This window comes from Nocardia sp. NPDC058666 (genome assembly GCF_042714895.1).
Taxonomy (GTDB): Bacteria; Actinomycetota; Actinomycetes; order Mycobacteriales; family Mycobacteriaceae; genus Nocardia.
Window position 1 is genome coordinate 141031 of record NZ_JBHXRY010000001.1, and the last position, 55945, is coordinate 196975.

The 55945-nt window shown below is 67.6% G+C and carries 55 protein-coding genes; 27 read left to right on the top strand and 28 right to left on the bottom strand.

Going from position 1 to position 55945, the window contains the following annotated elements:
- Window positions 1-144 precede the first annotated feature (144 nt).
- Entirely contained in the window at window positions 145-1692 is a 1548-nt protein-coding gene (locus ACFWVD_RS00435) for an amino acid permease (protein ID WP_379239746.1), read from the bottom strand.
- 218 nt (window positions 1693-1910) lie between these two features.
- Here ACFWVD_RS00435 and ACFWVD_RS00440 point away from each other — a divergent pair, with 218 nt between their 5' ends.
- Window positions 1911-2591, top strand: a complete 681-nt coding sequence (locus ACFWVD_RS00440; protein ID WP_379239747.1) for a TetR/AcrR family transcriptional regulator — start codon at window positions 1911-1913, stop codon at window positions 2589-2591.
- Window positions 2592-2604: 13 nt separating this feature from the next.
- Here ACFWVD_RS00440 and ACFWVD_RS00445 read toward each other — a convergent pair whose 3' ends face one another.
- The 6 genes from ACFWVD_RS00445 to ACFWVD_RS00470 all read right to left on the bottom strand — a co-directional run bounded on the left by ACFWVD_RS00445 (window position 2605) and on the right by ACFWVD_RS00470 (window position 6899).
- Window positions 2605-3132, bottom strand: a complete 528-nt coding sequence (locus tag ACFWVD_RS00445; RefSeq protein ID WP_379239748.1) for a hypothetical protein — start codon at window positions 3130-3132, stop codon at window positions 2605-2607.
- Between the two features lie 47 nt (window positions 3133-3179).
- Window positions 3180-3974, bottom strand: coding sequence for a family 1 encapsulin nanocompartment shell protein (locus ACFWVD_RS00450; protein ID WP_379239749.1), 795 nt, complete (start codon window positions 3972-3974; stop codon window positions 3180-3182).
- Complete coding sequence (locus tag ACFWVD_RS00455; protein ID WP_379239750.1) at window positions 3971-5026, bottom strand: Dyp-type peroxidase; 1056 nt, start codon at window positions 5024-5026, stop codon at window positions 3971-3973. The genes ACFWVD_RS00450 and ACFWVD_RS00455 overlap by 4 nt, the downstream gene beginning before the upstream one ends.
- Before the next feature lie 81 nt (window positions 5027-5107).
- Complete coding sequence (locus tag ACFWVD_RS00460) at window positions 5108-5434, bottom strand: cupin domain-containing protein (protein WP_378901659.1); 327 nt, start codon at window positions 5432-5434, stop codon at window positions 5108-5110.
- 105 nt (window positions 5435-5539) lie between these two features.
- Window positions 5540-6025, bottom strand: a complete 486-nt coding sequence (locus tag ACFWVD_RS00465; RefSeq protein ID WP_379239751.1) for a dihydrofolate reductase — start codon at window positions 6023-6025, stop codon at window positions 5540-5542.
- Between the two features lie 70 nt (window positions 6026-6095).
- Window positions 6096-6899, bottom strand: coding sequence for a thymidylate synthase (locus tag ACFWVD_RS00470; protein WP_379239752.1), 804 nt, complete (start codon window positions 6897-6899; stop codon window positions 6096-6098).
- A gap of 58 nt (window positions 6900-6957) precedes the next feature.
- Here ACFWVD_RS00470 and cobF point away from each other — a divergent pair, with 58 nt between their 5' ends.
- Together cobF and ACFWVD_RS00480 are read left to right on the top strand one after the other, a co-directional pair.
- Window positions 6958-7698 carry a precorrin-6A synthase (deacetylating) gene (cobF, locus tag ACFWVD_RS00475; RefSeq protein ID WP_379239753.1) on the top strand — a complete coding sequence of 247 codons (741 nt, stop codon included), beginning with the start codon at window positions 6958-6960 and terminating at the stop codon, window positions 7696-7698.
- A gap of 42 nt (window positions 7699-7740) precedes the next feature.
- Window positions 7741-8610 (top strand): Fpg/Nei family DNA glycosylase, encoded by an 870-nt coding sequence (locus tag ACFWVD_RS00480; protein WP_379239754.1) that lies wholly within the window; start codon window positions 7741-7743, stop codon window positions 8608-8610.
- Here the strand turns inward: ACFWVD_RS00480 and ACFWVD_RS00485 are convergent.
- From ACFWVD_RS00485 to ACFWVD_RS00495, 3 genes are all read right to left on the bottom strand, one after another.
- Complete coding sequence (locus ACFWVD_RS00485) at window positions 8603-10045, bottom strand: dihydrolipoyl dehydrogenase family protein (RefSeq protein WP_379239755.1); 1443 nt, start codon at window positions 10043-10045, stop codon at window positions 8603-8605. The two genes, ACFWVD_RS00480 and ACFWVD_RS00485, sit on opposite strands and share 8 nt — an antisense overlap.
- The gene (locus ACFWVD_RS00490) at window positions 10042-10290 is read right to left on the bottom strand and encodes a DUF2630 family protein (protein WP_379239756.1); all 249 of its coding nucleotides are present in this window, start codon (window positions 10288-10290) and stop codon (window positions 10042-10044) included. The genes ACFWVD_RS00485 and ACFWVD_RS00490 overlap by 4 nt, the downstream gene beginning before the upstream one ends.
- Window positions 10291-10403: 113 nt before the next feature.
- A complete protein-coding gene (locus ACFWVD_RS00495; protein ID WP_379239758.1) occupies window positions 10404-11789 on the bottom strand; it encodes a PLP-dependent aminotransferase family protein in 1386 nt (461 codons plus the stop codon).
- A 79-nt stretch (window positions 11790-11868) separates the two neighbouring features.
- On the opposite strand from ACFWVD_RS00495, the gene ACFWVD_RS00500 reads away from it, so the two are divergent.
- Window positions 11869-12561 carry a pyridoxamine 5'-phosphate oxidase family protein gene (locus ACFWVD_RS00500; protein WP_379239759.1) on the top strand — a complete coding sequence of 231 codons (693 nt, stop codon included), beginning with the start codon at window positions 11869-11871 and terminating at the stop codon, window positions 12559-12561.
- A 26-nt stretch (window positions 12562-12587) separates the two neighbouring features.
- On the opposite strand, the gene ACFWVD_RS00505 is transcribed toward ACFWVD_RS00500, so the two are convergent.
- Window positions 12588-14690, bottom strand: a complete 2103-nt coding sequence (locus ACFWVD_RS00505) for a bifunctional lysylphosphatidylglycerol flippase/synthetase MprF (protein ID WP_379239760.1) — start codon at window positions 14688-14690, stop codon at window positions 12588-12590.
- 133 nt (window positions 14691-14823) lie between these two features.
- On the opposite strand from ACFWVD_RS00505, the gene ACFWVD_RS00510 reads away from it, so the two are divergent.
- Complete coding sequence (locus tag ACFWVD_RS00510) at window positions 14824-16119, top strand: alpha/beta hydrolase (RefSeq protein WP_379239762.1); 1296 nt, start codon at window positions 14824-14826, stop codon at window positions 16117-16119.
- A gap of 48 nt (window positions 16120-16167) precedes the next feature.
- The gene (locus tag ACFWVD_RS00515) at window positions 16168-16860 is read left to right on the top strand and encodes a TetR/AcrR family transcriptional regulator (protein WP_379239763.1); all 693 of its coding nucleotides are present in this window, start codon (window positions 16168-16170) and stop codon (window positions 16858-16860) included.
- Here the strand turns inward: ACFWVD_RS00515 and ACFWVD_RS00520 are convergent, their stop codons facing one another.
- Together ACFWVD_RS00520 and ACFWVD_RS00525 are read right to left on the bottom strand one after the other, a co-directional pair.
- Window positions 16861-18321, bottom strand: coding sequence for a hypothetical protein (locus ACFWVD_RS00520; RefSeq protein ID WP_379239765.1), 1461 nt, complete (start codon window positions 18319-18321; stop codon window positions 16861-16863). It abuts the gene before it with no gap.
- Complete coding sequence (locus ACFWVD_RS00525; protein WP_379239767.1) at window positions 18321-19109, bottom strand: crotonase/enoyl-CoA hydratase family protein; 789 nt, start codon at window positions 19107-19109, stop codon at window positions 18321-18323. The genes ACFWVD_RS00520 and ACFWVD_RS00525 overlap by 1 nt, the downstream gene beginning before the upstream one ends.
- A 279-nt stretch (window positions 19110-19388) precedes the next feature.
- On the opposite strand from ACFWVD_RS00525, the gene ACFWVD_RS00530 reads away from it, so the two are divergent.
- The 4 genes from ACFWVD_RS00530 to ACFWVD_RS00545 all read left to right on the top strand — a co-directional run bounded on the left by ACFWVD_RS00530 (window position 19389) and on the right by ACFWVD_RS00545 (window position 23083).
- A complete protein-coding gene (locus ACFWVD_RS00530) occupies window positions 19389-19994 on the top strand; it encodes a TetR/AcrR family transcriptional regulator (protein ID WP_379239768.1) in 606 nt (201 codons plus the stop codon).
- Between the two features lie 17 nt (window positions 19995-20011).
- Complete coding sequence (locus ACFWVD_RS00535) at window positions 20012-21631, top strand: acyl-CoA dehydrogenase family protein (protein WP_379239769.1); 1620 nt, start codon at window positions 20012-20014, stop codon at window positions 21629-21631.
- Window positions 21632-21668: 37 nt separating this feature from the next.
- Window positions 21669-22334 carry a nucleoside/nucleotide kinase family protein gene (locus ACFWVD_RS00540; RefSeq protein ID WP_379239770.1) on the top strand — a complete coding sequence of 222 codons (666 nt, stop codon included), beginning with the start codon at window positions 21669-21671 and terminating at the stop codon, window positions 22332-22334.
- A gap of 182 nt (window positions 22335-22516) precedes the next feature.
- On the top strand, window positions 22517-23083 hold the full coding sequence (locus tag ACFWVD_RS00545; protein ID WP_379239771.1) for a potassium channel family protein: 567 nt from the start codon (window positions 22517-22519) through the stop codon (window positions 23081-23083).
- Here the strand turns inward: ACFWVD_RS00545 and pgi are convergent.
- On the bottom strand, window positions 23052-24692 hold the full coding sequence (gene pgi, locus ACFWVD_RS00550; protein ID WP_379239772.1) for a glucose-6-phosphate isomerase: 1641 nt from the start codon (window positions 24690-24692) through the stop codon (window positions 23052-23054). The genes ACFWVD_RS00545 and pgi overlap by 32 nt on opposite strands.
- 78 nt (window positions 24693-24770) lie before the next feature.
- Here pgi and ACFWVD_RS00555 point away from each other — a divergent pair, with 78 nt between their 5' ends.
- Window positions 24771-26228, top strand: coding sequence for an NAD-dependent succinate-semialdehyde dehydrogenase (locus tag ACFWVD_RS00555; protein WP_379239774.1), 1458 nt, complete (start codon window positions 24771-24773; stop codon window positions 26226-26228).
- Between the two features lie 123 nt (window positions 26229-26351).
- Here ACFWVD_RS00555 and ACFWVD_RS00560 read toward each other — a convergent pair whose 3' ends face one another.
- On the bottom strand, window positions 26352-26645 hold the full coding sequence (locus tag ACFWVD_RS00560) for a chorismate mutase (protein ID WP_056816138.1): 294 nt from the start codon (window positions 26643-26645) through the stop codon (window positions 26352-26354).
- A gap of 379 nt (window positions 26646-27024) precedes the next feature.
- Here ACFWVD_RS00560 and pcrA point away from each other — a divergent pair, with 379 nt between their 5' ends.
- On the top strand, window positions 27025-29619 hold the full coding sequence (gene pcrA, locus ACFWVD_RS00565; protein WP_379239775.1) for a DNA helicase PcrA: 2595 nt from the start codon (window positions 27025-27027) through the stop codon (window positions 29617-29619).
- Between the two features lie 39 nt (window positions 29620-29658).
- Here pcrA and ACFWVD_RS00570 read toward each other — a convergent pair whose 3' ends face one another.
- Together ACFWVD_RS00570 and ACFWVD_RS00575 are read right to left on the bottom strand one after the other, a co-directional pair.
- Window positions 29659-31038, bottom strand: a complete 1380-nt coding sequence (locus ACFWVD_RS00570; protein ID WP_379239776.1) for a DUF1731 domain-containing protein — start codon at window positions 31036-31038, stop codon at window positions 29659-29661.
- A 59-nt stretch (window positions 31039-31097) separates the two neighbouring features.
- On the bottom strand, window positions 31098-32192 hold the full coding sequence (locus ACFWVD_RS00575; protein WP_379239778.1) for a M23 family metallopeptidase: 1095 nt from the start codon (window positions 32190-32192) through the stop codon (window positions 31098-31100).
- A 520-nt stretch (window positions 32193-32712) separates the two neighbouring features.
- Between ACFWVD_RS00575 and sucC the strand changes: the two genes are divergently transcribed.
- The 6 genes from sucC (at window position 32713) to purH (ending at window position 40030) form a co-directional block, all read left to right on the top strand.
- On the top strand, window positions 32713-33882 hold the full coding sequence (gene sucC / locus ACFWVD_RS00580; RefSeq protein WP_379239779.1) for an ADP-forming succinate--CoA ligase subunit beta: 1170 nt from the start codon (window positions 32713-32715) through the stop codon (window positions 33880-33882).
- Window positions 33883-33893: 11 nt separating this feature from the next.
- A complete protein-coding gene (gene sucD, locus ACFWVD_RS00585) occupies window positions 33894-34811 on the top strand; it encodes a succinate--CoA ligase subunit alpha (protein WP_379239780.1) in 918 nt (305 codons plus the stop codon).
- Window positions 34812-35014: 203 nt separating this feature from the next.
- A complete protein-coding gene (locus ACFWVD_RS00590; RefSeq protein WP_379239781.1) occupies window positions 35015-36058 on the top strand; it encodes a DUF5336 domain-containing protein in 1044 nt (347 codons plus the stop codon).
- Between the two features lie 191 nt (window positions 36059-36249).
- Window positions 36250-37755: a DUF6350 family protein gene (locus ACFWVD_RS00595; RefSeq protein WP_379239782.1), complete on the top strand. Its 1506-nt coding sequence runs from the start codon at window positions 36250-36252 to the stop codon at window positions 37753-37755.
- 57 nt (window positions 37756-37812) lie between these two features.
- Window positions 37813-38472: a phosphoribosylglycinamide formyltransferase gene (purN, locus tag ACFWVD_RS00600; protein WP_379240923.1), complete on the top strand. Its 660-nt coding sequence runs from the start codon at window positions 37813-37815 to the stop codon at window positions 38470-38472.
- Window positions 38465-40030 carry a bifunctional phosphoribosylaminoimidazolecarboxamide formyltransferase/IMP cyclohydrolase gene (gene purH / locus ACFWVD_RS00605; RefSeq protein WP_379239784.1) on the top strand — a complete coding sequence of 522 codons (1566 nt, stop codon included), beginning with the start codon at window positions 38465-38467 and terminating at the stop codon, window positions 40028-40030. The genes purN and purH overlap by 8 nt, the downstream gene beginning before the upstream one ends.
- 50 nt (window positions 40031-40080) lie before the next feature.
- Here the strand turns inward: purH and ACFWVD_RS00610 are convergent, their stop codons facing one another.
- From ACFWVD_RS00610 to rpmB, 5 genes are all read right to left on the bottom strand, one after another.
- Window positions 40081-40518 carry a hypothetical protein gene (locus tag ACFWVD_RS00610; protein WP_379239785.1) on the bottom strand — a complete coding sequence of 146 codons (438 nt, stop codon included), beginning with the start codon at window positions 40516-40518 and terminating at the stop codon, window positions 40081-40083.
- Between the two features lie 85 nt (window positions 40519-40603).
- Window positions 40604-40861, bottom strand: coding sequence for a 30S ribosomal protein S18 (rpsR, locus tag ACFWVD_RS00615; protein WP_379239787.1), 258 nt, complete (start codon window positions 40859-40861; stop codon window positions 40604-40606).
- 27 nt (window positions 40862-40888) lie between these two features.
- The gene (gene rpsN / locus ACFWVD_RS00620; RefSeq protein WP_379239788.1) at window positions 40889-41194 is read right to left on the bottom strand and encodes a 30S ribosomal protein S14; all 306 of its coding nucleotides are present in this window, start codon (window positions 41192-41194) and stop codon (window positions 40889-40891) included.
- A complete protein-coding gene (gene rpmG, locus ACFWVD_RS00625; RefSeq protein WP_379239789.1) occupies window positions 41194-41364 on the bottom strand; it encodes a 50S ribosomal protein L33 in 171 nt (56 codons plus the stop codon). Before rpmG ends, rpsN begins: the two co-directional genes overlap by 1 nt.
- Before the next feature lie 9 nt (window positions 41365-41373).
- The gene (gene rpmB, locus ACFWVD_RS00630; RefSeq protein WP_364411662.1) at window positions 41374-41610 is read right to left on the bottom strand and encodes a 50S ribosomal protein L28; all 237 of its coding nucleotides are present in this window, start codon (window positions 41608-41610) and stop codon (window positions 41374-41376) included.
- 103 nt (window positions 41611-41713) lie between these two features.
- Between rpmB and mrf the strand changes: the two genes are divergently transcribed.
- Both mrf and rpmF read left to right on the top strand, forming a co-directional pair.
- A complete protein-coding gene (gene mrf / locus ACFWVD_RS00635) occupies window positions 41714-43012 on the top strand; it encodes a ribosome hibernation factor-recruiting GTPase MRF (RefSeq protein ID WP_379239791.1) in 1299 nt (432 codons plus the stop codon).
- Window positions 43013-43015: 3 nt separating this feature from the next.
- On the top strand, window positions 43016-43189 hold the full coding sequence (rpmF, locus tag ACFWVD_RS00640; protein WP_378913390.1) for a 50S ribosomal protein L32: 174 nt from the start codon (window positions 43016-43018) through the stop codon (window positions 43187-43189).
- A gap of 174 nt (window positions 43190-43363) precedes the next feature.
- On the opposite strand, the gene ACFWVD_RS00645 is transcribed toward rpmF, so the two are convergent.
- The 6 genes from ACFWVD_RS00645 to ACFWVD_RS00670 all read right to left on the bottom strand — a co-directional run bounded on the left by ACFWVD_RS00645 (window position 43364) and on the right by ACFWVD_RS00670 (window position 49038).
- Complete coding sequence (locus tag ACFWVD_RS00645; RefSeq protein ID WP_379239793.1) at window positions 43364-43588, bottom strand: hypothetical protein; 225 nt, start codon at window positions 43586-43588, stop codon at window positions 43364-43366.
- A 502-nt stretch (window positions 43589-44090) separates the two neighbouring features.
- The gene (locus ACFWVD_RS00650) at window positions 44091-44867 is read right to left on the bottom strand and encodes a hypothetical protein (protein ID WP_379239795.1); all 777 of its coding nucleotides are present in this window, start codon (window positions 44865-44867) and stop codon (window positions 44091-44093) included.
- Window positions 44860-45474, bottom strand: coding sequence for an ATP/GTP-binding protein (locus ACFWVD_RS00655; RefSeq protein WP_379240924.1), 615 nt, complete (start codon window positions 45472-45474; stop codon window positions 44860-44862). The genes ACFWVD_RS00650 and ACFWVD_RS00655 overlap by 8 nt, the downstream gene beginning before the upstream one ends.
- Window positions 45464-45835 carry a DUF742 domain-containing protein gene (locus ACFWVD_RS00660; RefSeq protein ID WP_379239796.1) on the bottom strand — a complete coding sequence of 124 codons (372 nt, stop codon included), beginning with the start codon at window positions 45833-45835 and terminating at the stop codon, window positions 45464-45466. Before ACFWVD_RS00660 ends, ACFWVD_RS00655 begins: the two co-directional genes overlap by 11 nt.
- Before the next feature lie 6 nt (window positions 45836-45841).
- Window positions 45842-46246 carry a roadblock/LC7 domain-containing protein gene (locus ACFWVD_RS00665; protein ID WP_019049250.1) on the bottom strand — a complete coding sequence of 135 codons (405 nt, stop codon included), beginning with the start codon at window positions 46244-46246 and terminating at the stop codon, window positions 45842-45844.
- Window positions 46243-49038, bottom strand: coding sequence for an ATP-binding protein (locus tag ACFWVD_RS00670; protein ID WP_379239797.1), 2796 nt, complete (start codon window positions 49036-49038; stop codon window positions 46243-46245). Before ACFWVD_RS00670 ends, ACFWVD_RS00665 begins: the two co-directional genes overlap by 4 nt.
- 323 nt (window positions 49039-49361) lie before the next feature.
- Here ACFWVD_RS00670 and ACFWVD_RS00675 point away from each other — a divergent pair, with 323 nt between their 5' ends.
- The 7 genes from ACFWVD_RS00675 (at window position 49362) to ACFWVD_RS00705 (ending at window position 55770) form a co-directional block, all read left to right on the top strand.
- Window positions 49362-50048 carry a response regulator transcription factor gene (locus ACFWVD_RS00675; RefSeq protein WP_379239798.1) on the top strand — a complete coding sequence of 229 codons (687 nt, stop codon included), beginning with the start codon at window positions 49362-49364 and terminating at the stop codon, window positions 50046-50048.
- Between the two features lie 9 nt (window positions 50049-50057).
- Window positions 50058-51509, top strand: coding sequence for an ATP-binding protein (locus ACFWVD_RS00680; protein WP_379239799.1), 1452 nt, complete (start codon window positions 50058-50060; stop codon window positions 51507-51509).
- Between the two features lie 98 nt (window positions 51510-51607).
- Window positions 51608-53077 carry a trypsin-like peptidase domain-containing protein gene (locus tag ACFWVD_RS00685; RefSeq protein ID WP_379239801.1) on the top strand — a complete coding sequence of 490 codons (1470 nt, stop codon included), beginning with the start codon at window positions 51608-51610 and terminating at the stop codon, window positions 53075-53077.
- Complete coding sequence (locus ACFWVD_RS00690; protein ID WP_379239802.1) at window positions 53077-53619, top strand: molybdenum cofactor biosynthesis protein B; 543 nt, start codon at window positions 53077-53079, stop codon at window positions 53617-53619. Before ACFWVD_RS00685 ends, ACFWVD_RS00690 begins: the two co-directional genes overlap by 1 nt.
- Entirely contained in the window at window positions 53616-53837 is a 222-nt protein-coding gene (locus tag ACFWVD_RS00695; RefSeq protein WP_379239803.1) for a hypothetical protein, read from the top strand. Before ACFWVD_RS00690 ends, ACFWVD_RS00695 begins: the two co-directional genes overlap by 4 nt.
- Window positions 53838-54363: 526 nt before the next feature.
- The gene (locus ACFWVD_RS00700) at window positions 54364-55044 is read left to right on the top strand and encodes an MspA family porin (protein ID WP_379239804.1); all 681 of its coding nucleotides are present in this window, start codon (window positions 54364-54366) and stop codon (window positions 55042-55044) included.
- A gap of 66 nt (window positions 55045-55110) precedes the next feature.
- Complete coding sequence (locus ACFWVD_RS00705) at window positions 55111-55770, top strand: MspA family porin (RefSeq protein ID WP_379239806.1); 660 nt, start codon at window positions 55111-55113, stop codon at window positions 55768-55770.
- Window positions 55771-55945 lie beyond the last annotated feature (175 nt).

Here is a 55945-nt window from a genome sequence, read left to right on the forward strand (position 1 = left end):
GTTCGATCTTTTTTTTGGGTGTCTCACCCCCCCCCCCCCCCCCCCCCCCCCCCCCCCCCGGGCCGCTACCGCCGCTTCGCGGCGGACCCTCCCTATGGGTCGGGTGTGCGGGGCTGGGAGGGTGGGCATGGCAGGTTTTGGGGTTTACGGTGTGGTCGGGGTCGGGGTCGGGGTCGGGGTCGGGGTCGGGGTGGGTTGTTGCGTTGTCACCACGGTGCGGTAGACGATTGCGCCGACGGTGAGGATCACGGCTACCGAGAGGGGGCCTGCCCACAGTTGCCACCAGCTGCCGCCTGCGGGGGTGTAGACCTCGGGGCGGGGCCAGGCGAGGTTGATGACCATGGCGATGCCCCAGGCGACGGCTAGGGCGTTGAGGGGGATTCCCCAGCGGCCCAGGTGGAACAGGGTGGGGTCGTCGAGGGTGGGCATTCCTTTGATGCGGCGGATCAGCAGGGGGATGGTGACCAGCAGGTAGGCCAGGTACAGGCTGACGATGCAGACGCTGGCCAGGGTGGCGAAGATGGCGGGGTTGCCGAGGTTCAGGACCAGCAGGCCGATGCCGAGGGCTCCGATGACCACGGCGGGCCAGACGGGGGTGCCGAAGCGGGGGTGCACGGTGGACAGGGCCTTGGCGAAGGGGAGTTTGCCGTCGCGGGCCATCGAGAACATCAGGCGGGAGCCCGCGGTCTGGATGGCGAGGGTGCAGACGATGACCGCGACCGCCACGCAGCCCAGCAGCACCGATCCCGCGGGGCTGTTCAGCTTCGAGGTGATCACGTAAGCCAATCCGCCGGAAGACAATTCGCCGTCGGACAGGCTCGGCGCCGCCATCAGCGCGCCCAACAGCATCAGGCCACCGCCCAGTGCCGACACCGACAGCGCGAGCAGGATGGTGCGGGGTGCGACCCGGCGCGGGTTCTTGGTTTCCTCGGAAAGCTCACCGGCGGAATCGAATCCGACCATCACGTACGCGGCCATCAGGCCCGAGACCAGGAATGCCGCCCAGTACGGGCCGGGGGTGGCCTGGTCGGTCTGGAACACCACGTCGGGGCCGCGTTCGGTGTTGACGAAGAACAGGGCGATGATCGCGAGCACGCCGACGATCTCGACGGTGACACCGATGGAATTGATCTTCGACATCAGGTCGATGCCGATCACATTGATCGCGGTGGTGACCACCAGCAGCACGCTGCCCAGCAGCACGGCGTTCATCGCGCCGTCGCGGGAGGTCAGGGCGGTGTCGGTGCCGATGAACTGGAATCCGCCCCAGATCGAGGGCAGCACCACCTGCAGGGCGATGGCGGCCGCGGCGGCGGTGACGATCTGGGCGATCACCATCATCCAGCCGGCGAACCAGCCGACCAGCGGGCCGGCCAGCCGCCGTGACCACTGATAGATACAGCCCGAGATCGGGTACCGGGCGGCGAGTTCGGCGAAGTTCAGTGCGACCAGGAACTGCCCGGCGAACACCAGCGGCCACGTCCAGAAGAAGGCGGCGCCGCCGAACGAATAGCCGAAGCCGAAGAACTGGAAGATCGTGGTCAGGATCGAGACGAACGAGAAGCCTGCCGCGAACGACGCGTAGCGCCCCAGCTTGCGGTGCAGGACCGGTTCATACCCGAAGGCGGCGAGGTCGGCGCCGTCGCGACCGAGTTCGGGCGGGGCGGCGGGGGATTGCAGCGTTGTGGCCATGTCGGTGTCCTTTAGCGGTTCGGCCAATATCTATCAGTTGATAGTTTTGCGCGCGCGATCGCTGGAACGGTGTCGTGCGTGTATCGACTGCGGGCACCGGCGTAACTTCTGCGTTGCCCGCAGTTTCTATCAAGTGACAGGAATTCGACCGACCGGCATCGTTGCCGGTGAGCGGCCCGCTGCGGCCCAGGTAGGGGCCCGGATGACAGAATCGACCCGTGGCGAATCTTGGTCCCGGGCGTCCCCGGCTGGAACAGCGGCGCAGGCAGGGAACCACGCCGCGGGCGGAGATCCTCGACGCGGCCGCCGAACTGTTCACCACCAAGGGGTACGCCAACACCTCGACCCGGGCGGTAGCCGACGCGGTCGGCATCCGCCAGGCGTCGCTGTACCACCACTTCGCCGCCAAGGACGACATCCTCGACGCGCTGCTGGCCGAAACTGTTGCGGGGCCAGTTGAATTGGCGCAGAGGATGATGTCCGAACCCGACAGTGCTGTGGTTCAGCTGTATGCGCTGGCGCTGTTCGACGTACGCCAATTGCGCACGGCGCGTTGGAATCTCGGCGCGCTGTACTTGCTCCCCGAATTGCGCACCGAACGTTTTGTCGCGTTCCGTCGTCGCCGCGACGAATTACGCGGGCACTACGAACGACTGTCCGTCGAATCAGCCATCGCCGCAGGCGAACCCGACGACGCGCGCATCCTGCCGTTCCGGCTGGTGGAGACGGTGATCGCGATCAGATACGACGACGGCGCCGCGGGAGTCGACACCGAGCGCGAGATCCCGGACGCGATCATGCGAATCGTCGGCCACCGCAGTGACATCGGCACCGTGCGTACAGCGGCCGATGCACTACTGGCCCGCCTCGGAGAAATCGGCGGCACGCCACCACAGTGACGCCCGCGAAAGCTCAGCGCGTGGTGGGCGGGGCTATCTGCCAGTGCTCGTTGAGGGCGCCTGCGATTTCGGGCAGGACCGTGATCGGAATGCGCTTGGCGCGCAACATCTCTCGGATCTCGCTGACCTGTTCGCGTTTGCGCATGTCATAGGCGCCTGCCACGGGGCGGATCACCGGGGGGATCGACAGGAGTACGAGTTCGTCGGCGGATGCGCCGGTCAGGTCCAGGGCCAGGGCCCAGCGGGCGTGTTCGTCGAGGGTGAAGCGGCCTGCTACGACGCTGTCCCAGGCGACGGTGGACGAGCGGAACGGGGTGCGGGCGTAGATCGCGTGCTCGTGTAACTCGATGACGTCGCGCACGAACAGGGCCGCACCCACCGCGATCCCGCCGATCACGCCGACCAGCAACCCGGTGATCACCCGGTTCACCCCGAACATCGCCAGGAACAACCCGACGACGCCCGTGGTGACCAGGACCCCGATAAAGCAGTAGAACAGGCTCCGAACAGCAGGCACCACACCGGCACGCACGACCGACATGCTTACCTCCCTCTCGAACGACTCGTCGCCCACCCTAGCCGCCGGGCTCAGGAGCCCAGCGACACCGCTGCTTCCGACGTCTCGACCAGGAAGGTGAAGCTCTCCTGGAAGTACAGCTGCACGTTCTCGGCGTCGTGGCTGAGGTAGCCGATCGACACGTCCTGACCCAGCGCCAGCGCGAAGTCGCCGCCGCGGGTGGTCACCACGAAACCGCCGGAGATCGCGGGCGCCCACACGACACCGTCGACCAGGCGCTCGATGTGGGTGCGGATCGGGTAACCGTGATCGGAGGTCTCGCTGACCTGGGTGTACAGCTCGGCGCTGAGCACCACCGTGTACGGCCCCTGCACGCCGGCCAGGCGCAGGCCCGACAGTGCGTGCGAGATCGCGTCGGGGATGTCGACGACATTGCTGGGGATGGCGACCGGGGCGTTGGAGGCGGCGGCGCGGATGCCGGTGATGCCGCCCGCGGCGTAGCCCTCGAAGATCGCGCGGTCTTCGGCGAAGGCGATCTTCTGGGCGGCGGCCTTGAGGTTGTCGAAGTCGGCGTCGTTGGCGCCGCGCTCGATATCGTCGAGCTCCTCGCGCTTCAACGTGAACGGCACCCGCAGCTCGACCAGTGGCTGCACGATCCGCTGATGGGCCTGCACACCCTTGTCCGGGGAGTCGATCGCGGTGAGCCGGCCGCGGTTGAGCGCGGAATAGGCGACACCGTGCGGACCCGAGACGTCGACCACGCGGCGGCCAGCGATATTGCGCTTGAACGTGCGGGTGGCCTCCTCCTCGATCTGGGCCCATGCCTCGCCGGTGATCGGCGCGAGTTCGCGGTGCAGGTTGTTCATCGAGTGCTCCTTTTCATCGTGCCGATGGCCAGTGATCCGTCCGAACCCGACGCTGCCGCGTTCGCCTCGATGACCGGTTCGAAATCCGGGACCGGCACGTCCGGGTTCTCGGTGGCCACCACGGCGGGTGCTGCGGGTAGGGCGTCGAAGAAGTCGGCGGAAGGGGTGAAGAACAGGGTGCCGGTCAGGGCGGTGGAGAAGTCGAGAATGCGGTCGTAGGCGGCCTGATCGGTGCCGAGGAACATGCGCTCGAGCATCTTCTCGGTGACCGTGGGGGTGGCCGAGTAGGCGATGTAATAGGTGCCCAGCTGCTGGTCGCCGATGGTGCCGAAGGGCATGTTGGCGCGCACGATGTCGTGCTCGACGCCGTTCTCGTCGGTGATCGTGTTCATCACCACGTGCGAACTGGGCGGCTTCACGTCGTCGGGCAGTTCGTAGTCGCTGAGCTTGGTGCGGCCGATCACGCGTTCCTGCTCTTCGATCGGCAGCGCGTTCCACTTGTCCAGCGGGTGCAGGTACTTCTGCACGATCACGTAGCTACCGAAGGCGAAGTCGGGATCCTTGTCGCCGACGAACACGCTGGCCTCGGCCGCGGCGCCCTCGGGATTGGCGGTGCCGTCGACGAAGCCGAGCAGGTCGCGCTGTTCGAAGTAGCGGAAGCCGTGGGTTTCGTCCACGACGGTGGCGGCTCCGCGCAGCCGGGTGGCGATCGCCATGGCGAGCTCGTAACAGGTGCCCATGTTCTCGGCCCTGATGTGGAACAGCAGATCGCCGGGCGTGGCGGGGGCGGTGTGGACGGGACCGTTGTAGCCCGGAAACTCGTGCAGCTCAGCGGGTTTGGGCCCGGTGAACAGCCGGTCCCAGGCAACGGAACCGATCGAGGTGACGCAGCTCAGGTCTTGGCCCGGCGTGCGGAACCCGACGGACTTCCGTAGATCGTTGACCTCGGTCAACAATGTGCGGACGGCGGCCTCGCCACCCTCGTCGATGGTCGCGACGAGGAACACTGCGGCGGGCGTGAGTGGAACGAGGATCGACTGTGGCTCACCCATGCAGACCACAGTACGGCCCCGCACCGACAGGTTCGATGAGCGGTTTGGCGTGTCAGTGCATTTCGAGCGAACTACCTGCGACTACTTCGCGACGGTGAGCAGGAACGTGACGTCGTCGACGGCTTTGACGCTGTGCCGAGCGCGCGGAACCACGATCAGATCGCCCGCGGAACCCTTCCACTCGTCGGTGCCCGCGATGAGCACCAGCGTGCCCGTCAGCACCTGGATGGTGGCATCGCCCGCATTGTCGTGTTCGGCCAGGCTCTGGCCCTCCGCGAGCGCGACGACCGTCTGACGCAGCACATGCGTGTGGCCGCCGATAAGGGTTTGCGAACTGCGGCCGCTCGTGGAGGTGGCCGCCAGTTTCAACTGTTGGCGGGCCACCGCGGTCAGCGATTTCTTGTCCATGGATCGCGCCTTTCGCGGGCGTTCAGCGGGCAGGTCTTGCGAAGCAGTATGCCCGACTCCGCCCACGCGTTCGGGCGTTTTGCCGTGACCGTTGGCCAGGTGTTGTCAGTGGCGGTCGTAGCGGCGAATGCGGTACCGCAGACCGGTTTTCGAGGTCAGCCACGGTGCGTCGTCCGCATGCCATTCCGGACCGATGGGCGGGGCGAACGCGTCGCCGGTCACGGTCGTATCCACCTCGGTGACCAGCAGGGTCGTGGCAAACGGCAGCGCCGCGCGGTAGATCTCGCCGCCGCCCGCGACCCAGGTGTCGACCTCACCGGTCATGGCCAGCGCGTCGGGCACCGAGCCGGCGCGTTCAGCACCCTCGGCAGCCCAATCGGTCTGGCGGGTGACCACGATATTGCGACGACCGGACAGCGGCCGGAAACTGGCGGGCAGGGAATCCCAGGTGCGTCGGCCCATGATCACCGGATGGCCCATGGTGGTGTCGCGGAAATTGGCCATGTCCTCGGGTACCCGCCACGGAATGGTGTTGTCCACGCCGATCACGCCGTTGCTCGCCTGTGCCCAGATCAGGCCGATCTGTTTCACGCTGTCACCTTCTCGGTGTGCTCGGGGCCCTGCGTGGTTACGCTGCGCTGCCGCCTCCGGGCCTGACCGCTCACACCGCCACCGGCGCCTTGATACCCGGATGATGCTTGTAGTCCGACAGCTCGAGGTCTTCGAAGGCGTAATCGAACAGGCTCGCCGCCGGGCGCAGATGCAGGGTCGGGAACGGGAAAGGTTCGCGGGTGAGCTGTTCGCGGACCTGGTCGACGTGGTTGTCGTAGATGTGCACGTCGCCGCCGGTCCAGATGAACTCGCCGGGCTCGAGCTCGGTCTGCTGCGCGACCATCAACGTGAGCAGGGCGTAGCTGGCGATATTGAACGGCACGCCGAGGAACAGGTCGGCGCTGCGCTGATACAGCTGGCACGACAGTTTGCCGTCGGCGACATAGAACTGGAAGAACGCGTGGCAGGGGGCAAGGGCCATCTTGTCCAGGTCGGCCACGTTCCAGGCCGACACGATCATCCGACGCGAATCCGGGTCGGTGCGCAGGGTGTGCAGGACCTGGGCGATCTGGTCGATGTGGGTGCCGTCGGGGGTGGGCCAGGAACGCCACTGCACGCCGTAGACCGGGCCGAGCTCGCCTTTGGCGTCGGCCCACTCGTCCCAGATGGTCACGCCGTGCTCGCGCAACCAGGAGACGTTGGAGTCGCCGCGCAGGAACCACAGCAGTTCATAGGCGATGGATTTCATGTGGACCCGCTTGGTGGTGATCAGCGGGAAGGATTCGGCCAGGTCGTAGCGCAGCTGATGTCCGAAGATGCTGCGGGTTCCGGTCCCGGTGCGATCGGCTTTGGGCGTGCCATTCTCGAGCACGTCGCGGAGGAGATCCTCGTACTGCGTATCAGGGGTGGCCACGTCTTGCGATTCTACGGGGGTCGGCCCGGCGGATCGGCACCTGGCAAGCTCTTGCGCTATGCGCGAGCTCTACGTGATCGGCATCGGTGCGGGCGACCCCGACCAGGTGACGATGCAGGCAGTCAAGGCCATGCGAAAGGCCGAGGCGTTCTTCGTGATCGGCAAGGGCGCCGAGAAACAGGAACTGGTCGACGTGCGGACCACGATCCTGGCCGAGTACGTGGACACCCCGCATCGGATCATCGAGATCGCCGATCCGCCGCGCGAACGGACCCCCGACGACTACGCGGGGGTGGTCGTGGACTGGCACGAACGCCGTTCCGAACTGCTCGAAGCCGCATTCGACCAGGTGGACGGCGTCGGCGCGATTCTGGTGTGGGGCGATCCGGCGCTCTACGACTCCACCCTGCGGATGGTCGAGCACGTGCTGGCGCGGGGGCGGACGGTGTTCGATTACGCGGTGATTCCGGGCGTTACCAGCATCGCCGCGCTGGCCGCGAGGCACCGGATGGTGTTGCATCGGATCGGGGAACCCGTCCACGTGACCACCGGCCGCAAGCTGCGCGAAGAAGGCCTCGGACCCGGTTCGACGGTGGTGATGCTGGACGGGGAATGCTCGTTCACGGCGGTGCCGGGCGCCGATATCCACATCTGGTGGGGCGCCTACCTGGGCATGCCCGACGAAACGCTGATCGAAGGCAACCTGCGCGAGGTCGAAGGTGACATCGTGGCCCGTCGAGCGGAGTTACGCGCGGCGAAGGGCTGGATCATGGACGTGTATCTGCTGCGCGAAGGCTGAAGGATCGCGCGCCGATCCCCGCGAGGTCGCTAAACTGGCAGCGTGCCCGAGCTGCCGGAAATCGAGGCGTTGGCGCAGTTCCTTCGGGATCATGCGGTCGGCGCTGTGGTCGGTCGTGTGGACGTGGCGGCGTTGAGCGCGGTGAAGACCTTCGATCCGCCGGTGACCGCGCTGTCGGGTCGCGATGTCACCGGGGCGGGGCGGTGGGGGAAGTTTCTCGGAATGGATTGTGGCGGACTGTGGTTGATCACCCATCTGTCTCGTGGCGGGTGGTTGCGGTGGGTCGATGAGCCCAATCCGTTGCCGCCGCGGCCGGGCGGGAAGAGTCCGCTGGCGTTGCGCGTGCACTTCTTCACGCCCGATGGCGCCACGCCCGCGATCGACCTGACCGAGGCCGGAACCAAGAAGCGGCTGGCGGTGTATGTCGTGGAGGATCCGCAGATGGTGCCGGGGATCGCGCGGTTGGGGCCGGATGCGCTGGCGGTGACCGAGGACGAGTTCGCGGCGCTGCTGAAAAGTGTGTCGCAGCGGATCAAGACCGCGATCGTGGATCAGACCCTGCTCGCCGGGATCGGCAACGCCTATTCCGACGAGATCCTGCACACCGCACAGATATCCCCGTTCGCGAACACCAAAACGATGTCGGCGGACAAGGTTTCGCGGTTGTACACCGCGATGCGCACGGTGCTGCTGGACGCGGTGCAGCGTTCGACGGGGCAGGACGCGGCGCGGTTGAAAGGCGAAAAGCGTTCGGGGATGCGGGTTCACGCGCGCACGGGGCAACCGTGCCCGGTGTGTCAGGACACCGTGCGCGAGGTGTCCTACGCGGAGCGGTCGTTCCAGTACTGCGCCACCTGCCAGACCGGCGGCAAGGTGCTCGCCGACCGGCGGATGTCGCGACTGCTCAAATAGACTTGCCGCGCCAGGTTTCCAGCAGGCGCAGCCAGAATTCGCTGACCGTGGGGAAGGCCGGCACGGCGTTCCAGAGGGTGTCGAGGGGGACTCGTCCGACTACCGCGATGGTGGCCGCGTGCAATTGTTCGCCCATGTCGGGGCCGACGAAGGTGGCTCCGAGAATGCGGTCGGCGGCGGTGTCGATGACCAGTTTCGCGTGACCGTGGAAGTCGTTGCGCGACAAGGCGGAACCCGCGACGGCGATATCGAGTTCGACCGTGTCCACGGCATGTCCGGCGGTGCGTGCCTCGTGTTCGGTCAGGCCGACGGACGCGAGTTCCGGTGCGGTGTAGACGACTTGGGGAATTTGTTGATGGTCGGCGCTGGCGGTGAAGCGCATCCCGTCCAGTGGCCTGCCTTCGGCGCGGGCGGCGATGACGTCACCGGCCACCCTGGCCTGGTACTTGCCCATATGTGTCAGTGCCACACGGTGATTCACGTCGCCGACGGCGTAGAGCCAGTGGCCGGGGACGCCGCGTGCGGTGAGTTGATCGTCGACCTCGATGTAGCCCGCGGGCAGGTCGACGGTGTCCAGGCCCAGATCGGCGGTGGCGGGGGTGCGGCCGGTGGCCACGACCAGTTCGTCGACCTCTAGTTCGCCGTCGTCGAGCACCAGGGTCACTGGTCCGCCGTGGATGTTGCCGACGCCGGTGTCGGTGGGGTCGCGGCGCGAAACCAGCTTCGGTTCGGTGTGGAAGCGCACCTTCACCACGCCCGTATCGCGCAAGCCCTGCAAGATCATCTCCGACGCGAAGGCCTCGGCGCGCGGGAGCAGACGGTCGCCGCGCACCAGCAGCGTGACCTCTTCGGCGCCGAGTTCGGCCAGCCAGGTGGCCGTTTCGCAGGCCACCACACCGCCGCCGATGATGCCGACTCGGCGCGGGATCACGGTGAGATTGGTGGCGTCGCGGGAGGTCCAGGGTAGGGCCTCGGCCGCGCCCGGAATGTCGGGAATGGCGGCGGTGGTGCCGGTCGCCAGCACCACCGCGTGCCGGGCGCGTAGAACTTTGGTGCCGTCGTCGGAATCGACCTGGACGAGTTTTTCGCCGATCAGACGGCCCGCCCCGCGAACGGGGACGATGTTCTCCGACTTCGCCCACTCGACCTGGGAACTGTCGTCGTGGTGATGCACGAACGTATCGCGCCGGGCGAACACGTCGGGCACCTGCGGGCCGCTCGCGGTCACCCCCGGCATCGCCCGCGCCAGGTCGAGCACGGCGCCCGGTCGCAGCAGGGCCTTGCTGGGAATGCACGCCCAATAACTGCACTCGCCGCCGAACAGTTCCCGCTCCACCAGGGCGACGGTGCGGTCGCTGCCCGCGATGGCGTACGCGGCGGCGTTCTCACCCGCCGGGCCGCCACCGATGACGATGACGTCGTAGTCGTCGGTCACTGCAGATAGCCCTCGACCTCACGAGGAGAACGCATTTCGGTATCGGCCGGGGACTCACCGGACCCGATGCGAGCGCGCCGCTGCCGCAACAGATCCCACGCCTGATCGAGCATCACTTCCAACTGGGCCAGCTGCTGACGTTCGGCGACCGGGTCGATCTCACCCGCGGTGGCCTTGGCGCGCAGCGCGTGCTCGTCGTCGACCAGCTGATTGATCTGCGCCAGAATGTCCTGATCATCGGTCATGTGCTCACCCGTTCGATAGTCGGAGGGGTAGTGCAGGGTCCGCAGTCCATGCTACGACCGTGGGGTCCGGCGGGGCAGGGTCCGCGAGCGCGCGCCGGGGCGCAACCCGACGACTACCGGCGGTGGTCAGCTACGGCCTGTGCGAGGCATTCGGCGGCGATCGGCATGGCTCGGGCCAGGTCGGCGCTGGTCAAGGCCGTGTAGCCGATGGCGACGCCGAAGTGGTGTGGTTCGGCGAGGTGGTGGCGGGCCAGGCCGTCGAGTAGGACGCCGCGGGTGCGGGCGGTGTCGACGGCGTGGCGTTCGGCTGCCGCGTCGGGGAGTTCGACCACGACGTGGGAGCCCGCGTCGTCGCCGATGACGGGCAGGCCGTGGCGGGCGAGTTCGTCGACGACCAGGGCGCGGCGCGGTGGGACGACTCGGCGCAGGCGACGAAGGTGGCGGGCCAGGTCGCCGTGGCGGGCGAACTCGCTGAGGACGCGCTGTCCGGCGGGGCTGGGGGAGCTGCCGATGTGGGTGCGGTGGGTGAGCACGGCGTCGGTGATGTCGGGGCGGGCGACCAGCCAGCCGACGCCGAGGGTGGTGGCGATGATCTTGCTGGTGGTTCCCAGGTGGACGACGACGTCGGGTGCCATCGATGCCAGCAGGGGTAATGGTGCTGTGTCATAACGTAATTCGCCGTCGTAGTCGTCTTCGATGACGAAAGCGCCGGTTGTTCTGGCGAATTCGATGAGTTCTACTCGCCGGGATGCGGGCATCATCGCGCCGAGCGGAAACTGGTGTGCCGGCGTGCAATACACCGCTCGAACGCTGGCTGGAATCAGGTCGACTCGTAAGCCATCGGCATCGACGGGTATCGGCAGTACCTCTATTCCCGCGGCCCGGAACGCGCCGACGGCACGCAGGTAGCCGGGGTTCTCGATGGCGACCGTATCGCCAGGTCGAAGCAGGGTCGCGGCGAGTTCGGCGACCGCACTGCTGGCGCCCGCGGTGGCCAGGACCACCGAGCCGGGGCCTGCGGCCAGTCCGCGATGGCGCAGCAGGTGATCGGCGACCGCGGCCCGGAAGTCGGGTTCGCCCGCGCGGTTCTTTCGGGTCTCGGGTGCCTGGTCGCCGGCCGCGCGCCAGGCGCGACGCCAGGCGGCGGAGTTGACCGCTTCGGCGCACGGGGCGCCGGGGCTGAGATCGAGCAGGTCCGCGTTCGGGTTCGTGTCGTGGTGGATGGTGGGCGTGGTCGGGGCGGTGGCGGGGGCGGTGCTGAGGTAGGTGCCGGAGCCGTGTTTGCCGGTCAGCCAGCCTTCCGCGTGTAGTTGGTCGTAGGCGGCCGCCACCACGGTTCGGCTGACGCCGAGTCGCTGTGCGAGCGCGCGCGAGGACGGCAGGCGGTCGCCGATGCGCAACACCCGATCGGTCGCTGCCGCGCGTAAGGCATCGGCTACCTGCACCGACAAGGGTTCGGCGGCGGTGCGGTCGAGTGGGATCGGAAGGTCGTCGAGCATCGTCCACCTCGAATTGGCCTGTTGAACTTCGGTCGAATTGGATCTACACGTGGTCCACTTCGTCGACGAAGCTCATCGTATGAGCACGCACGACGTCAACCGCAGCCCCCTGTCGCCCACCCCGCGCACCACGCTGACCCGCGCCAAGGAACGCGGCGCCACCGACCGCGCCGACCTGGACGCGGTGCTCGACGCGGGAATGGTCTGCCACCTCGGCGTGCTGCTGCACGGGTCGCCGGTGGTACTGCCCACCATCTACGGGCGCGTCGGAGACACGCTCTACCTGCACGGATCCACCGGCGCGGGCAATCTGCGCGCCGCGATCGACACCGATATCTCGCTCACGGTCACCCACGTCGACGGGCTGATCTACGCCCGCTCGGCCATGCACTTCTCGATGAACTATCGCTGCGCGGTGGTCCGGGGTCGGGCCGTGCTGGTCACCGACGAAGCCGAGCGGGCGAATGCGCTGCGGGTGATCGTCGAGCACTCCGCGCCCGGTGCGTGGGATCGGGTGCGCCCGCCCAGCCGCAAGGAGATGGCGGCCACGATGGTGCTCGCGCTCGACCTCACCGAAGCGTCGGTGAAGGTGCGTTCGGGCGGCCCGAAGGACGACGAGAGCGACATCGAGGCCGGTGGGGTGTGGGCCGGTGAGCTGCCGCTGCGGCAGGTGTGGGGCGAGCCGATCCCGGCCGACGACCTGGAACCCGGCGTCGACCTGCCCGCCGATGTGGCGGCTCGGGTGACGCCGGTCGATGTGCGCGTGAGCTGAGCCCGGCGGTGGGCCTGACAGCGGAACTAATGCCCGGCTGCGCCGAGTGCGATCAGGTCCTTGGCTGACACTTCGGGCAGGTACGCCTTCGTCAAGGCGATGCCGATGCGGGGCAGGTCCGCCTCGTCGCGGTAGCACAGGTACACCGGCTCGTGGCGGGGCTGGAACTTGGCCTTGAACGAATGCAGTGACCGGAAACCGTAATACGGCTCCATCGCGGCGCCGAGCCCTTCGAGCAGACGGTCGATCGGCTCGGCGTCGTCGGCGTCGGCGCTGCGGGCCAGCGGGGCGCCCGACAGCGAAACGATCTCCGCGCCTTCCTCTTTGAACGCCTGGCACGACGAGGCGATCAGGAATTCCACGACCGGGCGGAAACCGTCGGGGCGCCTGCGCATCACGTCCAGGGTCCAGCCGCGGATCTCGTCGCCGGGGCCGTAGACCGGCAGCCACGAGGTGATGCCGTGCACGCTGCCCTGCGAGTCGATCGCCAACCCGACCCGCACGGCCGGATCGAGTGCTTCCTCCACGCCGCCGAGCGTGAAACCCATTTCGGGCAGCCCCTTCTCGCCCACCCACTCTTCGGAGATGGCACGCACCTGGGCGATCACCGCGAACGGCTCGTCGGCCAGTTCGACCAGCCGGAACTCGATGCCCTCCTTGTTCGCCCGGTTGATCGCGGACCGAATGTCCTGCCACGCTTTGCCTTTGAACTCCAACTGCGGCAGGTCCACGATGGTGTCCTCGGCGATCTGCACACTGCGCCAACCGAGTTCGCCCGCGATGTCGGCCACGGCCTGGGTGGTGGAGAACAGGCAGGGGATCAGGCCGTCGGATTCGCAGCGGTCGGTGAAGGTGGCAATGGTGTCGGGCAGCAGGTCGGCGGGGCCGATCGGGTCGGTCAGCGCGATGACGGTGCCCGCGTGCCGCTGGTAGGCCACGCAGCGTTGCCCGTCGGCGGGGAACCAGTATTTGTTCTCGGGCCAGGTGGTCATCCACGACATGGTGCTGCCGCCGTAGCGGGCGAGCAGCTCGCGTACGGCCTCGCCGGGGTCGGTGCCGGTGAGCGCGCCGTCGGAGATCTTGCGCCGCAACGGAACCCGGAACGCGCCGCGTCCGCCGTACAGCAGCGCCACCTCGCCCGCCCACAGCAGGCCCGTGCCCACGGTCACCGCGCCGGTGGTCTCGTAGTCGGTGCCGATGGCCACGCCCAGCAGTACCAGGGTGAGCACCACGTGCAGCAGGCCGTAGGCCAGCGCCACCCACCAGGCCCAGCGCCTGCCCTTGCGCAGCTGGTCCGCGATCACCGCGATCACCAGCACGGTCAGGATCGTGCTCCACAGCGAACCGCGCTCGCTCTCGGTGGGGCCGAGCAGACTGTTGCCGGGGAAGAAGTACACCGCCACCGATGACGCGGCGATCACCATGAGCCCGGCGAACGCGAGCATGCGCACCTCGCGTCGAGTGCGCGGCCAGAAGCCGTGTTCGGTTCGGCTGAACAGCTTTTCGCCCACCGGCAGCCACGCGGCCAGGGCGATCAGGTGCATGAGATCGGCGAAGGTCGATTCGAACAGGAACGTGATCGCCACATACGCCACCAGCGCGGCGCGCACCCGCAGCCGCCACGGCGAACGCAGGCTCGCCGACACCGCGGCCAGCGCCGAGATCGCCGCGGTGGTGAAGCCGACGTCGCGCACCTCGGAAAGTCGGTCCGCCCAAGCCAAATGGGTGTGCGCCAGCAGGCCGACGGTCACCGACGCGCTGAGAATGCCGATCAGCTGACCGGACACGCAGACCAGCGCGGTGTGCACGGTGCCCAGCCGCCACTCCGCCCAACCGACAGCGCCCGCGAAAAGTATTGCCATCATCAGGTATTGGCCGGGAGTGAGCCCGAATATCCAGCCGGACAACGGAGTCCACCACTTGCCCTCGGTCAGCGCGGGCCAGCCGTAGGCGATATCGGGGAACCAGGAGCGCTGGTCGAGCCTGCTCCACAGACCTCCCGTGGCAAGGCCGCCGATCACGACCACGGCCAGGAACCCGATCGTGAACGGCAACCGGCGGATCATGGTGTGCGCCAAGGTCACGCCGCGCGCGGGGGTCGGTTCGACAGCAGCCGCATTGTCATCCATGAATCCACCCTTTGCTGCGAGTGTGCCGCACCGCCACGGCAACGTCGTCTGTGTACCGTATGTCATCACGGCCGTATCGGGGCCGTGGTGCGGGCGCCGACGGCGGTCGAAGTGGCATCTGTGGAGGTCAGCGATGACGCGAATCACCGATCTGTCGTTGCTCACCGGATGGCTTCCGGTGACGTTGACGGTGCTGGGCGCCGTGGGTGCGCTGTGGTTGCTGTTTCCGCGCGTGCGGCGGTATGTCACCACGATCATGCCGATCGTGGTGTTGTCCGCGGCCGTGATCACTGTGGCGCTGTACCTGTTCGTCGAGGAGGTGTGGCGGCCGTTTCCCGATCCGATCGAGATCTCGGTGTACGCGCTGATCGGGATCGCCGTGGCCGCGTTGCTGCTGGTGGTGCCGCGGATTCTGGTGCGTCGCAGCATCGGGACCGGGGTGCTGACACTGCTGGCGGCGGTGCTCGTGCTGGTCGCGGTGGGCGTGCGAATCAATGACGTGTACGCGTCGTATCCGACGGTGGGTTCGGCGTTCGGGGTGGAAGATGTCGAGCGGGTCGACGCCGGTGAGCTGAAGCCGGGGCAGGTGATCAGCGCGCGGCCGCTCGAGCCGGCGTGGCATCCGACCGGTGCGCTCCCGGAGACCGGGAAGGTGCTGACCGCGTCGATCCCGCCCACGGCGTCCGGGTTCACCGCCCGCGAAGCCCAGATCTATTTGCCGCCAGCGTATTTCGCTGACCCGCGGCCGCTGCTGCCGGTGCTGGTGTTGCTCGCCGGTGAGCCAGGGGCGCCACAGGACTGGTTCGTCGGCGGCGAGTTGGACGAGACCATGGACGCCTTCGCGCGTGAGCACTCCGGGCTCGCGCCGGTGGTCGTGGTCGCCGACGGGACCGGTTCCCAGTTGGCGAATCCGCTGTGCCTGGATTCCAAGCTCGGCAACGTGGCTACTTATCTCGCCGTCGACGTCCCCGCCTGGACCAAGGCGAACCTGCAGGTAGACCCCGATCCGCGCGCGTGGGCCGTGGGCGGGCTGTCGTACGGCGGGACCTGTTCGCTGCAACTGGCCACCAACTATCCCCAGGTCTACCCCACCTTCCTCGACATCTCCGGGCAGGACGAGCCCACGCTGGGCGACCGGCAGCGCACCGTCGACGCCGCGTTCGGTGGGGACACCGCGGCGCTGCTGCGGGTGAACCCGCTGGATCTGCTGCGGTCGCGGACGTATCCGGATTCCGCGGGCGCGTTCGTGGTGGGCGCCGACGACGCGATGTACCGACCGCAGGTGGAACGGATGTATCAGGCGGCCAAGGACGCGGGCATGGATGTGCGGTTACGGATTCTGCCGGGTGGGCACAATTTCGCGCTGTGGTCGGCGGGACTCCGTGATCAGTTGCCGTGGCTGGCCACCCGGTTGGGTCTGGTGCCCTGACCGCGTCGGAACAGGTCGCGCCGAGCCGCCCGGAGTAGAGTTTCAGGCATGTCCGAGGCGAAAACCCCAGGTACGGACGCTGCGGGCGCGCTGACCGAAAAGCAGGTCGTGGCCGCCGCGCTCGCCATCCTCGACGCGGACGGCATGGACGCGCTCACCATCGACGCCGTCGCGAAACACCTGGGCGTCGACGCGGAGGCGGTGCACGCGTGCACCGGCAGCCTGACCGATCTCGAACGCGCGGTGATCGAATACGTGCTGTCGTTCGTGGCGTTGGGGCCGCTCACCGACGACGGCGTGGAATGGACGGCGGCGGTGATCCAGTTCGCGCTCAGCCTGCGCGGGCGGCTGTTCGAACACCCGGCCGTCACGGCGCTGATCATGTCGGGGCCGATGGACAGCCCGTCGGCGGACGGACCGGTGGCACGCGATATCACCGAGTCGCTGTTCGTGTGCCTGGCCCGCGGCGGGCTGCCGACGCCGGTGCGCGCGCACGGGGTCTACGCGGTGTTCGTCTACGTGCTCGGCTCGATCGCGCTCGACATCGCCGAAACCGACGGAAAGCCACCGATGCCCATGGAATCCGATCGGATCGTGGCTCGGCGGAAGGCACTGCAAGACCTTGACCCGACCCGGTGGCCGCGCACTGCGGAGCACTTGGAGGAGATCGCTGCCTGGACTTCTGTCGATCAGTTCGTGTGGGGGTTGCGGGTGTTGCTCATCGGGATGACGGCGGCCTGATCACCAGGGTTCTGGGTGTAAACCCGCTGTTGCGCAGGTCTTTTCGATGGCGGCTTGCAGGGTGTCGTTGTCTGCGGCGAGGCTGACCAGGGCGAGGGTGTAGGTGTCGCCTAGGTGGGAGAGGTAGCCCGAGAGTCTGGTGCGGGGGAAGACGGTCAAGCCGGGGTGGAGCGCGCGGGCGGCTACTCGGGTGCAGTCGTGGGGGCCGATGGTGCTGATCGCGTCGGGGAGCGTGCCGATATTGGAGCACAGGATGTCGCGCTCGCCTGCGCCTTTGCTGAGGGTGTAGGCCAGGCGGTCCGGGATGACCTGGAGGATTTGCTCGGGAAGGCCTGCGGGGCTGGACATTCGGTGTTGGTAGGCGGTGCGGGCCTTGTCGCGGATGGTCGCGGGGGTGTCGGTGGGGGTGATCGTGATTTCGGTCATCGCTAGGTCGTTGTCCACGCGGGGTTCGTCGCGGGTGTCCACGGGGAGGCTGGCGGTGATCGTCGAACTTGGGAAACCGGTGTGCCAGAGGATGTTTGCGGTCAGGTGGATGAACAGGCTGTTCGGGGTTCCGTTGGCTTTGGACGCGGTGGTGTTCCAGTGGTCTGCATCGAAAGTTAGTACGGTCGAATGTAATTGGCGTCTGTCGGAATCTGGATGTACACGCTGCCTGTCGGACGTTCGCTGTGGGCGCCACCGGCGTGCGGCAGCGGCGGTGCCGGTGACGATGGTGGTCCACTGGGTGCGTGCGTCGGCCCAGTCCGAACTCGGGGGATTGTGCGGTTCGTGCCTGGTTTCGAGCGGGGCGGCTCGCGATGTCGTTTCGGCCGATGTGGTGGCATCCGGCGCGAGCGAATCGAGCGCGGCGGTGACGGCGTGAAGTAGGCCTCTGGCATCGGCCAGTGCATGTGAACATGTCAGTGCCACAACAGTTCCGCCGTCATCGAGGCGAGCGGCGGACAGGCGCCAGCCGCGGGAGTACTGCGGGTCGAGATCGGTGCCGAGAGTGTCGGCCCAGGGCAGGATGTCGGACTCGGCCAGTGGACCGGCGTTGCTACCGGGTTGGTCGTCAGCGCGGGGCGGGATGTCGAACTGGGCCAGTGGGCTGGTGTCGCCGCTGGGTAGGCCGTCGGCCCAGGGCGGCATGTCGACCTCGGCAAGTGGGTCGGCATGGCCACCGGGTACGGCCGCGAGTGTGGTTGTGGGCCAACCGAGTTCACCGGATGACGGCCGGTTCGGAAGGAGGTCGACGGGGTGGGCGCCAGTATTGGGCACCCAGGCGCGGCGCGCACCCGGGACTCTCGCGTCGATCACTCGGCGTCCGAGTTCCCCTTGTCGCAAACGGTCGTGAATCGCTTGCAGGAGTGCGGGTTCCATCGCATCGGGCGTTCGCCACAGGCCCTGTAGGGCGATCGGGGTGCCCATGCCGCGGTGCGTGCGGAGGAAGATCTCGTCGACGACGGTGAGGCGGTTCATCAGGTGCTGCCGTGCCTGCCAGCGCCCGCGGCGAAGCGGGCGGCGCCGTCGAGTGCGCCGCCGGTCAGGGCGGTCATGCCGTGGCGGAATTCGATGCGCATGGCCTCGTTTTCGGGGTGGCCGTGCTGGTCGTAGAGGGCGGCGCGGTCGGTGCGCAGGCAGGTTTGTGGGAGCGCGGCGAGTTGGGCGGCCAGTTCCTCGGCGGCGCGGCGGGCGTCGCCGGTGGGGACCACTCGGGTGACCAGGCCCATCTGCAGCGCCTCGGGTGCGCTGACGGGTCGGCCGGTGAGGATCATGTCCATCGCCCGGCCTTCGCCGACGATGCGCGGCAGGCGCACGGTGCCGCCGTCGATCAGCGGGACACCCCAGCGGCGGCAGAAAACGCCGAAAGTGGAGTCCTGCTCGGCAATTCGCAGATCGCACCACAGCGCGAGTTCCAGCCCACCCGCCACCGCGTACCCGGAGACGGCCGCGATCACCGGCTTGGACAGCCGCATCCTGGTCGGCCCCATCGGACCGTCGCCGTCCTCGGTCACCTGATTGCTGTTGTCGGTGCCCAGCGCCTTCAGATCGGCACCGGAACAGAACGTGCCGTGCTCGCCCCACAACACCGCCACCGAGGAGGTGGGGTCGGCATCGAACGCACGAAACGCTTCCGCCAACGCCCGAGCGGTCGGCCCGTCTACGGCATTGCGCGCGTGCGGGCGATTCAGGATCACCGTCGTCACCGGTCCCGCCCGCTCGACCCGCACGGCGGGCTCGCGGCCCTCGCCAGGTTGAACGTTCAACTGACCTGCTGGAGGCTGCTCCGCCGGCGAACTGGGTCGCACGCCCGCTGGCTGTTTTGTTGGTGAAGCGGGTGACACGCCGGGAGCCTGTTCTGGTGGCGAACTGGGTCGCACGCCCGCTGGTCTTTCGCCGTCGTCGGCCGGGGAACCTGGTTGCCCACTGAGTGGTCCTCGCCTGAACGGGACGGATTCATCAGCGGGTGCACCGGGGTCCATTCCTCGACACTACGGCCGTTGGGCCCTTGTGTGAAGAGGTGAATCGGTGGTTCACTTCTTCGTATGGTGTACCGCAGGACCCCGGCCGTGCAGGCTCGGCTCGACGCGCAACGGGCGCTGATCGTGCAGGGTGCCACCGCGGTGCTGTCGCGGGACGGGTTCGCCGGGCTGTCGATGGCCGCCGTCGCCGGCGAGGCGGGGATCGCGACCGGCACCGTGTACAAACAGTTCGCGAACAAGGCCGAGTTGGTCGCGGCGGTGTTCGACACGGTGGTGGCGCGCGAGGTGGACGCCGTGCGGGCCGCGGTGGCCGAGGGTGACGTGGTGCAGCGGGTCAGCGCGGCGGTGGAGACCTTCGCCGGGCGCGCGCTGAAGAATCCGAAGCTGGCGTATGTGCTGTTGGTCGAGCCGGTCGACGCCGCCGTCGACGCGCAACGCCTGCGGTTCCGGCGCGCCTTCGCCGCGTCGTTCGAATCCGCTATCGCGCACGGGGTGGGCGAGGGCACGCTGCCCGCGCAGGACCCGAGCTTCAGCGCCGCCGCCCTCGTCGGCGCGATCGGGGAGGTGCTGGTCGGTCCGCTGGCCGCCGCCCCGCCCGCCGAGCGCGTGATCCCCGAACTGGTCGCTTTCGCCGTGCGTGCACTGGGTGTGCGTCCGGAAACGTTGTAGGAGAAGGAGTTCCGGCCATGCCGACCCACGAAGTGTTCAACCAGGCACCCCCGCTGTTCCCCTTCGACGCCGCGCGCAACCCCGCGCTGTTGGAAGGATTGCACCGCGAAGGCGCGGGCTGGGCCGAGCCCGAAGTGCGCGAACTCGGTTTGCTCGCAGGCGGTGTCGAAGCGCAGGAGTGGGGCAGACTGGCCAACGAGCACCCGCCGGTGCTGCACACCCATGACCGCTGGGGCAACCGCATCGACGAGGTCGAATTCCACCCGCACTGGCACGACCTGATGAATGTCGCTGTGGCACACGGGTTGCACGGTTCGCCGTGGCTGGACGAACGCCCCGGCGCGCACACCGCGCGCGCCGCCAAGTTCTTCACCTGGGGCACTGCCGACGCCGGACACATGTGCCCCATCTCGATGACCTACGCGGTGGTACCCGCGCTGCGCCACAACCCCGAACTCGCCGCCCGCTTCGAACCGCTGTTGGGTTCGCGCACTTACGATTTCGGCCTGCGCGAACCGTCGACGAAGGCCGGTCTCATCGCCGGCATGTCGATGACCGAGAAGCAGGGCGGTTCGGATGTGCGAGCCAACACCACCACCGCCGCCCCGCAACTCGACGGTTCGTACCGCATCGTCGGGCACAAGTGGTTCACCTCGGCGCCCATGTCGGACATGTTCCTCACCCTCGCCCAGGCGCCCGGCGGCCTGTCGTGTTTCCTGCTGCCGCGCGTGCTGCCCGACGGCACCCGCAACCCGATCCGCATCCAGCGACTGAAAGACAAGCTGGGCAACAAGTCCAACGCGTCCTCGGAGATCGAATACGACAACGCCACCGGCTGGCTCGTCGGCGCCGAGGGGGCCGGGGTGAAGACCATCATCGAGATGGTCAATATGACGCGGCTGGACTGCGTGATCGGTTCGGCCACCGGGATGCGGATCGGTGCGGTCACCGCGATTCACCACGCCCGGCATCGAGAAGCGTTCGGCGCCAGGCTGATCGACCAGCCTGCCATGCGCAATGTGCTCGCCGACCTGGTCGTGGAATCGGATGCCGCGACCACCGTGATGATGCGACTGGCCGGTGCCACCGACCGCGCGGGCAGCGACCCGGCCGAGGCGGCGCTGCGTCGGATCGCGCTGGCGATCACCAAGTACTGGGTGTGCAAGCGGGCTCCCGCGCACGCCGCCGAAGCGCTGGAGTGCCTGGGCGGCAACGGATATGCCGAGGAATCGGGGATGCCGCGGCTGTATCGGGAGGCGCCGTTGATGTCGATCTGGGAGGGATCGGGCAATGTCGCGGCGCTGGATGCGTTGCGCGCCATGGGGCGTCAGCCCGAGACGGTCGAGGCCTACTTCGCGGAGGTGTCGCTCGCGCGCGGTGCCGATGCGCGGCTGGATGACGCGATCGACCGTGTCGGCAAGGAACTCACCGATCTGTCCGACATCCAATACCGCGCTCGCAGGGTCGTGGAACTGATGGCGTTGGTGCTGCAGGGCGCGCAGTTGGTGCGGCACGGACACCCCGCCGTCGCGGACGCGTTCTGCGCGACGCGCCTGGGCGGAGACTGGGGCATCGCCTTCGGCACCCTGCCCACCGGCGTGGACACCGGAGCCATCCTCGAACGCGGATTCGCCTGAGAGGTCCGGCCGGGGGCTCCCTCGGTAGGGTGGGACGGTGACGTTGCCGAGTGGGGTGCTGTCGGTGGGCGAGCTGGCTCGGCTGGTGCCGGTGCGCGAGCAGCGGTTTCTGCTCGGGATCGCGGGACCGCCCGGTGCTGGCAAATCAACGCTGGCGCAGCGGCTTTGCGACGAACTCGTCGAGGCGGGGCGGCCCGCGGTCGTCGCGCCGATGGACGGGTATCACTTGCGCAATGAGGTGCTGCGCTCCCGGAATGCGCTGGCGCGGAAGGGCGAACCCGATACCTTCGACGCGGCGGGCTTCGTGGCCGATCTGCGGTTGCTGCGGGAGACTCCCGTCGGATCGCCGGTGCCGTGGCCGCTGTTCGACCGGGCGATCGACGAACCCACCGACGCTGGCGTGGTCGTGTGCGAGGAACGCATCGTCATCATCGAGGGCAACTACCTGCTGCTCACCGATGCGCAAGCCCCCGGCTGGGCAAACGTACGCGGATTGCTCGACCAGTGCTGGTACCTGGACGCGCCGCTCGAGGTGCTCACCCAGCGATTGCTGCACCGGCACACCGTCGGCGGGCGCACGCCGGACGAGGCGAGCGTCAAGGTCAACGACAGCGATCTGCGCAATGCCGACCTCATCGCCGCGAGCAGAAACCGCGCCGACCACGTTCTGACCGCCGAGGGCACAGGCTTCCGGGTGCACTAAATCGCTGGGCGGGTCGCCGGCAACCGGCGTAATCGCCCACTTCGCGCGGTTTCAGTCAGTTTTCTGATTAAAAGTGGCCCGATTGGGCGATTACGCCGGTTCGATCCCCGCCGGTACGTGACCTTCCCGCGCCTCGGCGCGTGTGCCATCGAAATCGGCGAACTCGGGGCAATCATGGACGGATGACGCGAGGTCGGCGGGTGCCCGGGCATGTGATGCGCAACGGTGCGGCGGCGGTGTGCGCGGTGCTGCTGTATTACAGCGTGCCGGTGGGGTGGGTGTTCGAGCTGGACGCGTGGCCGGGGCGGTTGGCGGGGGTGCTGGTGTTCTTCGCCGGGGTGGTCGGGCTCGGGTGGCTGGTGTGGCGGCGGATCGAGCAGTTTCTGCGGGAGCCCGCGACCGCGGGTGGGCGGATCGACGGTGTGCTGCTGATTCTCTGCATCGTGGTCGTGGTGTTCGCGCTGTTCTACTTCCGGTTGCAGCAACTACGCCCGGAGCAGTTCACCGGACTCGAAACCCGCACCGACGCCCTGTATTACACGCTGGTCACGCTCGCGACCATCGGCTACGGCGACGTGCACGCCATCGGTCAGACCGCGCGCATCGCGACCATGGTGCAGATCGTGTTCGACCTGGTGGTGCTCGGCACCTTGCTCACCATCATCACCACCAGCGTGACCGGCCGGATCCAAGCCGTGACCCGGGCCGCGGACCAGCTCAGCGGCGATGGGCCCGATACCACTCGATGAGTTCATCGGTGGATGAATCACCCACCGACACAGGCTTTTCCGGCCCACTCAGCAACGGCATCAAGGCAAGCGCCTGCTGCTTGCCCAACTCCACACCCCACTGGTCGAAACTGTCCACGCCCCAGATGATGCCCTCGACGAACACCTGGTGCTCGTACAGCGCGATCAGCTGACCCACCGTCGACGGCGTCAGCTCGGCCGCCAGGATCGTGGTGCTGGGTCGATTGCCCGGCATCACCTTGTGCGGCACCAGTTCTGGGTCAGTGCCCTCGGCGCGGATCTCTTCGGCGTTCTTGCCGAAGGCGAGCACCTTCGACTGTGCGAACAGGTTGCTCATCAGAATGTCCTGCATGCTGCCGGTGCCGTCGCGGGTCGGCAGGTCGTCGGTGGACCTGGCGAAGCCGAGGAAATCGGCGGGGATCAGGCGGGTGCCCTGGTGCAGCAGCTGGTAGAAGGCGTGCTGGCCGTTGGTGCCCGGCTCGCCCCAGAAGATCTCGCCGGTCGACGAGGTGACCGGGGTGCCGTCCGCGCGCACCGACTTGCCGTTGGACTCCATCGTCAATTGCTGCAGATAGGCCGGGAATCGGGCCATATCGTTCGAATAGGGCAGCACCACACGGGATTCCGCGCCGAAGAAGTTCGAGTACCAGATCCCCAGCATCGCCAGCAGCACCGGCGCGTTCTCTTCCAGCGGCGCGGTCGCGAAATGCTTGTCTATGGCGTGCATTCCGCTCAAGAACTCCGCGAACTGCTCCTTGCCGATAGTGATCATCACCGACAGGCCGATGGCCGAATCCACCGAGTAGCGCCCGCCCACCCAGTCCCAGAAACCGAACATGTTCGCGATATCGATGCCGAACGCTGCCACCCGTTCCGCGTTCGTCGACACCGCCACGAAATGCTTGGCGACCGCGTCCTCACCCAGCGCGGCCACCAACCAGCGGCGCGCGGCGGTGGCGTTGGTCAGGGTTTCCAGCGTGGAGAAAGTCTTGGACGCGACCACGAACAGGGTGGTCGCGGGGTCGAGGCCGGCGAGCTTGGCGACCAGGTCGCAGGGGTCCACGTTCGACACGAACCGAGCCTCGATACCCGCGTCGACATAGTGGCGCAGTGCGCGATACACCATGTCGGGACCCAGATCCGAACCGCCGATCCCGATATTGACCACGGTCTTGATACGTTCGCCGGTCGCGCCGCGCCACGCGCCCGAGCGCACGGAATCGGCGAATTCGCCCATCCGGCGCAGCACGTCGTGGACCTCGGCGTCGGCGTCGGCGCCGTCGATACACAGCTGATCGCCCACCGGCAGACGCAACGCGATATGGCCGACCGCGCGGTCCTCGGAGGTGTTGATGTGCTGGCCCGAATACATCGCGTCGCGCCGCTGCGGCACCCCCGCGGTGCGCGCGAGATCGATGAGCAGGCGCAAGGTTTCGCGGGTTACGCGGTGTTTGCTGTAGTCGATGTGCAAGTCGGCCACCTGCAGCGTCAGCTCGCGACCGCGCTCGGGGTCGTCGGCGAACAACTGCCGTAGATGCAGGGGCGCAACGGCGCGGTGATTGTTGTGCAGTGCCTGCCAGGCCGAAGACTCGGTGATGTCGCTGCTCACGACCCGAAGGGTACAGGCTTGTGGCCAACTCTTTCGTGTTCGGTGCGTTCGTTGGGGTGGCGGTCGTAGGGTGGCGGGATGGTGTCTGAACGTGACGTACTCGAGTCTGTGCCCCAGGGTTTGTGGATCGGTTCCGGGCCGGTTCCCGCCAGTGGGGGTGGGACTTTCGCTGTGCGCAATCCCGCCGATGGTTCGGTGATCGCGCAGGTTGCCGACGCGACTCCTGAAGATGCGATGCGGGCGTTGGACGTGGCCGTTGCCGCGGGGGCGAGTTGGGCGGCAACGCCTTCGCGGGAGCGGGGGGAGATCCTGCGGACGGTGTTCGAGCAGTTGACCGCGCGGGCCGAGGAATTCGCGCTGTTGATGACCCTGGAAATGGGCAAGGCGCTGTCGGAAAGCCGCAACGAAGTGCGCTACGGCGCGGAGTTCTTTCGCTGGAACAGCGAGGAGGCGGTGCGCATTCACGGGCGGTATCTGAACGCGCCGTCGGGAGCCGGGCGGATCATGGTCGCCAAGCAGCCGGTCGGGCCGTGTCTGGCGATCACGCCGTGGAACTTCCCGCTGGCCATGGGCACCCGCAAAATCGGGCCCGCACTGGCGGCGGGGTGCACGATGATCGTCAAGCCCGCCTCGGCGACGCCGCTGACCATGCTGGCGTTGGCGAAACTGTGCAGCGAGGCCGGTCTGCCCGACGGGGTGCTCTCGGTGGTCACCACCCAGCGTTCGGGGGCTGTCACCGGCCCGCTGATCGACGATCCGCGACTGCGCAAACTCACCTTCACCGGGTCCACCGAGGTCGGCAAGAAACTGGTCGCGGCGTCGGCGAATCGGTTGCTGCGCACGTCGATGGAACTGGGCGGCAACGCGCCGTTCGTGGTGTTCGACGACGCCGACATCGACGCCGCGGTGGCCGGGGCGATGCAGGCGAAACTGCGCAACGGTGGGGAGGCGTGCACCGCGGCCAATCGGTTCTATGTGCAGAGCGGGGTGGTCGCGGAGTTCACCGAGAAGTTCGTGGCGGCGATGTCGGACACGGTGGTGATGGGGCCGGGTACCGATCCGGCGACGACGCTGGGTCCGCTGGTCAGCGAGGATCAGCGGGAGATCGTCAGCGAGCTGGTCGACGATGCTGTCGCGGTGGGGGCGCGGGTGTTGATCGGTGGCAAGGTGCCCGGTGGTCCCGGGTGGTTCTATCCGGCGACGATCCTGGCCGACGTGCCGTCGAATGCTCGGATTCTGCACGAGGAGGTTTTCGGGCCGGTCGCGCCGATTGTCGCGTTCGATACCGAGGACGAAGGTGTGGCCGCCGCCAACGACACCGAGTACGGGCTGGTCAGCTACGTGTTCACGCGGGACCTGGATCGCGCGCTGCGGATCTCCGAGGCGATGGAAACCGGGATGGTCGGCGTGAACCGGGGTGTGATTTCTGACCCGGCCGCGCCGTTCGGTGGCGTCAAGGAATCAGGATTCGGTCGCGAGGGCGGTACCGAGGGCATCGAGGAGTACCTGAACACCAAGTACATCGCGCTGACCTGAACCCAGCCGAAAAAATAACCGCCCCGGGGATGATGTCGCACCCGGGGCGGCTTTGTGGAAGCGGCGAACTGGCTGGTCCGCCGCATGGTTCAGTGACGCCGTAGCGTCTGGGTGGGGGCCGGTTCAGCGGCCGAGGCGACCGCGGCCGAGGCGCAGCAGCAGCATCGCGAGCGTGTGGCCCTCCTGGCCCAGCTCGCTGAAGCGCTCGAGCACCTTCATCTCACGGCTGTGGACCAGGCGCGTACCGCCGGAGGCCATCCGGGTGCGGCCGATGATCCGGGAGATCTCGCTGCGGCGTTTGATCGCGGCGAGGATCGTGGCATCGAGTTGGTCGATCTCGAGGCGAAGCTTGTCGATCTCGGCCTCGGATTGCGGCAGAGCCGAATCGGAGCCGGTGGTCGTAGCTGGCGTGCTCATCATTCATCTCCTCGTGTCAGAACGTGGATCGGTCAAACCGAACGGCCTGTTACCCGATCTGTTCCGTCACCCTGAAACTTTCCCGATGGGCGGTACTGGATCCCCCCGGGAGTTCACAATTGGTCGTGCTCGACGCCACGATAACGGATCGGCAGCCGATCCGGGCATGCGGAGAAGCGCTGACCACCTGGCCCAGTCTGCCACGATCGGGTAGGGAGGCAAAACAGTTCTGTTTGTGAATTCGCTGAGAACGTTCACCGAGACCGGGCGGGGTGGTGCTGTGGTGGTTCACCAGTCGTTTGCCGGGGCGTCGCTGCCCGGTCACCGTCGCGGCAGCGGTTCGCAGCTTGTCGGTGCCCGCCGGTAGCGTGGACAGACGATGGATATCACGGTCGCTCCCCACGCCTCAGCCGCCGATCCCAGCGAACCAGCGCACCCGCCGAGCGGCGCCGCGCTACCGCCGAGGGACGGTGGTGGCACCGGCGTGTCCGGGTTAGCTGCCGCGGCCGCGCGCAACAGCGCCGACCAGGCACAGCGCGTCCAGGAACAGGCACAGCGCCGCCAGGAACGCGAGCAACAACGCGACGCGGAGATCGAGAAACTGCTCGACGGGCTCAACCCGCAGCAGCGCGCCGCGGTCGTGCACGCGGGCGGCCCTCTGTTGATCGTGGCGGGCGCGGGCTCGGGCAAGACCGCGGTGCTCACCCGACGCATCGCCTACCTGCTGGCAGCGCGCGGTGTGCGCACCGGTGAGATCTTGGCCATCACCTTCACCAACAAGGCCGCCGCCGAGATGCGCGAACGCGTCGCCGGACTCGTCGGTCCGCGCGCGGCCAGTATGTGGGTGTCGACATTCCATTCCAGCTGTGTGCGCATTCTGCGGATGCAGGCCGCGCTGCTGCCCGGTCTGAATTCGAATTTCTCCATCTACGACGCCGATGATTCGCGCCGATTGCTCACCATGATCAGCCGCGATTTCGAGATCGACACGAAGAAATACACCGCGCGGTTGCTGTCGACGGCCATTTCCAATTTGAAGAACGAACTGATCTCCCCGGAAAAGGCCGCCGCCGACGCCGAAGCCGACGACACCGAACTGCCCGCGCTGGTGGCCAGGGTCTACGCGGAATATCAGCGACGGCTGCGCTCGGCCAATGCGATGGACTTCGACGACCTCATCGGCGAGACGGTCGCGCTGCTGCAGAACCACCCGCAGGTGGCCGAGTACTACCGGCGCCGGTTCCGGCACGTGCTCGTCGACGAGTACCAGGACACCAACCACGCGCAGTACGCGCTGGTCCGCGAGCTGGTCGGGCACCACAGCGAGCCGGCTGAGTCGGCGATCGAGGCGAGCGAGCTGTGTGTGGTCGGTGACGCCGATCAGTCGATCTACGCGTTCCGTGGCGCCACGATTCGCAATATCGAAGAGTTCGAACGGGACTTCCCCGACGCGGAAACGATTCTGCTGGAACAGAACTACCGGTCCACCCAGCACATTCTGTCCGCCGCGAACGCGGTGATCGCGCGCAATGAGGGCAGGCGCGAGAAGAAGCTGTGGACCGATTCCGGTGAAGGCGAACTGATCACCGGGTACGTCGCGGACAACGAACACGACGAGGCCTCGTTCGTCGCCAAGGAAATCGACCGGCTCGTGGATGCGGGCGACGCCAACTACAGCGACGTGGCGGTGTTCTATCGCACCAACAACAATTCGCGTGCGCTGGAAGAGATCTTCATCCGCATGGGCCTGCCGTACAAGATCGTCGGCGGGGTGCGGTTCTACGAGCGCAAAGAAGTGCGTGACGTTGTGGCCTATCTTCGGGTGCTGGAAAATCCCGAGGACGCGGTGAGCGTGCGGCGCATTCTCAACACGCCGCGGCGCGGGATCGGCGATCGGGCCGAGGCCTGTGTGGCGGTGCACGCCGATCAGCGCGGGATCGGATTCGCGGCGGCATTGCGGGATGCGGCCGACGGCAAGGTCGCGTTGCTGAATACCCGTGCGCAGCGCGCGATCGCGGGATTCCTCGACCTGCTCGACGAGATTCGGATCGCCGGTAAGCGGGCCGACAGCGACTACCCCGATGTGGGCAATGTGGTCGACGCGGTGCTCGAGCGCACCGGATATCGGGGCGAACTGGAAGCCTCCGATGACCCGCAGGACGGTGCGCGGCTGGACAACCTCAACGAATTGGTCAGTGTCGCACGTGAATTCAGTTCCGAGGCGTTCAACAATGCCGAGGCTGCGCGGGAGGAAGGGTTCGTGCCCGAGGTCGGCGACGGGGAGCCCGAGCCGGGGTCGCTTGCCGCGTTCCTCGAACGGGTTTCGCTGGTCGCCGATACCGATCAGATCCCGGACGAGGGGTCGGGTGTGGTCACGATGATGACGCTGCACACCGCCAAGGGGTTGGAGTTCCCGGTGGTGTTCGTGACCGGGTGGGAGGACGGGCAGTTCCCGCATATGCGGGCGCTGGGTGATCCGAACGAGCTGGCCGAGGAACGTCGACTGGCCTATGTGGGGATCACGCGGGCGCGTCAGCGGCTGTATCTGTCGCGCGCGGTGGTGCGTTCGGGGTGGGGGCAGCCGGTGTCGAATCCGGAATCGCGGTTCCTGCAGGAGATTCCGCAGCATCTGCTGGACTGGCGCCGGTTGGAGCCGGTGCGGTCGGCGGGACGGCGTCGCGGGGAGGACAGTGGGTTCGATCGGGATTGGACCAGTGGCAGCGGGTGGGATCAGCGGCCCGGTGTGCGTGCCGGGTCCGGCGAACGTCGGCCGGCTCCCGGTGGGGCCGTCAAGCGGAACAACACCGAACTCGTGCTGGCGGTGGGGGATCGGGTCACCGATGACAAGTACGGGCTGGGGCGGGTTGTCGCCGCGGATGGGGCCGGGCCGATGGCTACGGTGACCATCGACTTCGGGTCCGCGGGCAAGATCCGGTTGATTCCGCAGTTCAGCCGGACGATTGTGAAGTTGTGAGGCCGCGCCGCCCATGCGGAGTGGGCGGCGCGATCCCGGTCAGTGGGGGAACAGATCTCGTAGGGCCTCGTCGAGGGTGGGGTACTGGAAGGCGAAGCCTGCTTTGTGGAGGACTTCGGAGGTGGCGTGGCGGCCGGTCAGGCCGAGGGCCGGGTCGGTGCGCAGGGCTACCGCGCCGATGGTGAGCACGGCCTTGGGCGTCGGGGGTGACGGCGGGCGGTGCAGGGTTGTGCGGAGCGTGGACATGAGTTCGGTGTTGCGGACCGGGAATTCGGCGGCGGCTACGAGGACGCCGTTGGGCAGGGTGACGTCGGGGTCCATGCCCAGGGTGGCTCGGACTATGGCCAGCCAGTCTTCGATGTGGATCCAGCTGAACCATTGATTGCCCGGGCCTACTCGGCCGCCCAGGCCTGCCCTGGTGAGTTGGGCCAGGCGTTTGAGGGCGGGGGCATCGGGGTCGAGCACGATGGACGTGCGCAGGATTGTCCAGTGGTCGGCGCGGGCCGGGTCGAAGGCTTCTTCCCAGGGTTGGGCTACGCCGGTCATCTGGGGTAGGCCGACCGGGATGGGAGTTGTTTCGGTGCAACGGGTTTCGCCCGCGTCGGACCAGATGGCGGTGGTGCTGGCCTGGACCCAGTAGTCGACGGGGGTGTCGCGCAGGCTCGCCGCTGCTACCAGGGCGGTGGTGGAATCGACTCGGCTGGAACGTAGTTCGGCTACATTGCGTTCGGTCGGTCGGCAGTCGACCAACTTTCCGGCGAGGTTGATCACGGCCAGACGGCCGGGTTCGCGCAGTTCGGCGGACCAGGCGCCGATCGAGCGGCCGTCCCATTCTGTTTGGCGGAAGGGCAGTTTCGGGTTGCGGCGGCGGGTCAGCAGGGTGACGCGTTGGCCTCGGCAGGTCAGGTCGGCGGCGATCTGCAGGCCGAGTGCGCCGGTGCCGCCCGCGATCACGACGTTGAGGGCGTCGTCGGCGGGAGCGAGGCCTGCCAGGCGGGCCAGGCGCGAAAAGTTCACGCGCGCATCGGTTTCGATGAACGGGCGAACGACGGTGCGGGCCGCGGCGGCGGACGGGCCGGTGAAGCGCAGGGCCTGGGTGATCTCGGTGCCGCCGTCGCGGGGCGTCAGTCGCCAGGACAGGTGCATGGTGCCCGCGGGTTCGGGCTGCTCGATGGCGAGCTCACGGTTCGGTTCGAAAGTGCTGACGGTGAACGGTTTCCCGAAACGTCCGTGGATTCGCGCCGAGAAATCCCCGTTGGGCACGTAGTCACCGGTGGCACCGACCGCGACCGGCCCGTGCATCCGCACCGACCGCACTCCGGGATTCCACTCGGACCACCGCTCGAGATCCCCGAGCACCTCCCACACCAATTCCGGTGAGAGCGCGATGAACTGCGTGTACTTCGTCGTACCAGCCATAGCTGAAACGCTAGACCCGCCCACCTCGCAGCGGAAGGGTGCTGCTGGTCACCCGAGTATCAATCGCGCTGGGAGCCCAAGCTGATGCCGCGGGTGGCCAGCCACGGGACCGGGTCGATCTTGTCGGTGCCGTTCAGCCACACCTCGAAGTGCACGTGCGGGCCGGTGGAGAAGCCGCGGTTGCCCATGGTGGCGATCTGGTCGCCTGCCATGACCCGTTCGCCCTCGGAGACCGTCGCGGTGTCGATGTGGCCGTAGATGGTGATGGTGCCGTCGTCGTGCAGCACGCGAACCCACATGCCGAAACCCGATGCCGGGCCCGCTTCGACGATGGTGCCGTCGGCGACCGCGTAGATCGGGGTGCCGATCGGGCCCGCGACGTCGATGCCCAGGTGCTGGACACCCCAGCGGGCGCCGAAACCGGACGTGTAGTTGCCCGCCGAGAACTTGGCGAACAGGGGGCGCAGCTTGGCGGATTCCTGGGCGGCGAGATCTTCGGCGAACTGGGCGCCCTTGGCGAGGATGTCGTCGAAATGGCTCTTGTCGGCGATCGCCGTGGCCTCGAGCACCTGGGGGGCGGCACCGGTGCCGGCATCGTCGGTGTTCATCGACTGCGCGGCGATCTCGTGGACCTGGCCCGCGGCTTCGTAATCGAGGCCGCTGGCCGGCTGACCCGGATCGGCCATGGCGGCCTGCCCGGCGGCGACAACGGCACCGGCGGCAACCGCGATGACCGCGGCACGGCCCTTCAGCGCGGCGGGCGGTGCGGGGACGCGGTGTGCGCCACCACGACGTTCGGCGCGGCGGGGGCGCTGCTCGGAAGTGGTCTCCTCGGCGGTGGCGGGTGCCCAGTCGGTGCTGAACGTGCCGGTGTCGTAGGACTCGTCGGCGGTCCACTCGTCTTCGGCAGGCGTCCACGCCGTGTCGTCAGACCACGTGTTCTGGTCGTGCCAAGCGTTATCGGTCTGCGGCCACGCGCGATCGGTCTGGGCACGTGCGTGATCGGTCTGCGGCCATGCGGTGTCGGCCGGTGCTCGACGGGCTTGCGGATGCGACGTGTACTCGTCGGCATACCGGTAACGGTGCCCGGAGCTGGTCCGATTCTCATCGGAGCTGGTGCGATTGTCGACTGGAAGGGTGGAGCGGTGGTTCATCGTATGAAGTACCTCACGCTATGTCGTCCTCCTCAGTCCTGACTTGCCAGTCGTGACCTGGTTGTCGTGACCTGGTTGTGACTTCGACCGCATTGACGGTAACGAAGCGATTGCGTAGTGGCAAGCGCTGGTCGGAAACCTACCCGTGCGTGTGACGTTCATCACCGTAACGCGGCGGAATATCTCACCGGATTCCGATGTCCCGGGTGAGGTCTGTCGACGACATAACGTAGTAGATGGCGGGGTGCCCTCGCTTTACGTGGCCCTACCTGCCAAGGCATCGAAAATCGCCCGAAAACTACTCGCCAGTAGCGTCAGCCAGCGGTTTTTCGGACCTCCCCTAAATCGCCGTGACCTGCGCCACTTACTATGAACGTGGTCGTTTACCCCTCCCCGTGACTAGTTACAGTCCGACCGACCCGCAAGCTGACCATTGCGAGCGACCCGCAAACAGTCGCTACGGCCTGTCGGTCCTCCAACCAAGTCGTTGTCATAGCAACGCAGACGAGACGGTGAGTACATGGATCTCTTCGAATATCAGGCGAAGGAGCTCTTCGTTAAGCACGGAGTGCCTTCGTCCGAGGGTCGTGTTTGCGACACGGCCGAAGAAGCACGCGCCATTGCCGAGGAAATCGGCAAGCCCGTGATGGTCAAGGCGCAGGTCAAGGTGGGCGGCCGCGGCAAGGCCGGCGGCGTGAAGTACGCAGCCACCCCCGAAGACGCGTTCACCCACGCGCAGAACATCCTGGGCCTGGACATCAAGGGCCACATCGTCAAGAAGCTCCTGGTCGCCGAGGCCAAGGACATCGCGGAGGAGTACTACATCTCCTTCCTGCTCGATCGTTCCAACCGCACCTACCTGGCCATGTGCTCGGTCGAGGGCGGCATGGAGATCGAAGAGGTCGCGGAGAAGACCCCCGAGCGTCTGGCCAAGATCCCCGTGGACGCCGTCAAGGGTGTCGACCTGGCCTTCGCGCGTGAGATCGCCGAAAAGGGCCACCTGCCCGCCGACGTGCTCGACGCCGCCGCGGTGACCATCCAGAAGCTGTGGGAGGTCTTCGTCAACGAGGACACCACCCTGGTCGAGGTCAACCCGCTGGTGCGCACGCCCAACGACGAGATCCTCGCGCTGGACGGCAAGGTCACCCTCGACGAGAACGCCGAGTACCGCCACCCCGACCACCTCGAGTTCGCCGACGTCGACGCGACGGATCCGCTCGAGCTCAAGGCCAAGGAAAACGACCTCAACTACGTCAAGCTCGACGGTGAGGTCGGCATCATCGGCAACGGCGCCGGTCTGGTCATGTCGACCCTGGATGTCGTCGCGTACGCGGGCGAGAACCACGGCGGCGTGAAGCCGGCCAACTTCCTCGACATCGGCGGCGGCGCTTCGGCTTCCGTGATGGCCGCGGGTCTGGACGTCATTCTTGGTGACGCGCAGGTCAAGAGTGTTTTCGTCAACGTCTTCGGTGGTATCACCGCCTGTGACGCGGTCGCCAACGGCATCGTCGGCGCGCTCGAGGTGCTCGGTGCCGCGGCCACCAAGCCGCTGGTCGTCCGCCTGGACGGCAACAACGTCGAAGAGGGTCGCCGCATCCTCGCCGAGGCCAACCACCCGCTGGTGACGCTGGCCCAGACCATGGACGAGGGCGCCGACAAGGCCGCCGAACTCGCCTTCAGCGCCAAGTAAGGAACGCGAACATGTCCATCTTCCTGAACAAGGACAACAAGGTCATCGTCCAGGGCATCACCGGCGGCGAGGGCACCAAGCACACCGCGCTGATGCTGAAGGCGGGCACCAACGTCGTCGGCGGCGTGAACGCGCGCAAGGCCGGGACCACGGTCAAGCACACCGACAAAGACGGCAACGAGATCGAGCTGCCCGTGTTCGCTTCCGTGGCCGAGGCCATGGAGAAGACCGGCGCCGACACCTCGATCGCGTTCGTGCCCCCGGCCTTCTCCAAGGACGCCATCATCGAGGCCATCGACGCGGAGATCCCGCTGCTCGTGGTCATCACCGAGGGCATCCCGGTGCAGGACTCCGCGTTCGCGTGGGCCTACAACGTCGAAAAGGGCGAGAAGACCCGCATCATCGGCCCGAACTGCCCCGGCATCATCACCCCGGGCGAGGCGCTGGTCGGCATCACCCCGAACAACATCACCGGCAAGGGCCCGATCGGCCTGGTGTCGAAGTCGGGCACCCTGACCTACCAGATGATGTACGAGCTGCGCGATTTCGGTTTCTCGACCGCGATCGGCATCGGCGGCGACCCGGTCATCGGCACCACCCACATCGACGCGATCGCGGCGTTCGAGAAGGACCCCGAGACCAAGATCATCGTGATGATCGGCGAAATCGGTGGCGACGCCGAAGAGCGTGCGGCGGCCTACATCAAGGCCAACGTGACCAAGCCGGTCGTGGGCTACGTCGCCGGGTTCACCGCCCCCGAGGGCAAGACGATGGGCCACGCCGGCGCCATCGTGTCCTCCGGTGGTGGCACCGCGCAGGCCAAGCAGGACGCGCTCGAAGCCGCTGGTGTGAAGGTCGGCAAGACGCCGTCCGCCACCGCCGCGCTCGCTCGCGAGATCCTGGAGAAGGCGTCCATCGCTTCTGCCTGATCACTTTTGAACTGTCGAAGGCCGCCTTCAGGTTTCACCTGGGCGGCCTTCGTCGACTTATCCACAAGGTAGCGGTTTATCCACAGGCTGGATCGCTAGGTGATGACCGTGAGGCCGACGTGCAGTAGCGTCAGTGAACGGATCACCGCACCAGTCAGATCGACGCGACCGATGCGCACGACTCGACAAGGAGACGACGAGACATGTCATACCCGACCGGGGGCTCCGGGTACAACGGACCCGCGACACCCGCCGCGCCTCAGGGCCCCAGCACCGGAGCCGCCGCGGCTGCGCCATCGACCGCGGACGGTACGGAAGGCTCGCAAGGTAAAGGGCTGCCGTTCATCTTGACCGCGGCCGCCGCCGGACTCGGCGTCATCACCTTCCTGCTCGGCTTCGCGCCCTACTACGGTGTCAGCCTCTCGCGTGAGACCTCCACCGGCAGCATGTTCGAGTCCAACGGCGCCGCGGCCGCGACGCTGATTCTGGCCGCCGCGGTGTTGGCCGGGCTGTCGCTGCTGCCCAAGCAGAACGTCCTCGGTGTCGCCGCGGCACTGAGCATCGCCGGGTTCGCGGGCGTGGTCGTGTCGTTGATCAGCATGGGCGAGGGCATCGAAATGCAGTGGGGCGCGTTCGTCGTCGCCGCGTTCTCGTTCGTGGTCGCCGTGCTGTTGGTGCTGGCCTTCCTGTTCGGCCTCGGCATCATCAAGGCGCCTGCGCCGAAACCGGCTGCGCCGCAACAGCAGCAGAACCAGTACGGCCAGTACGGTCAGCAGGGTTACGGCCAGCAGGGCTACGGCCAGGGCCAGCAGTCCTACGGGCAGCCCGGCTACGGCCAGGGTTCCACCGGCGGGCAGTACCCGACGCAGTCGCCGTCGCCGTACGGTCAGCAGAGCTCGCCGTCGATTCCGCAGGCGCAGCAGCCGTCCTACGGTGCGCCCGGTCAGCCGGGTCAGCCGGGTCAGCAGTCCTACGGGCAGCCCGCCCAGTCACCGTACGGCCAGCAGTACGGTGCGCCGCAGCAGCAGCCCACGCCGTACGGTGCGGCACCGCAGGCGCAGCCGCGTCCCGACGAGAGCGCGACGCAGACCTTCGGTGGCCAGCAGGGTCAGCCGTTCGGTGCGCCGACCTACGGTGGCGCACAGCCGTCTTCGTCGGCCGCACCGCAGCCGTTCGGTGGCGAACAGACCGCCGATCCGGCCGCGGACGCGACCACCGCGTTCCGTCCCAGCGACGACAACAAGTAAAAAACACCCGGCATGATCGGTCAGCGCTCGGAGGCGGTAGCGAAGCGTGACCACGCAGAGCGCCCGATCATGCCTATTGGATACGGCCTGCCTCGGGTGGTCCGGGTTCGATCGCGAGCCCACAGGTACGCCTGTGGGCTCGCGGCGCGCCTGACCCGCGGCCGCCGGGGAAGCTGCCACGCTGAATCGTCATGAGCTCCCGTAACTCCCTCGTGCGCCGGACCTCCGGGTCACGCGGCGCAGGGGAGGCAGTCTCGCCACCACCGTCGGGTCCCGAGCAGGCCTGGTGGTCGCTGTCGCCCGAGCGGGCACGAACCCTGCTGTTGGTCGCGGCCCGACCCACCATCTGCGCCCTGGCGGCCACGGTGCTGCTCGTGCTCGTGGTCATGCTCACCACCGGCACCGATCTCAACAACGCGCCCGCCGCAGTCGCCGCCACGTGGCTTGCCGCCCATCAGATTCCGCTCACCGTCGGCCGGACCACGCTCGGCCTGCTCCCGCTGGTGCCCACCGCCGTGCTGGTCTGGTTGGCCGCTCGCGAGTGCGCACGCGCGGTGCCCAAGCGCCCGACGCCGGTCGAATTGGGTTGGTTGGCCGGTGCGGTGCTGGCCGGACCGATGCTGATGACCGCGGTGTGCCTGGCGGTCACCGGCGATGCCGCGGGCGTCACGCCGCTGGAATCACCAGGCCCGGTCTCGGCTTTCGGCTGGGTGCTGGTGCTGTATCTGGGCGCGGCCGCCGCGGGCATCGCGAGCCGGGCATGGGGTTCGCTGTACGCGCTGCTCCCGATCGAGATCCCGGAATGGGCGGTGCTGGGCGCTCGTGCCGCGCGTCGCACCGTGTTGCGGATGCTCGGCTGCGCGGCGTTGGCCACCGTGATCTCGTTCTTCACTCATCTTTCGCGTCTGGACGACGCTTTCCGGCAGGCCCACAACGTCACCGACGTGCTCGGCATGGTCCTGGTGTCGCTGCTGTACCTGCCCAATGTGGTGATCGGCGCGGCCGGAATCCTGTGCGGGGCAACGGTGCTGTTCGGCGCCGGATCGGTCGGTCTGTTCGGGGTGACCGGCGGGCACATGCCCGTGCTGCCCGCGTTGATCCCGGTGCCCGAAGGCCCCGCGTCGGTGTGGTGGTCGGTACTGCTGCTGGTGCCGCTGGGCGTCGGCGTGCTCGCCGGGATCGAACTGGGCCGCACCAGCGACGACCGTCCCGGCGCGCCGTGGGCGACACTGACCTGCGCCGCACTGTCCACGCTGACGTTCCTGGTGCTGGCGATCCTGGGCAGCGGTCAGCTCGGTGCCGTCGGCTGGGTCGGGGTCGATCTGCTGATGCTGGTCGTGCTGATGATCACCTGGCTGGCCTTCGGTGGTTTCGTCGGCATGGTGTTCGCCCATCGGTTCCTGGCGCCGACCGAATCGCCCGCCGACTACGACGAGTACGAGACCGACGAGTACGCCGATGACGACGACTACGACGACGATGACGAGTACGACGACACCGACGAGTACGACGACGATCCGGTCGAATACCACGATCCCGCAGTCGAAGTCGACGGCGAACTGGTCGAGGACATCGACGACGACCTCGAAGTGAGCATCGCCGCACCGGGCTCCGAAGCCGAACCCGCCGACGACATCGTCGACGTCGAAGTGGTCGAGTCGGACCTGCCGGATCAGGACAAGACCCCCGGTCGCTAAGCTCGACCCGGCGCCTATCGCCCCCGCCGCCACCCGATCACACGCAGGAGTAGAGCGCTGACGTCCTCGTTTGCCCCGTGGAAGCCCGCCAGAAACCCGGCCACCGTCGTCGTGCTGGCCTCGGGCACCGGCTCGCTGCTCAACGCGCTGCTGGCCGCCGCGCGCGAGCCCGGGTACCCGGCGAAGATCGTCGCCGTCGGCGTCGACCGCGTCTGCCAGGCCACCGACCACGCCGAGACCGCCGGAATCGAACACTTCCGTGTCGCGGTGCAGGACTACCCCGACCGTGCCGCGTGGGACCTCGCGCTGACCGAAGCCGTCGACGCCTTCGCGCCCGACCTGGTCGTGTCCGCGGGCTTCATGAAGATCGTGGGCCCCGCGTTCCTCGAGCGTTTCGGCGGCCGATTCATCAACACCCATCCCGCGCTGCTACCCGCGTTCCCCGGCGCGCACGGCGTGCGTGACGCACTCGCCTACGGCGCCAAGGTCACCGGCACCACCGTGCACCTGGTCGACAGCGGCGTCGACACCGGTCCCATCCTCGCGCAGGAGGCGGTCGAAGTACTGCCCGGCGACGACGAGGACGCCCTGCACGAGCGCATCAAGGTTGTCGAGCGACGGTTATTGGCGCAGGTCATCGCCGCCGTCGCGACGCGAGGCATTGTCTCCGACGGACGAAAGGCAGAAATACCAGTGAGCGAGCACGCCGGTGAGTGAACGTAAGGCGATCCAGAGGGCGCTGGTCAGCGTCTACGACAAGACCGGGCTGATCGAGCTCGCCACCGGGCTGCACGCCGCCGGTGTGGAGCTGGTCTCGACCGGGTCGACCGCGGGCAAGATCGCCGAGGCCGGGATTCCGGTCACCAAAGTCGAGGATCTGACCGGGTTCCCGGAGACCCTCGACGGGCGCGTCAAGACGCTGCACCCGCGCGTGCACGCCGGCATCCTGGCCGACACGCGTCGCGCCGAGCACGTCGATCAGCTGGTGGAGCTGGGCGTCGAAGCGTTCCAACTGGTGGTGGTGAACCTGTACCCGTTCACCCAGACCGTGGCCAGCGGCGCGAGCGTGGACGAGTGCGTGGAGCAGATCGACATCGGCGGGCCGTCGATGGTGCGTGCCGCCGCGAAGAACCACCCGTCGGTGGGCGTGGTCGTCGACGTCACCGATTACGACGACGTGCTCGCCGCGGTGAAGTCCGGCGGGTTCACCCTCGCCGAACGAACCGCGTTGGCGGCCAAGGCCTTCCAGCACACCGCGAGCTACGACGTGGCCGTCGCGAGCTGGATGGGCTCGGTGGCCGTGCCCGCCGTGGCCGAGGAAACCGAACAGTTCCCGGACTGGGTGGCAGGTTCGTGGGAGCGCGCCGCGGTGCTGCGCTACGGCGAGAACCCGCACCAGGCCGCCGCGCTGTACACCAGCAACGACGGCACGGTCGGCATCGCGCAGGCGAAGCAGTTGCACGGCAAGGAGATGTCGTACAACAACTACACCGACGGTGACGCCGCCTGGCGTGCCGCGTTCGACTTCGACGAGCCCGCCGTCGCGGTGATCAAGCACGCCAACCCGTGTGGCATCGCCGTGGGCGCCGATATCGCCGAGGCGCACCGCAAGGCGCACGCCACCGACCCGGTCAGCGCCTACGGTGGCGTGATCGCGGCCAACCGTGAGGTCAGCGTCGAGATGGCCGAGCAGGTCGCCGAGATCTTCACCGAGGTCATCATCGCGCCCGGCTACGCGCCCGGTGCGGTGGAAGTGTTGCAGCGCAAGAAGAATGTGCGCGTGCTGGTGGCCGAAGCGCCGCAGCGCAAGGGTGTGGAGCTGCGTCCGATCAGCGGCGGTGCGCTGCTGCAGGACCGTGACGTGCTCGACGCCGCGGGCGACGACCCGGTCAACTGGACCCTGGCCGCGGGCGACCCGGCCGACGTCACGACTCTCGCCGATCTCGAATTCGCCTGGCGTGCATGTCGTTCGGTGAAGTCGAACGCCATCCTGCTCGCCGAAGACGGCGCAGCCGTGGGCGTGGGCATGGGCCAGGTCAACCGGGTCGACTCCTGCAAGCTCGCCGTCGAGCGCGCGGGGGAGCGGGCCAAGGGGTCGGTGGCCGCCTCCGACGCGTTCTTCCCGTTCTCGGACGGCCCGGAGATCCTGGTGGCCGCGGGCGTGCGCGCGATCGTGCAGCCCGGCGGTTCGATCCGCGACGCCGACACCGTCGAGCTGTGCAAGGAAGCCGGCGTCACCCTGTACCTGACGGGTGCCCGCCACTTCGCACACTGAGCGTAGACCGGGTGCCGCGCCGAATCACTCGGTGCGGCACCCTTTTTCGTCTATGCGGCGTCGAATACCTCGCGGTCGCCCAGCGGGGAATCCAGGGTGATTTCGAGGGTTCCGAGGACCATGTTCATGGTGCACATCTTGTTCACGGAGTCCGCTCGGGTGCCCGAGCGTAGGGCGACGGTGACCGTATCGGGGGTTTCGGTGACGGTGGCGTCGACGGCGAAGCACTCCGGATTACCGGTCTCGAAGTTGACGCCGATCTTGTTCTCGCCCAGGCGATTCCAGGACGTGAAGGGAATCGGGTGCGGGTTGACGAGGGTGGGATCGGCGGTGAGCGGGGTGCGGATGCTCGGGTTGGCGTCCTCGGGGCGAAGGTCGGTCTGAACCGGTAGGATCGCAGGTTCATCCGAGGTCGCGCAGCCGGACAGGGGTGCGATCAGCACGCCGAAGGCTGCCGCGGCGAGGGTGTAGCGCGACATCGTTCTCATGGTCTCGACCCTAGCCCGCGCGACCCCGGGGGCGCAGACGACAGTGGCCCCGAGGCAACTTGCCCGGGGCCACTTCTCGACGGTCCTACTTGGTGGTGGTGAAGGGCAGCAGCGCCATCTCGCGCGCGTTCTTCACCGCCACAGCGACCTGACGCTGCTGCTGCGGGGTCAGGCCGGTGACGCGGCGGCTGCGGATCTTGCCGCGATCGGAGATGAACGTGCGCAGCAGGTTGACGTCTTTGTAGTCGACGTGGGTGATGCCCGCGGCGATCAGCGGGTTCTTCTTCGGCTTGCGCCCCTGATCGGCGCGTGCCTTCTTGGACGGTGCTCGCTTCACAGCCATGGGATATTCCTTCTCACGAGGGTGTCTCTACCAGCTCGATTTGTGGACCCCGGGGAGCTCGCCCCGGTGGGCCATCTCGCGCACACGAATCCGGGAGAGGCCGAACTTGCGAAGGTAACCGCGAGGTCGACCGTCTGCAGCGTCCCGATTCCGCAATCGTACCGGACTGGCATCGCGCGGCTGTTTGCGCAGTTCGGCCTGTGCGGCGGCCCGATCGGTCTCGCTGGTGCCCGGTTTACGGATGAGCTGTTTGAGTTCGGTGCGTCGCGCGGCGAACCGTTCGACGATCTCGCGCCGCTGTTCGTTGCGGGCGATCTTGGACGTCTTGGCCATCAGCGCTCCTCGCGGAAATCGACATGCTTGCGCACGACGGGGTCGTACTTGCGCAGGATCAGCCGGTCGGGATCGTTGCGGCGGTTCTTGCGGGTGACGTAGGTGAAGCCGGTGTCCGCGGTGGACTTCAGTTTCACGATCGGTCGGATATCGGTGGACTTCGAGGCCATGCTCAGCTCCTAGATCTTGTCTCCACGGGCGCGGATGCGGGCTACGACAGCCTCGATCCCGTCGCGGTCGATGGTCTTGATGCCCTTGGTGGAGACCGTCAGCGTGACGCGGCGGCCTTCGCTGGGCAGGTAGTAGGTCTTGTGCTGGATGTTGGGGTTCCAGCGTCGGTTGGTGCGCCGGTGCGAGTGCGAGACGGCTTTTCCGAAGCCGGGCTTGCGACCGGTGACCTGGCAGTGGGCCGACATGCGACCTCCTTCCATGGTTATGACAACCATTTTCGACAACGATTATTCCGCACTGTACAGTCGCCGTCAGGTAAATGAAAATCATTGTCGAAAGGGGTATTGGGTGCTGGACCAGGCAGACCGGAGAACGCCCGTGGTGCTGCTGGCCGGTTTCGCCGGACCCGCCATGGACGGCGTCGAGCACATCGCGGCGACGCTGAGCCAACAGTCGGGCACCGTGGTGGTGCACCACGATCTCGCCGAGCTGCGCGAGGGCGTGGTGCGTCGCACGGTGCGCACCGCGGGTAACTCCACGACGACCGTGCTCGAGCTGGCGCACGGGTGTGTGTCGTGCACGCTGCGCGCGGATCTGCTGCCGATGCTGTGCACGCTGGCCGCTCGCGAGCACGTCACGCGGGTGGTGCTCGCGCTGGATCCGGGCATCGAGGCGGAGGCGCTGTGCCATGCGATCGAGAACGTCGTGGTGGGCGGGGTCGCGGATCGCGTCGACGGACCCGCGGGACGCACGGTGCGGATCGAGGCGGTACTGACCTGCGTCGAAGGACAGCAGTGGCTGGCCGACGCCACCGGCGACGAGGTACTCGCCGATCGCGGCCTCGCCTCGGCCGATGACGAGCGCACGGTCGCCCAGGTCGCCGTCGGCCAGGTCGACTTCGCCGACGCGCTGGTCGTGCTCACCGCCGGGTCCGACGCCCTCGACCACGAACGCCTCGAAGCCGTGCTCACCAGGCTCGCCCCCGGTGCGCCGGTCGCGTGGTTGCCCGAGCTTTCCGGCTTCGACGCCATCGAGATCGGCGCGCTGCTCACCCGCGTGCCCGAGGACTCCCGGCGTGGCCGAATCTTCGACGCGCACGCCCCGCTGCTGCGTGGCCAGCCGCCCCTGAGCACCGACTGCGGTGTCACACTCGTCGAATTCGCCGCGCGCCGACCATTTCACCCGGCCCGCCTGCACGAGGCGCTGGACGTGCTGCTCGACGGCGTGGTCACCGCGCGCGGAAGGATCTGGCTGGCAACGCAACCCGATCAGGTGGTGTGGCTGGAATCCGCGGGCGGCGGGCTGCGCGCGGGCGGCGCCGGTCGCTGGCTGGCCGCGATGACGGCCGAGGAACAGGCCGCCGCGGACCCGACTCGGCGGGCGATGGCCGGATTGGGATGGGACGAGCGGTTCGGTGATCGCGCGGTGTCGCTGGTGATCCTGGCGCACGACGCCGATCCCGCCGAGATCCGGCACGCCCTGCACTGGGCGTTGGTCGAGGACGACGAGCTGCTGCTGGTCGACCACGCCCCCGAACGAGTCGCGTTGTGGGAGGACCCCTTCGGCGACTGGCACGAAGAACCCTGCGCCGATCCCACCGAGGCCACGGCGTCGGCGAGCGAGCGCACCAACCGGAAGGAAGGCTGAATCATGGCGGTCCCCAAGCGCAGAATGTCGCGCTCGAACACGCGAAGCAGGCGCGCCCAGTGGAAAGCGGAAGTGCCACAACTGGTCCCGGTGACCGTGGCCGGCGTCGAATATCGCGTCCCGCGACGGATCATCAACGCCGTCCGCAAGGGCATGATCGACCCCGCCCGCCTCTGAACGCGGCGATGGCCTGCCAGGAATCCTGACAGGCCATCGTCGTGTCTCTACGTTCTGGGTTTGCGGCCCGCCTCGGATCCGAGGGGCGAGACGGAACGCCGAAGGCGCAGTATCGCCCCTCGGATTCGAGGCAACCGGGGGCCGCAAACCCCGCGGCGCCAGCCGCTAAGAGACTCAGCCCTCGCGCTCGGCGAGTTCCACGAGAGTCGCGGCGAGCTGGAAGAACTTGTTGTTGCCCAGGTCGGCGATGGTCTTGATCTTCAGCGCCTCGAGCAGTTGTTTGTCGTGGGCCTCGTTCAGGCCTGCCAGCGCCGAGGGGGGCGCGGCGAGAATTTCCGCGAGCGTCTTGTCTTCGAAAGCCTTGTCGAGGACTTTGTCGAGCACCACTGTGACGGCCATGCGAACTCCTTCGAACGAACCTTGGATGTGCCGGGCGAGACGAATGCGCCCTGCAGCGACCATAACTCGGTTCCGGCGCTCGTGGTGGGGTTCGGTGGGGTCGGCGGTATGTTCTGGACGGTCGGCTGTCCAGGGGTCTTGCGGTGGCACTGTTGTGCCTGCTCAGAGCCATGAGAACCGGTCCGGGGCTATCGCCCGGTTAACGGTGTGATGCACACCACTTGGCGCGAACGCCTCGAACGGCTTGCGGAAGGTTTGCTGACAAGCGAATTACCAACGACCGGTTTGTTTTTCACCACAAGAAAATTCCTGAACGACTGATGCGCAGTCGTTCACGGGTATGTACTCTCATGCGGGAGGGCGGGTTCTCCGAGTTGGGGGAACCCGCCCATCGCCACTTCAAGGGCGGTTTTTCCGCAGATCGATGCAGGTCGGCAGCTCTCGACACAGCAGGGCGGAAGACCGGAAAGATCCGGACAAACCGGACGTTAGCTGGTTGCCCTCAGTAGGCCGAAACCGGCTGCCGCAGTGCCGCTGCCGCCTCGCGTCGATCCGGCGCCACCAGCACCGCGGTGATCGGCACCGTCAGACCCAGCGCACCGATCACGAACATCGGGAACACCAGGTCGAACAGCGGCATCCCGGTCGGTGTCCGGATACCCGGATCGATCGAGAACTTCAGCGCCGCGACCGCCGTGTAGTACACCGCCGCCACGCCCATCGCGAACAGCACCGACATCACCACCCGCAAAGCCACCCGGCGCACCACGTGCGAAACCCACAGCGTCGCAGTGGACACCGCCATCGACACCAGCAGCGCCGCCCCGATCAGGCCCAGCGACTGGTCGACAGTGCCCTGCACCGCGACCGCGTCCAAGGTCAGATAGGTCGACAGCCCCACGCTCAGACCCATCGTCAGCCCGCCGATGATCAGCCGCGGCACCTGCAGGGTTCGGCCACTGATCAGCAGTCCGGCCAGCACCCCGACCACCGCGATGGCCGCCGCCGCCGTGCCCAGCGCCACGTTGTAGCGCATGGCGCTGTCGTTGACCCGCATGGCAAGCAGCGCCACCGAATTCGCCAACCACAGCCCGACCCCGCCCAGCGAGACCGCGGCCATGGTCAGCCACAACAGCCGGTACTTGATCGAATACTTCCCGTGCCGGATGCAGGCGAACGCCACCAGCGCACCCAGCGCCGACAGATCGAGGGCCAGCCAGGCGATGCCGGTGCCGTGCGCGAAAGTCTCGGCACCGGTCGCGGCGAGGAGATCAGGCACGCCGTGCCGCCCCTTCCAACTGCTGCGGCTCCAGCTGGGCGATGGCGTACTCGGTCACCGCCGCCAGCGCCTGACGGACCTCGACGGCATTGCGCGCGTCGATGTCGACGATCGGAATGCCCTCGCGCACCGACAACGCTTCGCGCAGTTCCGCGATGGGGAAGCGGGGCGCGTTGGGGAAGCGGTTCACCGCGATCAGGAACGGCAGCCCGCGCGCCTCGAAGAAGTCCACCGCGGCGAAACTGTCTTCCAGCCTGCGGGTATCGATCAGCACCACGGCACCGATGGCGCCACGGATCAGGTCGTCCCACATGAACCAGAAACGCTTCTGGCCCGGTGTGCCGAACAGGTACAGCACCAGGTTGCCCGGCAGCACGATGCGACCGAAGTCCATGGCCACGGTGGTGGTTTCCTTCTCCGGCGTCTCGGCGAGATCGTCGATGCCGTCGGAGAAATGGGTCACCATCGCCTCGGTGCGCAGCGGCACGATCTCCGACACCGCACCGACGAAAGTCGTTTTGCCGGCGCCGAATCCACCGGCGACCACGATCTTGGTCGACGCTACCCGTTGTTCCGGTGTCGGCGGGCGTGTGCCATCAGAGGCCACGGAGTCCACGCAAAGTCCTCTCCATCAGTGATCGGCGTTCGTCATAGCTCGCCTGCTCGGTCAGCGTCGAATGCACTCGAAGGATCCCGCCCACTACGAGATCGCCGATCATCACCCGGACCATACCCAGTGGGCGTCCCAGGTATGCGGCTATCTCGACGACAGACAGCCGATGTGTGGCCAGACGCACGATTTCGATCCGCAGATCGCCTGCGGACCACTCGTTGTTCGCGGTATAAGCAACCGTTTCCACGACCGCTTCCAGGGGAAGGGCGATCGCGGGTTCGGTGCGGCCGGAGGTCAGGGCATAGGGCCTGACCCGGGTAGTCGGCCGTTGGTCGGATCCGTAAGGGCTCGACATCTCACCTCAGCCGGCGGAGCGGGCGGTGGCGGTGACCGCCGAGCCCACTCGGTCAACGAGCAACGCCATCTCGTAGCCGATGCGGCCGATGTCGTGACTCTTGTTCGCCAGAACTGCCAGATGCGAACCGTTTCCGACGCTCATCACCAGCAGATAGCCGCGCTGCATCTCCACGATCGACTGCATCACCTTGCCGCCGTCGAACAGATGCGCGGCCCCCATCGACAGGCTCGCCAGACCCGCGGTGACCGCGGCCAGCTGCTCGGCGCGATCCGACGGCAGATGCGGGCTGGTGGCCTGCAACAGTCCGTCGGCGGACACGAGCACCGCGTGCGAGACGCCGGGAACATCGCGGGTGAAGCGGGCGACCAACCAGTTCAGATTCTCGTCTGTGGGGTGCGCGTTGCTCATTCGAGGCCTCCGTCGTTGTACTGGATCTCGGCACGACCGCTGCGGACGCCGCTGAGATGTCTGGTCAAGTTGTTGCGGATCTCCTCGGGATCGCGATCGCCCGCCTCCTCGGCCGGATGCAGACCACCCGGAACGAGTTGGGCGCCCGGTTTGCGTATCGGCAAGCCGCCGACAGTGCGTGAGGACGTGGGCGGGTGGTCGGCCTCCGCGGCGGCGGTCCAGCCCGCGTCGCCGGGGGAGCTCCAAGTGGCGCCGTTGCTGTGGGATTCGGCAGCGGCGGTGGTCGGTTCGACCAGCCATTCCGAGACCATCCGCTGGTAGATCGGGGTCGGTGCGGGACCGGCGACCGGCTGCAACCGGAGGCTGGTGGTCGGCGAGGGGTCGACCTCGGCGACGCGCGGAGTCGGTTCGCGCGGTTCGGGTTCGGGCCGTTTGGGTTCGGCGGTCGGCGAGGGTTCCGAGGGTGCGGCGAGGTCGGCCAGAGCCGAGGCGGGGATGCGTCGGGGCAGGTCGAACGGGCGCGAGTCGGCGGGCGTGCTCGGTGCCGGGAGATCGTCGGTGTCGTGTTCGTGTTCGGCCCACATGCCGACCGGCTTCTCGTCTTCGACCGGCACCGGTTCCGGCGGCGGCGCGGGCACCGCGGCCGGAACACGTTGCGGCAGGCCGACACTGGTCAGCGGGGTCCTCGGGTAGTCCGAGCTCGCCCCGTTGGACGGTGCCGGAACAGGCGCGAACAGCGGCGAGTTCGGCAGATTCAGGCTGGTCGCCGGGCTCGCCGGAGCCGGCACCAGCAGGTGCGGACCGGTGGCCACGATCGGGTTCGGGCCGGTGATATCGGCCGGGGTCAGCGCGTACGGGCCGATGCCGGTGGGCGCGTTCGGGATCGGGCCCGAGGACACCAGCGGATTCGGTCCGGTGGCCGGTGCCGACGACACCGGCGGCGCGGGCGCGACCAGGGCGCTGGGCAGGTGCACGCTGGCGGTGATGCCGGGCTGCGGTGTCGCACCGTTGGTGCGCCGCAGACTGACCGTGATGGTGTGCCGCTTGGCGAGTCGGCCGACCACGAAAAGACCCATCCGGCGGGCAGTTTCGACGGTGACCTCGCCACCCGACGCCAGTCGTTCGTTGGTCGTTTTCAGTTCGTCGGCCGACATGCCCAGGCCCCGGTCGGTGATCTCGATCAGGTACCCGCTGTCCACCGCCCGGCCGACGATGACCGCGACCGAGGTGCTGGGCGGGGAGTAGCGCAGCGCGTTGTCGATGAGCTCGGCGAGCAGGTGCTCGATGTCGACCGCGGACTCACCGGCCACGACACCGTCGGGCACATTGCCGATCTCGACGCGCTGGTAGTCCTCCACCTGCGAGACCGCGCTCCATAGCATGTCCGACAGCGGCACCGGCGGCAGGTGGCCGCGGCGCAGCACCGTGCCCGCCAGCACCAGCAGGTTGTCGCCGTTGCGGCGCATGCGGGTGGCGAGGTGGTCGAGACGGAACAGGGTCTGCAGCCGCGACGGGTTGTCCTCGTCGTGCTCGAGTTCCTCGATCAGCGACAGCTGCTGCTCGACCAGCGACTGGCTGCGGCGCGACAGCGTCTCGAACATGTTGCCGATCTGCAGGCGAAGGCGCGCCTGGTCACCGGCCAGATTCAGGGCCTGCTCGTGGATCTCGTCGACCGCGCGAGCCAGCTGACCGATCTCGTCGGTGGAATGGATACCCACCGGGGTGATCTCCGGTGTGGCACCGCCGCTGCGGACCACGGCCAGCTCGTCGGGCAGCTTCACGTGCGCGACCTCGAGCGCGTCGCGACGCAGCCTGCGCACCGGCACCACCAGCGTGCGGGCCACGGCCAGCGCCAGCGCCAGGCCCGCCAGCAGCATGCCGAGAACCAGGGTGGTCTCGCGCAGGGCCGCGGTCTGGGCGGTGGCGGTGTTGGAGTCCAGGGTGTGGTCGATGTTGTCCAGCAGCGCGGAGATGGTCGAGGAGTAGGTGTCGGCGCTGACCTGCAGGGTGTTGAGCACCGCGGCATTGGTGGTCGGGTCGCCGTTGTTCTGGCTGAACACGCTGATGCGGGTCTGCACCGCGTCCAGCAGCGCGGCCATGCTGCCCGAGTGCTCGGGCAGGATCATGCCGTAGGTCTTGATCATGTTCGCTTCGGAACCGAGCTCGACCAGCATGCGCGAGCGCGCGCTCTGACTGCGACCCGATTCGGGCGAGACCACCAGCGTGCGTTCGCGGGTGAGCACGCGGCGGGCCTGGTGCAGCGAGGTCAGCTGCAGGAAGTAGCGCTGCACGGTGAAGTCCTCGACCTGCGGGGTCTTGGACAGTGCGTTGCCGATGCGCTCGCCGATCTCGTCGGTCTGCTCGCCGACCATGGCGGGCGATCCGCCGCGCACGGTGTTGCGCAGGGTGGCGCCGGTAACGGTGGCGGCGGTGAGTTCACTGGCCACCGCCGGGTCGATGCGGGCGGTGCGCAGCGCGCTTTGCACCTCGGCCAGCGCCTGGTCGTAGGTGGTGAGCGCGGCGTCGGTCTGCGGGTCGGCGATGGCACCCCAGTTGGCGGTCGCGGCGACGGCCAGTTGCTCGGTCGCGGTGGCGAATTTGATGACGGGACGGATGACGGTGGCCTGTTCGGTGGCTGCGCTGAGCTGCGTCATCGTCTGCAGTTCGTTGTTGATCCGCAGCACGGCGAAGGCGGTCGCGAGCATCACCGGCAGCACCAGCACCACACCGACCTTGCGCGTGACCGACCAGTTGGACAGGCTGAATTGCCAGGAGCGCGATGCAGGTTCCATCCGCGTGCGTTGCCTCTGCTTCCACGTGTGACCCCGGCCCGCGCGGGGAGGTCGCGGAGCGATGCGAGCGCAGAACCAACTGGAGGTCTTCTTTTACCGCAGGAAAGATACCGTGCTGGGTGGGCAACGGCAATCCGGGCGGCTCCTTGGATAATTCTCCGAATAGCCCGTGACACAACGACGATTCGCGCGATTTTGTCAAGACCTACAACGGATCTCCCGAAGTGCTGTGCGTTGACACCTGGGCGGCGTGCGCGCAACACCTCGACGCGCCCGGCGGTCCTCTCAGTGCGTTCTCAGTCGTTCACGGCAAACTACAGCGCATGCGCATTCTGGTAGTCGACGACGATCGCGCGGTGCGGGAATCACTGCGCCGGTCACTGAGCTTCAACGGCTACACCGTCGACCTGGCCGTAGACGGTCTGGACGCACTGGAGAAAGTGACCGCGGCCAGGCCCGATGCCCTGGTCCTGGACGTGATGATGCCGCGCCTGGACGGCCTTGAAGTGTGCCGCAGGCTGCGCAGCACCGGCGACGATCTGCCGATTCTCGTTTTGACCGCACGCGATTCGGTGTCCGAACGTGTGGCCGGACTGGACGCGGGCGCCGACGACTATTTGCCCAAACCTTTCGCGTTGGAGGAATTGCTGGCGCGTTTACGGGCGCTGCTGCGTCGGCGAACACCCGATCCCGGTGAGGATTCCGAGGCGATGGTGTTCGCCGATCTGTCGCTGGATCCGGTCACCCGCGAGGTTTCGCGCGGCGAACGCGCGATCAGCCTCACCCGCACCGAGTTCTCATTGCTCGAGATGTTGATGGCCAATCCGCGTCGCGTGCTGACTCGCGGACGAATCCTGGAAGAGGTCTGGGGCTACGACTTTCCGACATCGGGCAACGCGCTCGAGGTCTACATCGGCTATTTGCGACGCAAGACCGAGGCCGACGGCGAGCTGCGGCTGATCCATACCGTGCGTGGCGTGGGCTACGTGCTGCGCGAGACCCCTCCGTAGGCCCGCGGCATGGCTGGGAAGGAACCCGTGGTCGCCGTTCTGGGCAGGCCGTTGGACGCGAGCGAGATGCGTCCGCCGACGCCGTTGACGCGGTCGGTGTCGTTGCGCTGGCGCGTGACATTGCTGGCGGCGTCGGTGGTGCTGATCGCGGTCGCGCTGACCTCGATCGCCGCCTACGCGATGGTGGCGCGGGCGCTGTACGCCGATGTCGACGGCCAGCTCGAGGCCCGCGCGGCCACCATGATCAACAACAACTTCGAGACCGCGGGCTTCCAGTCGATCGTGCTGGCGGGGCTGTTCTCCAACGATGTCGGCGTCGCGCTGATCTACGCCGGGCACAAGCCGTATATGCCGCCCCAGCAGACGATTCCGCCGGTCGGCGCGCAGGAACTCGCGGTCGCCGACGGCAAGATCAACTCCTCGCTGCGCACCGTGGGTGACCAGCGGGTCTTGGCCGCGCGCACCAACAGTGGCGCGACGCTGATCATCTCGCAGAAGCTGTACCGCACCCGCGAGGTGCTCGACCAGCTGGCCTGGCTGCTGTTCGTGGTCGGCGCGTGCGGTGTCGTGCTCGCGGCCGCGGCGGGCACGGCGGTGGGCCGCACGGGTCTTCGCCCGATCGCCCGGCTCACCGCGGCGACCGAGCGGATCGCGCGCACCGACGACCTGACCCCGATCCCGGTCACCGGCGACGACGAACTGGCCTCGCTCACCGAGAGTTTCAACACGATGCTGCGGGCGTTGACCGAATCACGCGACCGCCAACGACGCCTGGTCGCCGACGCGGGCCACGAACTGCGCACCCCGCTGACGTCGCTGCGCACCAACATGGAACTGCTCATCGCGTCGGGCCGACCGGGCGCACCCCAACTGCCCGACGAGGACATGGCCGAATTGCGTGCCGATGTGGTCGCGCAGATCGGTGAGCTGTCCACGCTGGTCGGTGACCTGGTCGACCTGGCCCGCGAGGACGCACCCGAAACCGTCTACGAGCGGGTGGATCTGGGCGAAGTGGCCGAGCGTGCGCTCGAGCGTGCCCGGCGCCGACGGGTGGGCATTACCTTCGAGGCCGATCTGGCGCCCTGGTTCGTCTACGGGCACGAGGCGGGCCTGGAAAGGGCCGTGCTCAACGTGCTCGACAACGCCGCCAAGTGGAGTCCGCCCGACGCGGTCGTGCGGATCAGCATGCGCCCGGTCGGACCCGGCCTGATGGAACTGGCCGTCGGCGACGCGGGCCCCGGCATCCCCAGCGGCGAACGCGAGCTGGTGTTCGAACGCTTCTACCGCACGACGTCCTCGCGATCGATGCCCGGCTCCGGGCTCGGGCTTGCCATCGTCAAACAGGTGGTGACCAAGCACGGCGGCACCATCGCGGTGGACACCTCCGACCGCGGCGGCGCGCTGGTGCGCATCGTGCTGCCGGGCGAAGCGCCCACCCTGCTCGACGAATCCGAACCCTAGCGAGCACCGCCGGAGTCTCGGCGAACTGATAGTCCGATCTCAGGCCCTTCTCAGTAGCCGAAGCGAAGCTGGTCCGCAAGCGTGAGGAGACAGACACCATGACCGACGATCCCCAGCAGCACCCCGCCGACCGTCCCGTCGACGGGCACCCGGAGACGTCTGCCGAGACAGTCGGGCAGCCAGGCGCATCCGACCGGTCGGAGGCAGCCACTGCGCAGGGGCCCGCTGGTTACGGCGGGCAGGCCCCGTTCGGCGGGCAGCAGGCGCCCTTCGGGGGTCCTGCGCCGCACGGCCACTCGTCGTTCGGTGATCAGCATCAGCAGGGTCCGGCTCCCCACGGTGGTCAGGCGTCGTATCCGCAGGGCCCTGCGCCGCACGATCCTGCGACACAGGCGTTCGGGGCCGCACCGCAGGCATTCGCTACCGCGTCGCAGGGATTCGGTGTCGCGCCTGCTCCGCAGCGAAAGCCGGTGCGGCTGGGGCTGATTGCGGGTGCGGCGGCGTTGGCGCTGGTCAGTGGTGGTATCGGTGGCGTGGTCGGGGCGATGGCCACCGACTCCGCTTCGACGCCGGTGACCAATGCGCTCGAGGTGCCCAAGCCCGAGGTCAACAATGTCGCGAACGCGCCCGCCGGATCCACGCAGGCGGTCGCGCAGCGGGTGTTGCCCAGTGTCGTGATGATCAAGGTCGCGGGTAACAGGGCTTCCGGGGAGGGTTCCGGGGTCGTGCTGTCCTCCGACGGGCTGATCCTGACCAACAACCACGTCGCCGCCGGTGCCGGTTCCGCGGCGAAGATGGAAGTGGTGTTCAGCGACGGCAGCACCGCGCCCGCCACGATGATCGGCGCGGATCCCGTTTCCGACCTGGCCGTCATCAAGGTCACCGGCAAGACCGGGCTCACGCCGATCGAACTGGGCACCTCCGACGGACTGGCCGTGGGTCAGCCGGTGATCGCGATCGGCTCGCCGCTGGGCCTGGCGGGCACGGTCACCACCGGCATCGTCTCCGCGCTCAATCGCCCGGTCTCCACCAGCGGCGAGGGCGCGCCCAGCCAGGTCAACCCGGTGATCGACGCGATCCAGACCGACGCCGCGATCAACCCGGGCAATTCCGGCGGCGCGCTGGTCGACGGGCAGGGCAAACTGATCGGCATCAACACCGCCATCGCCAGCCTGGGCGGCGAGGCCGCGGGCGGTACACAGAGCGGTTCGATCGGCCTCGGTTTCGCGATCCCGGTGGACCAGGCGCGTCGGGTAGCCGACGAACTGATCAAGACCGGCCACGCCACCTACGCCCAGATCGGCATCAAACTGCGCCCGCAGGACACCGCCGCGCGCGTGCTCGAAGCCACCCCCGACGGTCCCGCCGCCAAGGCGGGCATCCTGGCCGGTGCGGTGATCACGCGACTGGACGACCGTCCCATCGATTCCGGCGACGCGCTGATCGCAGCCGTCCGCTCCCACCAGCCAGGAGACAAGGTGAAGGTGACATACACCGACGAGCAGGGCGGTAACTCCAAGACCGTCGAGGTCACGTTGACCGCCGCGGCAGCGGAAGGCGGCCGATGATGCGATCGAACGCGAGTCTGTCGTGCGTAGGCGCTACGGTGATGACCATGGACATCGATGCTCCCGTGGCAGGGCGCGCACTGGTTGTTGTCGTCGACGATCGGACGGCGCATGGCGGCGTCGATTCGCTCGGCCCGCTCGTGACCGAACTGCTCAACGAGGCCGGGTTCCTCGTCGACGCGTCGGTGACGGTGCAGGCCGACGAGGTCGAGATCCGCAACGCTCTCAACACCGCGGTGATCGGCGGTGTCGACCTGGTGATCTCGGTCGGCGGCACCGGCATGTCGCCGCGCGACGTCACCCCCGAGGCCACCGCACAGGTGCTGGATCGGGAACTGCCCGGCATCACCGAGGCGTTGCGCGCGTCGGGTCGGGTGGCGGGCTCGCTGGACGCGGGTCTGTCGCGCGGTGTGGCGGGCATTTCCGGTAGCACGCTGGTAGTGAACCTGCCGGGTACCAGGACCTCGGTGCGCGACGGCATGTCCACGCTGGGTCCGTTGGCCAGCAAGGTGATCGGCGAACTGTCCGGTCTGGACGAATGACCTCACACCCCGACGACGCGGCTCCCGGTTCGCAGAGTTCGGACCGGGAAACCGCTGCGGCGCAGGAGCTTCGGCGCAAGTCGGCCGAGGCCGCCCGGCTGGCAAGGATTTTCGGCGAGGTGCTGCCCGAAACCACCGGTGACGAGCGCGGCGAGGGCTCGCGCGGTGGCGATGTAGACGAATGGTTACGGTCGCAGGTGCCGCCGCATCATGGGTGATTGTGCCGTTATCTACGTAGCAGCTACGTAATAGCGGCCCCCGCGGAAAGGTGTTTCCGCGTCTTCGGTGCAGTGCCGACAAATACTCGAGACCACGCGAAAGCGTGGTCTTTTGTCGTTCCAGGGGTCGAATCGTTACCTGTTAGGCACTTCTGTCTAGCCCCCTTGACGTGATGTACTCCAACGGTATTAATGCACGTCAAAGCATGTGGCGATGTACGAATATGTGGGTGGGTTCACAGTGAAATTTACGAACACTTCGATTGCCTGGTCCGCGAACGGGCGTTTAATGTTCGCCATTGAGCCACCCAACTATCGGTAACTCCCAGAACTCTCAGCTCTGTGTGTTGAACCACCTGGTGGAGCCCTGGCTCGGGCTCATCACACCGGCCCCGCCGTATCGTCGAAATAACAGTTAGTTACGTAACGGCAACAAAGGGGCGACACACTGAGCGGGGCCTGTGAGGGCCACTTTGTCCGGTCTCGAAAGTCGAGATCGGCTGTTAGACACCTGATGAGGGGAAGTATGAGCGAGAACCGCACCACCGGTGTGCGCCGTGGCGCACGTGCCGCGGGCGTCGGCGCTGCCGCGGCAGCCATGGCCTTCGGCCTGCTGTCGACCGGTGCCGCCAACGCCGATACCTTCGTGCCGTTGCCGGACGGCCAGAAGGTCAGCCCTGCTGGCGTGACCATCACCCGCACCCATGAGTCCGCGCTGATATCGCCGTCGATGGCCGCCAACGGCGCGGGTCGCGTCGTCTGGGTCTCGGGCACCGCCATTGCCGAAGTCACCGAAACCCCCGAGGGCGAGGTCGGCCCGTGGAATGGCCCGACCGGCCGTCCCGGCTCCAACAACTCCTCCACCCACGGCGCCTCGCAGCTGAACACCGGCTACATCGTCGGTTGCCAGGTGAGCATCGCCGATGACGCCATCGGCGCGGGTGTCTCCGGTGGTGTCAGCACCAGCGGCGTCTCCGCGGGCGGCTCCATCGGCGTCAACCTCGGCCCGGGTGAAGTGAAGTTCGTGCAGATCACCTCGAAGGACATCCTGAAGGCCGGCACGTACGCCATCGATTACCAGGACGCGGAAATCGAGATCCAGGGCTGCGCCGGCTACGCGCAGGCTCGGGCGTACACCGTGGTCGAGATCATCGGCAACAACTACTCGAAGACCACCCTGTACGGCGCGCCGTTCAGCATCGGCTGACGTCTTTCGATCCGGCACGAATCTTCTTCTCGCTACGGCGAACTCAATCCTCGAGGGACAAATCCTATGATCAACCGTAAGTTCATGGCGAAGGTGGCGGGCGTCAGCGCTGCGGCCACCGTGGCCGTCGGCCTGTTCTCGACGGGCGCGGCCAACGCCGATACCTTCGTTCCCCTGCCGGGTGGACACATCACCAAGGTGCTGTCCGACGGCACCGTCGTCGACATCGCCCTGGTCGGCGAGTCCGCTCTGATCAGCCCGTCCATGGGTGCCACCCCGGTCCACCGCAACGCGTGGGTCTCGGGTAGCGCTCAGGTGTCCGTCTCCGACGGCGGCTCCGGCCGGATCGTCCCGGGCTACACCGTGGGTTGCCAGGTCAACATCGCGGGCGGCGGCGTCTCCGGCGGCGGCGACGTGGGCTCCGACTGGGAAGGCAACGTCGACGCGGGCGTCAACTCCGGCGGCGAGCTGTCGCTCGGCCCCGGCCAGGCAGCCACGTTCAAGATCCTCGACCGCGAAATCGCGGACGACTTCGGCAGCGAGGCACACAGCAGCTCGAACCGTTTCAAGAACGGCTCCGGCTCGGTGACCTGGTCCGACACCACCATCGGCCTGACCGGCTGCGCCGGCTACGCGCAGGCGCGTGCCTTCGTGTCCGTCGAGGTCGAGACCGACAACGTCATCTCCTGGGTGACCCTGTGGGGCGCTCCGTTCAGCCTCGGCTGATCTGTTCGCATCCCCAACTAGACGGGTCGGTCGCTTCACGCGACCGGCCCGTTTTGTTGTGTCTTCAACGATGTAGCGCTGGACATTACGGTCCCGTCTCACTATGTTGAACCCGAATCGACTGCTCACGCAGCCGGAGTCACCATTGCGTTTCCGTTCGCCGATCGGCTGAGCT

Coding starts and splice junctions, on each gene's coding strand:
- ACFWVD_RS00460 (WP_378901659.1), bottom strand. CDS start 5,434: ATGGACAAGAAATCGCTGACCGCGGTGGCCCGCCAACAGTTGAAACTG.
- ACFWVD_RS00665 (WP_019049250.1), bottom strand. CDS start 46,246: ATGAGCAACGCGCACCCCACAGACGAGAATCTGAACTGGTTGGTCGCC.
- ACFWVD_RS00595 (WP_379239782.1), top strand. CDS start 36,250: ATGAGCTCCCGTAACTCCCTCGTGCGCCGGACCTCCGGGTCACGCGGC.
- ACFWVD_RS00505 (WP_379239760.1), bottom strand. CDS start 14,690: ATGGATGACAATGCGGCTGCTGTCGAACCGACCCCCGCGCGCGGCGTG.
- pcrA (WP_379239775.1), top strand. CDS start 27,025: ATGGATATCACGGTCGCTCCCCACGCCTCAGCCGCCGATCCCAGCGAA.
- ACFWVD_RS00645 (WP_379239793.1), bottom strand. CDS start 43,588: ATGGCCGTCACAGTGGTGCTCGACAAAGTCCTCGACAAGGCTTTCGAA.
- ACFWVD_RS00535 (WP_379239769.1), top strand. CDS start 20,012: ATGCCGACCCACGAAGTGTTCAACCAGGCACCCCCGCTGTTCCCCTTC.
- ACFWVD_RS00610 (WP_379239785.1), bottom strand. CDS start 40,518: ATGAGAACGATGTCGCGCTACACCCTCGCCGCGGCAGCCTTCGGCGTG.
- ACFWVD_RS00705 (WP_379239806.1), top strand. CDS start 55,111: ATGATCAACCGTAAGTTCATGGCGAAGGTGGCGGGCGTCAGCGCTGCG.
- ACFWVD_RS00685 (WP_379239801.1), top strand. CDS start 51,608: ATGACCGACGATCCCCAGCAGCACCCCGCCGACCGTCCCGTCGACGGG.
- sucC (WP_379239779.1), top strand. CDS start 32,713: ATGGATCTCTTCGAATATCAGGCGAAGGAGCTCTTCGTTAAGCACGGA.
- ACFWVD_RS00680 (WP_379239799.1), top strand. CDS start 50,058: ATGGCTGGGAAGGAACCCGTGGTCGCCGTTCTGGGCAGGCCGTTGGAC.
- ACFWVD_RS00545 (WP_379239771.1), top strand. CDS start 22,517: ATGACGCGAGGTCGGCGGGTGCCCGGGCATGTGATGCGCAACGGTGCG.
- ACFWVD_RS00530 (WP_379239768.1), top strand. CDS start 19,389: ATGGTGTACCGCAGGACCCCGGCCGTGCAGGCTCGGCTCGACGCGCAA.
- rpsN (WP_379239788.1), bottom strand. CDS start 41,194: ATGGCCAAGACGTCCAAGATCGCCCGCAACGAACAGCGGCGCGAGATC.
- ACFWVD_RS00670 (WP_379239797.1), bottom strand. CDS start 49,038: ATGGAACCTGCATCGCGCTCCTGGCAATTCAGCCTGTCCAACTGGTCG.
- cobF (WP_379239753.1), top strand. CDS start 6,958: ATGCGCGAGCTCTACGTGATCGGCATCGGTGCGGGCGACCCCGACCAG.
- ACFWVD_RS00500 (WP_379239759.1), top strand. CDS start 11,869: ATGAGCACGCACGACGTCAACCGCAGCCCCCTGTCGCCCACCCCGCGC.
- ACFWVD_RS00450 (WP_379239749.1), bottom strand. CDS start 3,974: ATGAACAACCTGCACCGCGAACTCGCGCCGATCACCGGCGAGGCATGG.
- ACFWVD_RS00695 (WP_379239803.1), top strand. CDS start 53,616: ATGACCTCACACCCCGACGACGCGGCTCCCGGTTCGCAGAGTTCGGAC.
- sucD (WP_379239780.1), top strand. CDS start 33,894: ATGTCCATCTTCCTGAACAAGGACAACAAGGTCATCGTCCAGGGCATC.
- ACFWVD_RS00575 (WP_379239778.1), bottom strand. CDS start 32,192: ATGAACCACCGCTCCACCCTTCCAGTCGACAATCGCACCAGCTCCGAT.
- ACFWVD_RS00510 (WP_379239762.1), top strand. CDS start 14,824: ATGACGCGAATCACCGATCTGTCGTTGCTCACCGGATGGCTTCCGGTG.
- rpmF (WP_378913390.1), top strand. CDS start 43,016: ATGGCGGTCCCCAAGCGCAGAATGTCGCGCTCGAACACGCGAAGCAGG.
- ACFWVD_RS00675 (WP_379239798.1), top strand. CDS start 49,362: ATGCGCATTCTGGTAGTCGACGACGATCGCGCGGTGCGGGAATCACTG.
- ACFWVD_RS00555 (WP_379239774.1), top strand. CDS start 24,771: ATGGTGTCTGAACGTGACGTACTCGAGTCTGTGCCCCAGGGTTTGTGG.
- ACFWVD_RS00560 (WP_056816138.1), bottom strand. CDS start 26,645: ATGAGCACGCCAGCTACGACCACCGGCTCCGATTCGGCTCTGCCGCAA.
- ACFWVD_RS00445 (WP_379239748.1), bottom strand. CDS start 3,132: ATGTCGGTCGTGCGTGCCGGTGTGGTGCCTGCTGTTCGGAGCCTGTTC.
- ACFWVD_RS00660 (WP_379239796.1), bottom strand. CDS start 45,835: ATGTCGAGCCCTTACGGATCCGACCAACGGCCGACTACCCGGGTCAGG.
- rpmB (WP_364411662.1), bottom strand. CDS start 41,610: ATGTCGGCCCACTGCCAGGTCACCGGTCGCAAGCCCGGCTTCGGAAAA.
- ACFWVD_RS00455 (WP_379239750.1), bottom strand. CDS start 5,026: ATGGGTGAGCCACAGTCGATCCTCGTTCCACTCACGCCCGCCGCAGTG.
- ACFWVD_RS00690 (WP_379239802.1), top strand. CDS start 53,077: ATGCGATCGAACGCGAGTCTGTCGTGCGTAGGCGCTACGGTGATGACC.
- ACFWVD_RS00515 (WP_379239763.1), top strand. CDS start 16,168: ATGTCCGAGGCGAAAACCCCAGGTACGGACGCTGCGGGCGCGCTGACC.
- ACFWVD_RS00435 (WP_379239746.1), bottom strand. CDS start 1,692: ATGGCCACAACGCTGCAATCCCCCGCCGCCCCGCCCGAACTCGGTCGC.
- rpmG (WP_379239789.1), bottom strand. CDS start 41,364: ATGGCCTCGAAGTCCACCGATATCCGACCGATCGTGAAACTGAAGTCC.
- ACFWVD_RS00590 (WP_379239781.1), top strand. CDS start 35,015: ATGTCATACCCGACCGGGGGCTCCGGGTACAACGGACCCGCGACACCC.
- rpsR (WP_379239787.1), bottom strand. CDS start 40,861: ATGGCTGTGAAGCGAGCACCGTCCAAGAAGGCACGCGCCGATCAGGGG.
- ACFWVD_RS00495 (WP_379239758.1), bottom strand. CDS start 11,789: ATGCTCGACGACCTTCCGATCCCACTCGACCGCACCGCCGCCGAACCC.
- ACFWVD_RS00570 (WP_379239776.1), bottom strand. CDS start 31,038: ATGGCTGGTACGACGAAGTACACGCAGTTCATCGCGCTCTCACCGGAA.
- ACFWVD_RS00700 (WP_379239804.1), top strand. CDS start 54,364: ATGAGCGAGAACCGCACCACCGGTGTGCGCCGTGGCGCACGTGCCGCG.
- ACFWVD_RS00520 (WP_379239765.1), bottom strand. CDS start 18,321: ATGAACCGCCTCACCGTCGTCGACGAGATCTTCCTCCGCACGCACCGC.
- ACFWVD_RS00490 (WP_379239756.1), bottom strand. CDS start 10,290: ATGACCGATGATCAGGACATTCTGGCGCAGATCAATCAGCTGGTCGAC.